A 41,789-nucleotide genomic window follows, 5' to 3' on the forward strand; every position below is an offset into this window, starting at 1 on the left:
GCTCTTTCTTTTGGGTATGGGCGGATGCCCCGAAAAAAACCTACCCCTTTAAGGAGAGGGGGACACAGGGGGTGAGGGCAATACGGCGCGCCTGTCTGCCGCAGCGACTCCGTGTCGAACCGATGTACCCTTTTCAGGGGGGCAATCATAAACTCTGCTCACGCGGTTGGTATCAGATTGCCCGCTGCAGCGCGTCAATCAGCCCCACCATGCGCGTGAAGTAGTCGCGCTGGGGGTCGGGCATCTCCAGCGTGTCGGCAAGCACCAGCGGGACTTGGAGCAGGCGCGCGGCGGTTGCGCCCAGCGGCGACTCGTCGGCGCACAGCACCATCGCCACGCGCGCCCGACGCGCCCGCGCGATGGCGTCGCGAAACGCCTGCAGACTGGGCGGGCGTTCGTGGTCGGGCTGCAGGCTGCCCAGCGAACGCATGCCCAGCTGCTGCGTTAGCGGGCGGTAGGCGTCGTGAACCGCGAGGTACGCCTTGCCCTGCAGCGTCGTGCGCGCCTCACGCATGCGCACTGCCAACTGCCGAAACAGCAGCTCGGTTCGGCGCCACGCCTGACGCTGCGCCAGTCCCAGTAGCCCGTCCTGCGCCGCCCAGCGCAGGATTTGTTCGCAACTCTGCCGCGTGTAGCCCAAGTCCAGCCAAATATGTAGGTCGTCGGGCTTGGGGCGCAGGTGATCGAGTAGCGTGCGGATGGGCGTTTTGCCCTGTGTGGCGCGTTGCAGCGCGGGGAGGTAGCCTTCCAGCCCGCCGCCGACAGCAAGCACCGCCTTTGCCTGCAACGCCCTGCGCACCATGCGCACATTCAGCGGCGTCTCGTGCGCGTCCGCGCTGCGCGGCTGCAACAAGGCGACGGGCAACTCCAGCGCACGCGCCCAGTCCGCCACTACCGCCAGCGTCGCCGCGTACATCGGCTACCCCTCGCGCATCTGCGGGAAGAAGATGACCTCGCGAATCGACTCCGCCCCCGTCAGCAGCATCGCCATGCGGTCAATCCCGATGCCCAGCCCGCCTGCGGGGGGCATGCCGTACTCCATCGCCAGCAGGAAGTCCTCGTCGAACGGGTGCGCCTCCTCGTCGCCTGCCTGACGCAACGCGAGTTGCTGCTCGAAGCGGGCGCGCTGCTCCAGCGGGTCGTTCAGCTCCGAGAAGGCGTTGGCGACTTCCTTGCCGAAGATGTAGCCTTCGAAGCGGCGTGTGAAGCGCGGGTTGTCGGGTTCGCGCTTCGCCAGCGGCGAGGTGTCCAGCGGGAAGCCGTATATGAAGGTCGGCTGCTGCAGATGCTCCGCGACGCACTTTTCCAGCACCTTCTCGATGATTCCGCCGACGGTGTCCTTGCGCTCCACATGAATGCCGAGTTTCTCGGCGGCTTGGACGGCGCGCTCCAGCGTCTCGAAGTCGGCTTCGGTCAGCCCCGTATGCTCGCGAATCGCGTCCATCAGGCGCACGCGCCGCCACGGCTGGCTGAAGTCCACCTGCACGCCGTGCATCTCGAACACCGTCCTGCCGAACACCTGCTCGGCAACATGGTGGAACAGCTCCTCCACCAGCGCCATGATGTCTTCGAGGTTGGCGTAGGCTTGGTACAGTTCCAGCATCGTGAATTCGGGGTTGTGGCGGGTGGAGATGCCCTCGTTGCGGAACACGCGCCCGATTTCGTACACGCGGTCGATGCCGCCGATCAGCAGGCGTTTGAGGTGCAGCTCCAGCGCGATGCGCAGTTGGAACTCGCGATCCAGCGCGTTGTGGTGCGTGATAAACGGGCGCGCCGCCGCGCCGCCCGCCAACGGCTGCAGAATCGGCGTCTCCACCTCCAAAAAGCCGCGCGCGTCCAGAAAACGGCGGATTTCGCGAATCATCGCACAGCGCGCCAGCAGCCGCGCGCGCGAGTCGGGGTTCACCAGCAGGTCTAAGTACCGCTGGCGGTAGCGCTGCTCGACATCGTGCAGTTCGTACCAGCGTTGCTCGCCCTTCTCTTTGGGGAACGGCACGGGGCGGATGGCTTTCGCCAGCAGGGTGAACTGCTGCACATGCACGGTGATCTCGCCTGTGCGCGTCTGGAACACGAAGCCTTCCACGCCGAGGTAATCGCCCAAGTCCCACAGGTCAATCAGTTCGTAGCGCTCGCCCTGCTCGTCGGCTTTGAGGTAGATTTGCAGTCGCCCAGTCGAGTCGAGCAGGTCGGCGAAGGTCGCCTTGCCCATCTTGCGGATGGCGGTGATGCGCCCTGCGACGGCGACCGTTTGCCCCTGCAGCGTCGCGTAGCCGTCGTGGACTTGCTGAAGCGTGTGCGTGATGGGGAAGCGTTCAACGGCGAAGGGGTCCAGCCCCTGCGCCCGCAGCTGCTGGAGTTTCTCCTTGCGAATCTGCACCAGTTGGTTCTCTTCCGTAGCGGGATGGCGGCTCTCGTCGTGCATGACAGGAATTGTACCTGAAGCGTCGCGGTGGGATGGCAGGAATTCCGCCTGCCTTAGCGAATAGTGGTGCTATGAGTGAGCGTGAAGTGAGCCGCGAACCGATGGAGGCGTACATTCCGCCCACCGACGACGAGGAGCGCGTCGAAGCCCTGCCCCAGCAGGAAGAGTTCTGGCGACCGCCTGTACGGTTCGGCACAATCCCCGTCGAAAAAGAGCCGCTCGGCTGGGACAAACGCAAGGGCTTCTACAAACTCTTCCCGCGCGTCAGCCTGCCGTTCCAAATCGTGGAGCGCGTCTCGTTCGGACACCCCGACCTGCCCGCGAACCGACTCATCTGGGGCGACAACCTGCATGTGATGCGCCAACTACCCAGCGAGAGCATTGATCTGATTTACATCGACCCGCCCTTCTTCTCGGGCAGGCAATATAACATCATCTTCGGCGACCAGAACGAGGTGCGCTCGTTCACCGACATCTGGGAAGGCGGGATGCCAGGCTACCTGATTTGGCTCAACGCCCGCCTGTACGAGATGAAACGGCTGCTGAAAAAGACGGGCAGCATCTATGTCCACTGCGACTGGCACGCCAGCCACTATATCAAGGTGGAGATGGATAAGATTTTCGGGTATGAGAATTTTAGGAATGAGATAGTGTGGTTCTACAGACGATGGACTAATGTGCAATCGAATTTTCAACGAATGCACGATGTAATACTCTTCTACAGCAAGTCGGACAGATACCTTTTTAACAAGGTTGAGATACCAGTCAGAGAGTATCTGCAGGAAAGAAAGCAGAAAGGTTGGAACTCTAACACGGTTGAGTCGGGAGGCAAAAGGATAAGGCAGTTAATAGTATACGACCGCGAGGCTTTTACACAGGCTGTTCAAGCAGGGCGTGTGAAGCCAGAGGAATGGGACAAAATTGTGTATGCGGAGCAGAGAACACTATATGCGCCTGATGTATGGGAAATCCCTTTCATCAATCCCGTAGCCAAAGAGCGTATCGGCTACCCGACTCAGAAGCCTGAGGCGTTGGTGGAGCGTATCATCAAGGCGTCCACGCAGGAGGGCGATGTGGTGGCGGACTTTTTCTGTGGGGGTGGGACGACGCCTGCGGTGGCGCAGCGGTTGGGGCGGCAGTGGATTGCGTGCGACCAGTCGCGCGTGGCGGTCGCCGTCACTGCCGACCGCTTGATTCGCGGCGCACAGCAGCTGCAGATGGATCTCGCCATCCCCGACTTCACGGTCGAGTATTGGGGCGTGTACGAGGCGCGGCGACTAACGCAGATGCCCGAGGGCGAGTTCCGCCCGTTTATTCTGCGCTGTTTCGGCGCGACGCCGAACACCGACCCGAACGAGCCACACATTCACGGCTACAAGGGCAGCGTGCCTGTGTGGGTCTGTCCGCCCGACGCGCGCTACGAGGTGCGCCACACGGATGTGGTCGCCTTCGCGAACGCCGTCCGCCGCTCGATCCGCTACCAGCAGTCCGACTTGCGCGAGGGGATTATGCTGGGCTGGGCGTTCACGCCCGAGGCGCGCGAGGCTGCCGAGCAGTTGCGTCGGCGCGCGGGCGTCGATGTGAACTTCATTCGGCTGGAGCTGATACGCATCGATTCGCCGCGCTTTCGCCAGCATGTGGCGAAGCTCAGCACCAACCACGCCGACTACGAGAACTTCCTGACTTTTATTCAGCCGCCGCGTGTGGAGGTGGGCTACGAGCGCGTCGCGTCGCTCACCTACCGCTTCGATGTGAGCGACACGGTGGTGGTCAACCTCGGCGCGAGGATTATCAATGTGCAGTGGGACTTCGACTACGACGGGCGTCAGTTTCGCAGCACGCAGGGGTACGCGCTTTCGAAGGCGTCGGAGCCAGTGGTCTACAAGTTCCCGCGCGCGGGCAAGTTCACGATTGCCTGCAAGGTTCAAGACGACAAAGGCGGCGAAGCGATGTGGGTGGGGGAGCTGGAGGTGAGTTAGGATGGAGCGAAAGTACGAGATTCGTTGCCCAATTCACGGCTTTATCGAGCTCAATGAATGGGAGTGGGACATCATTAATCAACCTGCGTTCCAGCGCCTGCGGCGCATCCGCCAGCTGGGGCTAACAGACTATGTCTACCCCGGCGCAACTCACACGCGCTTCGAGCATTCGCTCGGAGTGATGCATGTCGCTACGCGGATGTACGATTCGATAGTGGCGCGTAGCAGGGAAGTTCTGGGGGCGGAACTTGTCTACAAAGACGACGGCTTGCGCCGAGATCGGATGATTGTGCGGCTGGCAGCGCTGTTGCACGATGTGGGACACGCGCCGCTGTCCCACGCCGCCGAGGAGATTATGCCTACAAAGCCAGATGGCACGCGGTACAAGCACGAAGACTATACCGCTGCGATTATTCGGCAGGAACTGCGGGAGGTGATTGAAAATCACCGAATGAACGAGAACTATGGCATACGCGCCGACAACATTGCGCAAATGATTGAAGGCAGATACGATGAAAGAGCAAATTTCTCGCGGCGCCTTATTTTTTGGCGTCAAATATTAGTGAGTCAGTTGGATGCAGATCGGATGGACTACCTTCTGCGCGACTCCTACCACGCAGGTGTCCGCTACGGCGTGTACGACTTAGACCGATTAATCAACTGCCTCTGCGCGTTTATTGCGAAAGTCGAGGATAAAGAGCCGAAGCCTGTAATAGGCGTGTCTGAAGATGGCTGGCACGCTGCAGAAAGCCTGATTTTGGCGCGCTACTACATGTTTACACAAGTTTACTATCATAAGACGAGGCGCATCTACGATTACCACACCGCCGAAGCGATGAAATCTGCTTTGCCGTATCGGGGACTTCCTCCACCACAAGAGACACAGGAATACCTACGGTACGACGACTGGTGGTTTCTGGGCAAGATAAGGAGTGACAGGGCAGGTTCTCATGGAAAACGAATCTTGGAACGGAACCACTACAGGCTTGTAGACGCCACATCGGAGACCCCTTCCAGAGAGGATATTCGCCGAATCGAGCAGGCTGCTGACCAGATTCGGCAAGAAATAACCTCTGAAGTTTACTTGGACTCGTCTGAACATCCGAAATCATGGTATAATCCAGGCACAGGGGAGATTCTGATTCAGCGGCTGTTCGAGGCTTCTCCCGTACCCCTGCACCATTATTCTCATCCTGTGAAAGGGATGCAAGGAATACAGTTATACCGTTTATATGTTGCGCCTGAAGTGCAAGACGAGGCAGCGCGCTTGGTAAGGAGGTAAGGAATGGTGAACGATTGGTTGGATGTTGACGAGCGAGTGGCAGTTTTGACGGCAATTGCGCGCCGAATGGGTGAATGTGGACGCACATCCCTAATGAAGATGGCTTACCTCCTCCAAACGGTGAAGGAGGTTCCTTTGGGATATGACTTTGAGTTGTACCTTTACGGTCCCTACTCCACGCAAGTTCTAAACGACCTGTCAATCGCCGTACTCTGGGATGCCTTGCAGGAAGAGTATTACAGCACTGGAGACGGCTATGGCTATAAGATTACCCTTGGACACCTTGCCGATGATTTATTGCAAGATCCGCAGATAGCACGCTTGTTGGAAGACCACAAGGACTCAATCGACTGGGTTGTGGGACGCTTCAAGGATTATTCCGCTTCGGAGATGGAAGCTGTCGGGACAATTGTGTGGATAGACAGGGAGTTCAAGGGCAGTAAAGAGAAACTTTCTATAGACGAGCTACTCGATGTAGCTCAGGAAATAAAACCCCATTTTCCTCGAGAAAGGCTTCGACAGATTGCAGAGAAGCTCATACAGGAAGGCATCCTAAAATATGTCCAGAGGAAGGCATCCTAAAGCATGTTCAACTGCTTCACCCCGTATGAGCAGGACTTTGAAGCGTGGCGGCGGGAGGGGTATCCCGGCGTGCGGGAGGCGACCTCCCGCTACTTGGAGTACCTGACCGACCCGCAGGACGAGCTGTCGCCGCGCGCAGGCGCGCTCTGGCGCCACCAGTGGGAGGCGTTCCTGCGCGTCGTCTACTGCCACGAGGTGCTGGGCAAATCTGCGATTGGCAAGCAGGGGCTGCTGCTGAACATCGTGACGGGCGGGGGCAAAACCGCGCTGATGGCGGCGATTATCGCCTGGCTGCGCATCGCGCACGGCGTCCAGAAGTTCGTCGTGCTGTGCCCGAACCTGATCGTGCGCGACCGACTGGAGAGCGACTTCGTAGGCGGCAAAGTCTTCCGCGACCGCGCCCTCATCCCCGACTGGGCAGAGTGCTGCCCGCAGGATTTTATCCTGACCACGCTGGGCGGGGGCAAAGGCGGCGGCTGGGCGAACCTGTTCAGCTCGAACATCATTCTGGGCAACATCCACCAGTTCTACACGAGCAACACGAGCGGGCAGAGCAACTTGTCGGCGCTGCTGAACGGACCCGACTTCGTGCTGTTCAACGACGAGGCGCACAACTCGCCCGCGCCCGAATGGGACGCCACCCTGCAACGCCTCGCGCCCAAGACGCTGTTGCGGATTGACCTCACGGCGACGCCCGAACGCGCCGACGGGCAGACCCCAGACAGCGACCTCATCTATGAATACTCCATCCAAGACGCGCTTGCCGACGGGCTGGTCAAAACGCCTGTGGTGTACCAGCCGAGCATCCAGACTGTCGAGCTGACCTACACGGACGCCCGCACGGGCGAACGGCGCAAAGTGGAAGAGATCGACTGGGACGAAGTTGACCGTCTGGGGCTGACCGCTACCCAGTGGGTGACCGACGATGAGCCGATGCGCCAGCAGATGGCAATCGCTCTCAAGCGTCTGGAGGAGCAGGAGCGGCGCGCCAACGGACGCTATCAGCCCATCCTGTTCGTGGTGGCGGTGTGCAAGGCGGACGCCGAAAAAGCCGCCCAGACGCTGAACCACTACTTCAAAGTCAAAACACTGCTGGTCACCGAAGACAGCGACGAGGAAGACCGCCGCAAGGCGCAGGAGCTGGGCAAGGCGTTGCAGGCGGGCAAGCCCTACAAGGCGGTCGTGAGCGTGCTGATGCTGCGCGAGGGCTGGGATGTGCCCGAAGTGGGCGTAATCCTGCTGCTGCGCAAGTTCAGCAGTCGGGTCTACGGGCAGCAGGTGATTGGGCGCGGGCTGCGCCGCGTGCGCACGCACGGCGTCGACCCCGACGAACCCCAAATCTGCGCCATCGTCGACCACCCGAAACTGGAGCATCAGTGGCTGTGGGACATCTTCAACGCCAAAAAGCGCGAGAATGTTTCCATCGATGACCTGTTCGACGAGACGGAAGACCTGCCCCCGCCGCCGCCGAAGCAGACGCTGGCGAAACCGCACTTGGTGATCCGCATCCCCGACGAGCTGCCCGACTATCAGGACGACGGCGAGTTCACGGTGGAGATTACTGTGCGCACTGCCGAGCCGCGCCGCGACTGGAAAGCGCTGCTGGACGCGATCGAGTACGAACCCGTCGCCGTCGAAATCACGCGCGTGGACATCGAGAGCGTCGTCGGGCGCGAGCTGGGCAGCGAGCCGTGGCGCACGATCCAGTCGCCGCCCGAAATCCGCGAGAAGGGCGAGCCGTACACACCCCGCTGGAGCGACGAGGAGTTGCGCGACGCCATCAAGACACGCCTGCTCGAAATCGCCGAAGAGCTGCTCGACGAGGCGGGCTACGCCGTGCTGGACAACAAGGGCAAGGTCTACAGCGCACTGCTGCACCATATCCGCGCCAAGTTCCTGAACGGCAAGTCGCTGGGCATGAGCGCACGCCAAGACTTGGAGTATGTCTGGAAGATGCTGCCGCAAATCAAAGAGCGCGTGCGCGCGATTCCAGGACTGATCGGGGGGATTGTGAAGTATGGCGATTAGCAAGCGCGGGATTTTCGAAAAGCCAACCAAAAGTCCTTGGAACCTCGAGCGCTACGAGAGCGACTTGGAGCGGCGGATGATGGAGCGTCTGGAGCGCGACCCGACCGTCGCGAAGTGGATGAAACGGCACGATGTGACCATCCACTGGGTAGACCGTCAGGGGCGCATGCGACGCTACAAGCCCGACTTTCTGGTGGAGTATACCGACGGGCGCATCGCGCTGATTGAGGTGAAAGACCCCAGCCGCGTCGATTCGGACGATGTGCAGCGCAAGCGCAGCGCGGCGGAACTCTGGTGCAAAAAGCGGGGCATCGAGTACCAGATTGCCACGCTGGGCTGACCTACCCATCACCCCTCGCGCAGGTAGTCCAACACCTGCTGGGCGAGTTTGCGCGTCATCGTCGGCACGGACGCCAACTCGTCCACGCTCGCCGCGCGGATGCGGTCGATGGAGCCGAACAGGCGCAGCAGCATCTTTTTACGGCGCGGTCCGACGCCGGGGATCTCGTCCAGCGGCGATTTGACCGCGCGCTGGTCGCGCAGCTTGCGGTGGTAGCTGAGCGCGAAGCGGTGCGCCTCGTCGCGGATGCGCTGCAGCAGTTGCAGCCCCTTGCTGTGGCGGGGCAGCTCCAGCGGCTCGTCGGCGTCGGGCAGGATAATCAGCTCGTGTCGCTTGGCAAGCCCGACCGCGGGGATTTGCAGCCCCAGCGCGCGCATCGCCTCCAGCGCGGCGTTCAGCTGACCCTTGCCCCCATCAATGAGCATCAGGTCGGGCAGCGTGCGCCACTTCTCGTCGCCTGAGAGCGCCTCGCGCAGACGGCGCGTAATCACCTCGCGCATCATTGCGAAGTCGTCGGGGCTTTCGGGATGCCAACGGATGCGGAACCGCCGATAGTCCGACTTTTTGGGCTGCCCGTTCTCCATGACCACCATGCTGCCGACGGGCGCCGTGCCCTGAATGTTGGAGATGTCGTATGCCTCGATGCGCAGAGGCGGGTTCGGCAGCCCCAGCGCGTCTTGCAACTCCTGCAGCGCAGTCGCCACCCATTCGGTCTGGTGCGCCAGTTCCTCGCGCAGGCTCTGCAGGGCGAGTTCGGCGTTGTGCGCGGCGAGTTCGAGCAGTTGCGCGTCCTCGCCGCGATGCGGCACGCGAATCTCCACCCCGCGCCCGCGCCTCTGACGCAGCCACTGCGCGATAATCTGCGCCTCGGTCACCTCATAGGGCAACAAGATTCGGTCAGGCACTTCGGGCGCGTCTTGGTAATACTGCTTCAGGAACTCGTTCATAATCGCGTTGGGGTTCTCTTCCGCGCCTTCGGAGAGGAAGTATGCGCGTTGCCCCAGCAGTTTGCCGTTGCGGATGAAAAACATCTGCACGCACGCGCCGCGCTCGTCTTTCACGAGGGCAATCACATCCTCGTTCACGCCGTCGGGCTGCACGACTTTTTGGCGTTGCAGTACCTCCTGCAGAGCGCGGATTTGGTCGCGCAGGGCAGCGGCGCGCTCGAACTCCAAGTTCTCTGCTGCCTGCTCCATCTGCGCCGTGAGTTGGCGCAGCAGGTCGTCGCCCTTACCCTCCAGAAACAGCGCGACCTGCTGCACAATCTGGCGGTACTGCTCGGCGTCTGCCTGCCCCGCGCAGGGCGCAAGGCAACGCCCCATGTGATGATACAGGCACGGGCGCTGCTTGGGCGTGCCGTCCCACACCTTGCCGCACGGGATTAGCGGGAAGGTGCGGTGCAGCAGGCGGTGCGTCTCCCACACCGCGCCTGAGTTCGCGAACGGACCGAAGTAGCGGTTGCCGTCTTGGCGCACGCGGCGCGTCACCAGCAGGCGCGGGAACCGCTCGCGCACCGTCAGGCACAAGTACGGGTACGACTTGTCGTCGCGCATCAGCACATTGTACGGGGGGCGGTGCTTTTTGATGAGATTGCACTCCAGAATCAGCGCCTCCAGCTCGCTGTCGGTGACAATCCACTCCAGGTCGGCGATTTTGCGCACCATGCGGGCGGTTTTGGGGGTGTGCTGCGCCGACTTTTGGAAGTAGGAGCGCACGCGCTGGCGCAGGTTGACCGCCTTGCCGACATACAGCACCGCGCCCTGCGCGTCCTTGAAGATATAGCACCCCGACTGCTTCGGCAGCGTCTTGAGTTTCGCCTGCAGGCTCTCGGACATCGCATGAATTGTACCTTTGGGCTGGTACAATAGTAGCGGCGAGGTGAGGCGATGGGACAGGTCAAGTGCGGTTGGGTGCGTCAGCGCAAGTGGCGGTACTTAGACGGCACGCTGCCCGCGCCGCAGAAGCGTCAGGTCGAGGCGCACCTGCAGGTGTGTATCCCGTGCCGTGTGGAGTTTACGCAGGCGCAGGAGGCGTTGAACGCGCTGGCGGCGGGCAAGCCGCTGACCCCAGAGCAGCAGCGCGCGCTGCAACGCCCAAAGCCCGCGCTGACCCCCAGCCGTGCGGCGGCGGTCGCAATCCTTGCGCTGCTGCTGGGCGTGGGGGTGTATCTCTGGCGCGTGCAAGGCGAGGCGTTGCTGGAGCGGCTGACGGCGCGGGGCGTAGCGGAGCCTGCCGCTGCCGCCGTCGCCGAGAGCGCAATCGCTGCGCCGACCCCTGTGCCGACGGAGCCACAGCCTGCCGTGCGCCCAGAACTCGCGCCTCTCGCGACACCGCCCGCTGAGCCGAAGCCTGTTGAAGTCGCGCCCAAGCCCGCCGAGACGCCCCCGCGCGCTGCGCCTCCTGCGCCCACACGCCGCGCCACGCCCACGCGACCTGCCCCGCCACGACGCGCCAGCCAGCCCCCCAAACAACCCGCCCCGCCCGCCACTACGCCCCCCGAAGGCACGGTGGAGGTCTACGACGCCGAAGGCAACCTGATTCAGCGCAAACGCCTACAGGAGAAGCGATGATGTTCCGACGGCAAGAGACGCTGATTACGCTGGAATCGCGCGGCAAGGACGCCCGCGAGGTGTTCGCGGAGCTGTTTGCGCAGGCGAAGGTGGACTTCGTGCTGCAGGTGGACATCGCGCGCCCTGTGTATCTGACGCTGCGCGAGACGCCGTTTCTGCGTGCGCTGCAACTGCTGTGCGAGGCGACCAACACGCGCTACAGCATACGCGACGGGGTCTACTACATCGCGCCGCTTGCCGCTGCCCCGCCGCCCCCGCCCGTGCAGGCGACGGAGCGACCGCGCACGGTGCGACTGGTCGGCAGCGGGCTGACCCTGCGCGGGATTGCCGCCGAAATTAGCAAGCAGGCGGGCGTGAAGGTGACCGTTAGCCCCGACACACCCGACCTGCGCTTCAACCTGAACCTGCCGAGCGTGTCGGTGGAAGCCGCGCTGGACGCCCTGTGCGACGGCACGGGACTGCGCTGGCAGAAGCAGGGCGACGGGTATGTGATTGCGCCCAGTGGCACGCCCCAAGCGCGCCCAGCCGCCGCGCCGACCGCGCAGACGCCCCCTGCGCGTTCCGCGCCCGCCAACCCGCGCACTGCGCCCAGCCGACCCGTCGCGCCCGACCAGCCCCTGCGCTGCCCCAAGTGCCGCTACGCCCTGCAGCTCGACTGGCGCTACTGCCCGATCTGCGGCGCGTATGTCAAGCACCTGACCGACCGCGCCAAGCGCGAACAGGAGGCGCAACAACCGCGATGACCTGCTACCTGCACCCGCACACGCCCGCCGTCGCCCAGTGTACCGAGTGCCAGCGTCCCGTGTGTGAAGTGTGCCTCGTGCGGGTGAACGCGCAACCGTATTGCGAACACTGCGCTGTGAACCGCCACACCCAAAGCCCCTTCTGGGCGGGCGTGTTCAGCCTGTTCGTGCCTGGGCTGGGGCAGTTCTACAACGGCGACTGGCTCAAGGGCGTGCTGATTCTGCTGACGGGCTGGCTGATTCTGCCGTGGGTGTACGGGGTGATTGATGCCGCGCTGACGGCGCAGGCGATTGCGCAGGGCGAGCGCACGGCGACCACTGTACCGCAGGGCTACATCATCCTCGCGCTGAAAATCGGCATGCTGGGGCTGAGTTGCCTCTACATCGGGCTGGTATGGAGCCTGATTAGTTTCGGGCTGGCGCTGGCGGGAATAAACGAGCTTGGGAATCCGTAGTGGTGAGCCGGGTGGGGATCGAACCCACGACCCACGGATTAAAAGTCCGTTGCTCTACCGCTGAGCTACCGGCTCACGGCAGAGAGTATACCCAACGCAGAGGCGGGATTGCAAGTACGGGCGCGGCGACCGCGCCCGTACCGAGTTCAGCACCCCTCGCCGAAGGCGAACAGCACCTGTAGCAGGTCGGCGTCGTCGACGAGGGCGTCGCCGTTGAGGTCGGCGGCGAGGTCGGCGCCCTGCTGCCCAAACGCGAACAGTACCTGCAGCAGGTCGGCGTCATCCACGCAGCCGTTGCCGTCAAGGTCGCCGTTGGGCGCGTACCGAACCGCCACGACGCGGCGGTAGTACGGTGTGGGGAAGCCCTGCCCCTCGAAGACCAGCGACCCAGCCGTCAGTAGGCTGCCGTCAGACTCTGCGAACAGCGCGTCGTAATCGACCTCGCTGACGAAGCGCCACAGGAACTGACCGCTCGCGTCCACCCGCGCCAGCAGCGAGACACCCTGCGGCGCGTCGGGAAGCACTGCGCCCGACACCGCCACATACCGCTGCCCCGTCTCGTTCACGCGCACCAAGCCCGACAGGTACGGACGCCCATCCTCTACCAGCTCCGCGTCGGACAGCAACCTACCGTTCTCGGAGAAGCGTACCAGACGCAGGGTGCGCCGCTCATACGGCTCGCCTTGCCACAGCACCGACTTCACCAACAGCGAGGCGTTGCCCTGCGCGTCTATCGCGAGGTCTTCGGCGTAGTCGTCGTGCCACTGATTCGTGTAGCGGTAGCCCCACACCACAGTACCCAGGATGCTGTAGCGAATCAGCACGGCGTCTTCGCCGAATACGCCGCCTTCTGACTGAACGCCTACATAGTAATTGACTCGCTCCGCGAACCGCTGCACCGCGCCAACCGCAGGGATGTCCACCCCGCGCGGCGCGCCTGAATATCGATGGAGACCGTAATTCAGCGTGGAAAATATCGCGTCGACCGAGTTGTTCGCCGTCGCGACTGTGCCGAGAATCGCGCTCGGATAGTCTACCGCCACATCGCCAGGCAGCACGCCCCAAGGACGGAAGCTGAACGGACTGAAGGGACGATAGCCAGAAATTGACGCGTTGTAGAACAGCGTTTGACTCACGCCTCCCTGCACCACCTCAGCAACCACATTAGCGTTGGATTGGTCATAGTCGCTGAACCGCAGCGGGCGCAGATGCGTGTTCGGCGTGCGGCTAAGCGTGAACACCCCAATCGGCTGCCCAGCGGGGGTGAGGCGATGCACCTGCGCGGACAGGTAGCCGTCGGCGTCGGTGAACTGCCCCAGCAGGCGCAGCTCGTTCGCGCTTTCTATAGCATCGACGAAGGCGTCGTCGAAGCCCGCGCCGTCTACTTGGTAGACCCACGCTTCCGCGCCGCTCGGTAGCAAGCGGATGGCAAGCGCGTCGCGCCCGTTCAGCGGCGTCTCCACCCAGCCCAGCAGCATTAGCCCGCCGTCCGATAGGCGCACGGCGCGCTCTAGGTGCGCGGCGAGGTCATCCTGCGGCGGGGTGTAGACATAGCGCCACACCACGCGCACCTGCGCCGACGCCAGTGTCAACAAACTTGCCAGAAGACCTGATACAATCGTCGCTCGCATGGCAATCCCTCCTTATCGCGGCGCAAACAGCGGCAGGATTCCGCAGGCGTCGGTACGGGCGACGCTCGGAATGCCCTGCGCGTTGTAGCCGTCAAACGGGTCAATAGCGGGGTTCGTGCTATTCGGGGCGATTCGCGCGCCCAGCCGTCGGGTCTGCAGCGACAACTCCAGCGTGATGAAGTGAACCCCGCTCTTGTGAATCCACACGGACTGCTGGGGCAGGCGTACCTCGCCCAGCGGGTAGGTCGTGTTCGGGTCTTGGCACGGAGTGAATTGGCACAGTTTGTCGGGACGGTCGCAGCGCAGAATCGGGTTCACAGGCGCGAAGCCCACCCAGTGTTCGCGTCCCAGCCCTTCCCAGATGGTCGGCAGCAGGCTGGGGTCGCTCACAAGCGGTTGCGGATAGGTGTGCAGGTAGCCGTTGTAGGCATAGCTTACGGGCGCAGGCGACCGCACGCGCTGGGTGTAGTCGACGCCTGGTAGCTTATGCGGCAGGGTCGCAGGGCAGCTCAGTTGACTGATGGGTTGCCCATACCAACGCAGGTACGGCAGCAGCGAGTTCGCCCAAGTCTCGCCACCGTGCGGGCTGCCCGTCTGCCAGTTGCGCGGCACGGCAACGGGCTGATTCCACCCCCACGGCTGCGTGTTCGAGAAGCGTTCGTAAGCCATCGGAAACACTTCGTCCCAGTCTGCCAGATACATCCGCAGCGCCAGCCCCAGTCGGTACATGTTCTGGGCGCAGCGCTTCTCGGCAGGGTCGAAGTTGTCGGCAATCGCGCGCATCAGGGAGACGCTCCCCAGCGCGCTCAGTAGAATTAGCCCCAAAGAGACGAGTCTCCTTTGCATGGCGCGCCTCCAGCAAGATTATGCACCATTTGGGGGATGGCGTGTGCGGCGGTGAGAGACCATCGGTGATATGGCGGTGTCCACCCAAGCAGGCAATTCAGCAGACCCAACTGCTGCTGCCCAGATTGCGCTGGAGATTGAGGATTTCGCCTGCTGCCGCGTGCGCTGGGCGGGTTGGGCGTGGGTATACTTTCGGCGGTGAGAGCATGGCGCGAACCATAGAGATCGACGACGCCATCTGGGAGCAACTGTGCGAACAAGCACGGCAGCTCGGCTGCGACGCCAACGCGCTGGCGCAGAACCTGCTGGCAGACTCGCTCCAACAGAAACACGCACTGACCCAACAACTCTGGGACGAGGCGTGCCGCCTTCTGAATGAGATGAGTAGCGCGCAGGCACACCCAACAGCCTCAGAGGCGCGCCCCATCCTAACGCCACAGCTGCTAAACCAGTGGCTCTCGCTGATGAATCGGCTGATACGGGAACTGGACATTGCACCAGAGTCCATCGAAGCTGACATTACTGCCGCCTTTGACGAGTATCGCCGCGTGAGTTAGCAGCGCAGATGGAAAGTCGCGGTATTCAGGTGATATCCGTTCAGCAGTTACTGGACATTCTCAGCGGCAGCGTTGATGGCTAAGTTATTTCGGTTTTGTACCCTATCGGTGGTATACTACGCTTAGCTTGGCGCCAGCGCGGGTGCGCGTTTCCTTGCGGGCTTGAACGCGCTGGGTCGGCTGCTGTCGGTCGGCAGCGAGTGGGCGGGCTACGCAACGCTTGTGCCGACAGGCGGGGCGTGCAAGGCAGCGCGGGCAGCTGCCGACGAGGCGAGCGAGCAGCTCCGCAGACAAGGCGCACGGCAAGCGGCGTGGCAGGCTGCTCAGCAAGGGAATGCTTCTGAATCACTACCTGCACCCATTAGAAATAGTTTTAGGGGTGTCTCTTATGAAGAGATAAAAGAACCTCTAATCGTCTACCGCCTTTATGGGGGTAAAGCGCGTCAACTCGGTCGTTGGTTTATGCTTCAGCGTCCACAGGGGCGACTACAGGCAACCATCGATTATGCGATTAGACCTGAGTGGGGAAATACTCTCGAGCGGCTCGTTGCGTTATGCCTTCCTCGAGGAACCCGTGTCTTTGTTGAACCTGCTGCCCCTCAAGGTGGATTGGTTGGTGGAGGATTACAAGTGTTTGTGCCTGATGAGATTCAAATTCGTCCTGAATGGGTATTATTTGATGTAGCCTTTCCCTAAAACAACGCTATCGGAGTCAGGTCAGCCGTATGGCTTACTAACTTTACACCAACTGGAGGCAAGCGATGGGGATAGTAGAGCTTATCAAGCGTGAACTGAAGGGTAGATTCTTTCTGCACTTTCCATACCCTATTGAGCGACCCTATGACAATGACTACCAAATTACATGGATACACTACACAGACAGCCTGCTTTTTTTGGAGCTGGACGAAACCAATCTACTAACAGTATGCAATCCCAAATATCATTTGGGGGTAATTTTTGGGGACAGCGCTCTGTACAGTACACCCCCGCGTGGGTTCCATCTTTTTTATCCAGCCCAGTTCAAGTTTGAGCTGGTTGGCGGAGAGGATCAGAGAGCTCGCTCGCCCGAGTCGCAGGAGGTAGCTTCTGTAGACTCACAAACCTGTAATCTCCTTCGGAACTGGCTATCTCAATGCTTATGGGACGAATTTACGATGGAACTACGAGACGATATGCAGGTAAAGAAATACTATTACAGGGTTAAATCTCCCAAATTACTCCATTTCAGTGCAGGTTATGCTTTAGCTTTTTTTGGAATATACTTGTGTTTGTGGAGAGGTAGGGATGTGACTATTACTACATCACACGAAGCGATAGCGATTTCTAAATTCGATCACTGCGTCGTTGCTGATATTGCGGGCTGCCGCTTTGTTCCGCAGACAACGGTGTCTGGATCTTTGAGGTTTCTTTGCCCTCCACAGAGTTGACTCCAGAGGTAATACCAATAGCACGGGCGGAGTTTATTAATTGCCCCCCTCCTTAGGTTCCCCCCGCTTCGCGAGGGGAACCGAGGAGCGCGCTTGCTCGATTCCCCCTGCAGGCAGGGGGAACCTTAAGGAGGGGGTCTCATTCGTCCACGTTTTTGCAAAGTTTGGTGTGGCGATTGGTATAAGTCACTCGAGACTGGTCGAGGTACTCAAACGTCCTGAGGATATATTATAGGCGCCCTGCTGCCAGGGCGGGCGTTCTGTTGCGGACTTGAACGCGCTGGGTTGGCTGCTGGTGACGCGGCAGTACGAAGTTTGCGCCGTTGAGCGGATTCAGGCTGAACGGCGGGCGCGGCGTTTGCCAAAGCGGTTTCTGCGCTCCGACGCACAGTCGGTACGGTGTGGGAAATCCACGCAATAGACTCCCCCCACGTGCGCTGGGCGGGCTGGGAGTAGGTATACTGAATGCCGCCGACGACCTCGCAGGCGGCGGGGCGGCGGTTGCACAGGGCGCACGGCAAGCGGCGCGGAAGGTTGCTCAGCAGGGAACTGAAGACGCCGGACTGCCCGTTGTAAGGTATCCTTATAGCCCGCACCTGAGGGAACAGATGCAGAAAAGAGACATCACGGATGCGATGGTACGACTTGCACTGCGACGGGGAGAGTTATTGTGCGATTCCTCAAATCGCTCAATCATCTCCCTAGTTCGCAACACGAGTCACAGGTACAAGGAAGAGAGCGGTATAACGCACGCTTACCACCTAGCACTGGCTGTTGACCCGCTTGCTCGTACAATCAAGACTGCAATGCATGGCAGGCGGGCGATTAGACCGCGTTGGGTCCCAATCGACTCCAGCCCGTTCTGGTGGTGGCAGCGGTGACGATTGCATCGGCAGAGGTGACGCGAAATGAGAATCCGCTACAGTGAGCTGCGATCTGTGATACAGCAATATCTTCGGCAAACAAGTACCTACAGTGATTGGGCGAATAGCACACTCTACATCGAGTTTCCCCGCGAAGGCGAGTGCAAAGCGTGGGTAACCCTCGTTCTCGACTCGGCAGGCGATTTGGTGGATGCAACATCAATCGCGATCGACATAGATCGCGAGGGGCGTGTACTGGGTATGGAGTTCTTCTGATGGTAAGCATAACCCAAAGGGGCAAAGGATGCGTGTAATCTATTCGCAAAGCGTTTCAGAACTCTGTCAGTGCGAGCGCACACTGGCAAACAGTGAAGCCACCCTGCTGACACACCTGTGGTTTCTGTCCAGCTTGCCAGCGGATGACGATTATGCCTTTGATGTATGTCCCCGTACGGGCATTCTTTGGCTACTGGGACATTCTGCTGGTTCCCATTCCAGTGGAGCCTTGAGCGACTCACTTGTACATACTCGTCTAAAGCATCGGCTGCCTGTCCTGACCCAACGCACAGTGGCAGTCGGCGTGCTGCGCGTTGCCACACACCCACGCCAACGCCTCTACCCTCCCGAAACCGCCCAACAACTCCCCACCCCCACCTTCCCCCTACAAGGACTGCTCTACTGCTGCCTGATGGGACACACCCACTGGAAGTGGCGCACACCAGACGGCGACTTGCAAGAGCGCGGCTATCTGAGCTTGGGCGTCTGGCTGTCTGTGCCTGTTCCGTTGGACAGGGGCGAGCAAGGCGAGGTGTATGTCGCCTCGCCGTTAGAGGCGATTACGGTTGGGGGGCTGGCAGTGGGTAGGGAGTTCAAGGTGTGGTATCATTCAGGTGTGCTGGGGCGTTTGGAGGTTGTAGGGCACAGGGTATGTTCGGCGGAGGAGTTTGCTCAGGTTTTTTCGTTTGATAGGGCTGTGAAGTTGGTGTAGGGGGTCGGGGGAGTTGTTGGGGTTCAGGGTATAATGTCTGAGTGTAGCCGCCAGCGAGGGCGAGCGTTTCCTTGCGGGTTTGAACGCGCTGGGTCGCTTGCTGTCGGTCGGCAGCGAGTGGGCGGGCTATGCGACGCTTGTGCCGACAGGCGGGGCGCGCAAGGCGGCGCGGGCAGCTGCCGACGAAGCCAGCGAACAACTCGGCAGACAAGGCGCACGGCAAGCCAGCCGCGAGCTGAAACCCGTGGTGATTGGTGAGGACATGGAACAGCGAGTGAAACCGTATGCAAAACAAAAAGGATACTTGACGATTGAGGACTTCATCCCTAAAACCGTTTGGCAAGAAGCCTTTGCCCGTGGAGAAGCCGAGGCGCTTGCCCTCAATCGGCGGTGGATTATGCAGATGATGGGCGAAGGTAGGCTTATTATTGACATCGGACCCAGTATGAGCCGACGAGTTCTCAAGGGGATACCAGCATCCAAGTTCTATGAACTGGAGCGAAGACTGATACGCGGGTATCCTCACTATCGGAAGGAGTTCCTTCGCTTTGGCAAGCGAATATATGGAGTTCCAGGACTGGATTTCTCAGGACCGTTCTGAAGTGGGTACACTTTGTGTATCGGGAGTAGACGATGACTGACTACTTCAAGCCCTTTATTGAGGAGTACCAACAGCGGATGCAGCCCATCCTGACCGAGTTGGGCTTTACGAAGCCTACCTTTTATCACTCTGTTCTTGCTGCAGAGATTATTTACCCGCATCAAGGCTTTGCTCTGATTATTGGATACGATGTAAGGGATAAATGTATCGAGTGCGATTTTTTCAGAGCGGAACGGGAACTGCTCGAACGGCTGGGTTGGGACGAGTATTGGGAAACTCTTCAGGATAGAACGCGATTACCACTGGAACAGGTCCTAAGCGGCTTAGGCTTACTCGCACTGCTCCCCTACAAAGAGCGTGTCAGGAAAAAACTCTACGCCTCGCTCTCTCCAGACCCAGAGGTGGTGGATTTGTATCGCAATCTTGACAAGGCAGTCCAGCGCTTTCATAAAGCGTTGCGTGGACTTCCACCTCCCGATTATTGTTCAGTCGAGCTAATAAAGGCACAAGCGAGCCTACATCAGAAGATCTTTCAAAAATATGGAAGCCTAATAGTGGACTATGTAAAACATCGATTTGGGTTATCTTCCTCAACGATACTGCAGTGAGTGCATAAGCTGTCTGACTTTTGTAGTTCGAGCGAGAGTGCGCAAGCAATTGGCGGTCTCTAGCGTGCTCTTTTCTGCTCTGAGAGGAGGTTTGCTGGCTAAGGCTGGAGCAGATTTCAGACCAGCCGAATAGGTATACTGTAGGCGACCCTGCTGCCGGCGAGGGCGAGCGTTTCCTTGCGGGTTTGAACGCGCTGGGTCGCTTGCTGTCGGTCGGCAGCGAGTGGGCGGGCTATGCGACGCTTGTGCCGGCAGGCGGGGCGCGCAAGGCGGCGCGGGCAGCTGCCGACGAAGCAAGCGAGCAACTCGGCAGACAGGGCGCACGGCAAGCGGCGCGAGGGGCTGCAGATCAAACTTTCAGTAGATTTATGTCCAAAGCCGAGCTTCAAGCCGTACAAGAGACTGGAAAACTACGCGGCGGGCGTTTAGGAGAAACTTACTTCACCGTGAATAGGTATCGAACGGTTAGAAGTGCGATGAGATACCTATCGCTTCCAAACCCGCCTGAGGTGCGACTGGACTTCAAGATACTCAATCAGCCGCGCATCTACGGACCTCGTGTTGCTAAACCTAAATACGGACAGCCAGGAGGCGGAACAGAACTGTGGGTTGATGTGAAAGATTCCGACGAAGCAGTTCTGGTGAGAATAATACGCATCGTGGAGTTGGAGCCGTGAATAGCCCAGCAAGAGATCTTGAGATTGCCCAACTGATTATCAGCGACCCGTACGAAGAGTCGCAAGTGCGGTTTGGGAACCTGTTGCAGATTCCTCAATCGCACTCGCAGTCGGCTATATTCGTAGACGACTCGGGTGAGCAGTTAGAACTGTCTCTACGCCACAGGGGGGAGGACTGGGAGCCGCTAAAAGATGGATTATCCGTTAGTGTTAATACGAATATAGGCATCGGTTGTGTATCGCTTCCCGCATTAGCGTGCCGATGTGAGTATGGTACCGAACCTGTCGACGGAGGGGGCTACCATTTTGAATGGCTCTTTGGATCTGATGACAGAACAATAGTACTGTGCCCGTTCACTGGGAAGCTCTGGCAGCGTTTGACCTCACGGCGAAGCCCTTCTGGGCGGGAGTGTATCGGGGAGATAGATTTAGCTCCGCCGACGCTCACTATCTGGCGTGCTACGCTTCGTACGCACCATCCAGTGATAAGAGACTACCTGCTTGGTAACTCAGCTGCGCTTCAAACGCGCTGGTGGTTACACCTCTTTTGGAGAAGAAATCCTTTAGAGACTGTATATCCACGCTTTTATGTTGAGGCAGCTTCTGCTTCGCGGGACGCGGTTGAGGGATGGTTGTGGTACCTCTCCTTGCCACAGTTGCCTTCGGTTGGTGTCGGGATGACTGTGAAAGGCGTATCATTCGACACAGAAGTTTACATTCAGCAAGAGGAGACGTGTACAATAAGCCAGTGGGAAGAAATGTTCGGTTGGTTTCGCTCTTATCGTATACTGTGAGTATCCGCTCTGTGAATATCTCGGTTTATGTAGCCGACCTTGTGTTGAGTGATTATGTGATAGCTGTACGAGCCAGGTAGCGTTGGCACGGATAGTGTTTTGATGTAGGCAGGATAGGTTGTCGTCGTACCCTGCTTGAGGGTATACTGTAGGCGACCCTGCTGCTGGCGAGGGCGAGCGTTTCCTTGCGGGTTTGAACGCGCTGGGTCGCTTGCTGGCGGTCGGCAGCGAGTGGGGCGGCTACGCAACGCTTGTGCCGACAGGCGGGGCGCGCAAGGCGGCGCGGGCACCTGCCGACGAAGCGAGCGAGCAACTTGGCAGACAGGGCGCACGGCAAGCCAGCCGCGAGCTGAAACCTGTGGTGATTGGGGAGAATATGGAACGCGTGAGGGCATATGCGCGAAGAATTGGCGCGGAAACGATAGATGACTGGTTGGCAGGGCGTAAGTGGACACTGGAACTCAACGAGGCGTGGATTCGTCAGATGATGCGAGAAGGGCGACGAGTGATTGACATCGGTCCTGATTTCGCGCGTCGAGCTGATACAGGGAAGGTTTCTCAAGTCTACGGCTTGGAACGCCGTCTTCTGAAGGGTTATCCATACTATGAACGCCAGTTCCTCCGTTGGCGGAAACTTCGGGGCGGTAATCCCGATGTAGACATTCACGAAGCCTGGTACTACATCCTTGACGAATTTTAGATGCCGTGTAGGTAGGGAGCGCCGCTCCCTACCCTGCTAAAACTCTAGGAGGGAGCATATGGAAGACGAGGGCACCATCGAGATTTTTCTTGAAGAATACACGGCACAGATGAATTGTCTTGTGACTGAGGGCTTTTGTGAGTCACCATTAGTTGATGGTCAATCTACTTGGAGTTCAATAACATACAAAGTTGCAGACTTGGACGTCGCTTTTGAGATAAGCCTGGACGCCAGAGACTTTATAGTTTCTACATATATTACTCTGTTCACCGAAGCAAAAAGACCGGGCGTCTTCTATGTCAGTCAGGGCAGGGTTATACGCCTATTTCTCGGAGAAATTCTGAAGCAGCTGGGCACTCAAATTCCAAGCGTGCAAGAAGAGCTAAAGCAGTGGAAAGCTGATACTGGAAAACATTCCAAAAGGATAGACCGTTCCCTGAGAGCTCTCAAGATGCCTGATACCAAAGCGGTGCGTGAGCTGTTTCGCACAGATGCCCAGTGGGTTGCTCACTTCTTGTGTCAGTACGGGAAGGAGATTATTCAGTACGCCCGAAACTACTGGGGGCTTTGAAGGTCTTGAGCTTGCGGTATACCGTGTCGGTAGTTGCTAACGGGCGTGTTGCTTTGCGATAACCCTCTTCTGCGCCCGAGGGCTTAGCGTTCCTCAAAGCCCTTGAAGCCAGCGCAGGCGTTGCCTAGATTGCGCTGGAGGTAGAGGGCTTTGCCTCGCTGCCGCGTGCGCTGGGCGGTCTGGGCGTGGGTATACTGAATGGTGCCGACGCTCTCGCAGGCGGCGGGGCGGCGGTTGCAAGGAGATCAAGGCAAGCGGTGAAACTTCCTGCGAAGGTTTACCATTACACGCGCTCAAGTGTAGCACCACTAATTGAACGATACGGGCTGCTATCCAGAACAGGCACGATTTACACAACGCCTGACCCAAATCTGTCACCCCTTCAAGCGCAAATCGATCTTGCACTGCCGCCCAACAGAGGCTTGCCAGACGCCCTGTTCGAGATTGACCTTGCAGGATTGGTCGCGGAGGGCGTCCAAGTGACAGGACCTCGGCTCGTAGGACGGTGGTATAATATGCCTGGAGGCGGAATCGAGGTTCTGATTCACGCCACGCGTGTGGAACCTCGTTTTCTGCGGAGGATACGATGAACAGTGCCATGACTGAAGAGGCTCTGAAGTGGTTAGAGAATCTGGTAGACGAACTCAGCGCCCACCCCTACTATGCTAAAAGTGGCGAAGAGGTTTTGATGCGCGTGGCGGCGGAGATAAGGCTACTTGCGCCCCATCTCAGAACTGCTGCCCTGCAAGCTCTGGTCAAATGGCTGGAAAGCGGGGACGAATACAAGTTCTACGCGGCGTTATCTCTGATTGAGTTACTAAATGCGGAAGAGCTTGTACCCCAGATACAGCAGCTCGTGAAACGCGCTCAAGCAGGGCAGATCCATCTCCCGCGAGTCTGGCTTGAAAGTGTAGAAAAGACCTTGCAGCGTCTATCAGAAGCGCCCTGCCGAGAGGTAGTTTAGGCAGCCATCAAAGAGCTGTCGGCGACCTTTGGTAGTTGCGCTAAATAGGGCATACTATAGGCGACCCTGCTGCTGGCGAGGGCGAGCGTTTCCTTGCAGGCTTGAACGCGCTGGGTCGCTTGCTGGCGGTCGGCAGCGAGTGGGCGGGCTATGCGACGCTTGTGCCGACAGGCGGGGCGCGCAAGGCGGCGCAGGCAGCCGCCGACGAAGCCAGCGAACAACTCGGCAGACAGGGCGCACGGCAAGCCAGCCGCCCGTGTCCCAAGTTGCCCGTCCTGCTACAGCCCCAGCTCGTCCCAAATCGCGTCGATTTTCGCTTTCACTTCGGGCGACATCCGAATCACATCGGGCCATTCACGCGTGAAGCCCTCTTCCTTCCACTTGGTGGTGGCGTCGAAGCCGATTTTGCTGCCGTAGCCGACATACGGGCTGGCGTGATCCAACACATCGACGGGACCCTTGACGATCAGCGTGTCGCGTTCGGGGTCAACATTCGCGCCCCAGCGCCATAGCACCTCGCCCAAGTCATGCACATTCACATCTTCGTCGAAGACCACGATGAACTTGCTGAACATCAGTTGCCCCAGCCCCCAGATGGCGTTCATCACCTTGAAGGCGTGCCCAGGGTAGCGTTTGCGGATGCTCACGAAGCAAAAGTTGTGGAACACGCCCTCGACGGGCAGGTTCATGTCCACGATTTCGGGCACGGTCAGGCGCACCAGGGGCAGGAAGATGCGCTCCACCGCCTTGCCCATCCAGCCGTCTTCCATCGGCGGGACGCCTACAATCGTAGCGGGGTAGACAGGCTTAGCGCGGTGCGTGATTGCCGTCACATGGAACACGGGGTAGTAGTCGGCGAGGCTGTAGTAGCCCGTGTGGTCGCCGAAGGGTCCCTCCAAGCACCGCTCGCCAGGGTTGATGTAGCCCTCAATCACGATTTCGGCGTTGGCGGGCACTTTGATGTCTACCGTTTTGGCGGGCACGAGTTCGACGGGCTTTTTGCGCAGGAAGCCTGCGAACATCAGCTCGTCGATGGCGGGCGGCAGGGGGGCAATCGCACTGAAGGTCAGCGCGGGGTCGTCGCCCAGCACGACGGCGACCTGTATCGGCTCGCCCTGCTTCTCCGCGTGCTGGTAATGCTCCGCGCCCACTTTGTGGATCTGCCAGTGCATTGCCGTTGTGCACTTGTCCAGCACCTGAATGCGGTACATGCCGACATTGCGCTTGCCCGTGTTGGGGTCGTGTGTGAACACCAGCGGCAGGGTGATGTACCGCCCGCCGTCTTGCGGCCAGCAGTGCAAAATCGGGAACTCGAACAGGTCAACCTTGTCGCCTGTCTTGACCACCTCTTGCGAGATGCCCTCCTTGACAGTGACGGGGGGCACGCTTCGGGCAACCTGCAGCAGCCTGCCGAGTTGGGGCATCAGTTCAGGCAGGGCGCGCAGCTTGCCCAGCAGCCCGCCCTCCAACAGCGGCAGTTCGGGCTTGAGCAGCGCGTCGATCTCCTGGGCAATCGTCTCGTAGTCCTCCACCCCCAGCGCGAGGCTCATCCGCCGCTTGGAACCCATCGTGTTGATGGCGACGGCGATGTCGTAGCCTTTGGGACGCTCAATCAGCAGCCCTGGTCCCCCCGACTTCATCACGCGGTCGGCGACTTCGGTAATCTCCAGGTAGGGGTCTAACGGGTAGCGGATACGCTTCAGCTCGCCCTCTTGCTCCAGGCGCAGCAAAAACTCCTGAAAGTCACGGTATGCCATAGCGTCGCCTCCATAGTTCGGTGAAACCTGCGTTAAGATACGGTGAAAGTATACCCGCCTGCGCAAAACTGGTGGAATTGGCAGGCAGGAATCGGGCGAAGGAAGCGTATTTAACGATGGGTTTGCCCTCGCCTTCAGTCCTTCTCCTGCAAGCGGGCGAGGGGTATGAAAGCGGAGCTTCCGCCTTTTGCTGAAGCTGACGCTTCAGCACTCCAAAGCGTTTGTACGGAGTGCGGAAGCGCAGCTTCCGCCTTTTGCTGAAGCTGACGCTTCAGCACTCCAAAGCGTTTGGGTAGGTGACATCTGGTGCGACTAACGCTGCTGCTGATTGGTCTTCTCGGATCGCTTGTGTATCAGGGATATTGGCGTGAGCCGACGCTGTTGTTGGCGCATGCCTCTGCGCCGCCGAAGCGGGTTTCGGGCGACTCGGTGCAGCTACTGTACCGCAAGGTGAACGGTATCCCCGTGCGCTATGTGGTCGCCGATTTGAACAACCCGTATGTGCGGGTGGGGGTCGTGACGGCGCGGCGGCTCGGTCTGGACGAATCGATCTGGGACTTGCTGGCGCGTTCGCAGCCGACCGCCGCCGTCACGGGCACTTACTTCAGCACGACCAGCAAGCTGCCCGTGGGCGACATCGTGATTGAGGGCGAGCGGGTGCATTTCGGCGGGGTCGGCACCGCGCTGTGCATCACCTACGACAATCAGGTGCGCTTCATCCGCCAGAAACTGCACCGCCAGCGCGACTGGAGCAACTATCGGCTGGTGCTGGGCGCGGGACCGCGCCTGCTGCAGGGGGGCAAGGTCGCGCTGTATCCGCCTGGGGAGGGCTTCCGCGACAAGCGTGTCTACGCGCGGGGCAAGCGCGTGGCGGTCGGCGTCACCAAGCACAACAAACTGCTGCTGGTCGTGGTGGAACAGCCGATTACGCTGCGTCAGCTGGCGTGGGTGCTGCGCGCGCTGGGCGCAACGGACGCTATCGCTCTCGACGGCGGCGGCTCGACTTGCTTGTACTACCGCCGTGAGGTGAAGGTGCTGCCCAAGCGTAAACTCACGAACCTGCTGGTGGTCTACGAAGACTACACTGTGTACGACCACCGCCTCGCGCGGCTCAAGCCCCAGAATCGGCTGGCGTCGCGGTAGCGTCCGCTTGCAGCCATGCGCGTACCTGCAGCAGTAGGTCGGTCATCATCGCGGGGGTCAGCAGTTTCGTGTAGGTGTTGCGTGCGCTGGGGTGGTAGCTTGCTGCGAGGAACCGCCCGCCTGCAAGAGGGTAGATTGCGCCGTGCCGAAAGTGGGGGCGCACGCCCTCGAGCAGCAGATTCTCCGCACGCGCCAAGCGCACGCAGGCGTCGAACGCTATCTGCCCCAGCGCAAGCAGCCCGCGCAGGTTGGGCATCAGCCGATAGGTTGCCTGCAGGTACGGGAAGCACGCCCGCTGCTCGTCGGGCGTCGGCGTGTTGTCGGGCGGGGCGCAGTGGACGGCGGCGGTGATGGTGACATCGTACAACTGTAACCCGTCGTCGCGATGTATTGAGGTCGGCTGGTTGCAGAAGCCCGTCTGGTGCAACGCCGCGAATAGGAAATCGCCTGAAGCATCGCCTGTGAAGATGCGCCCTGTACGATTGCCCCCGTGCGCCGCAGGTGCCAGCCCGACAATCAGCAGCCGCGCGGTCGGCTCGCCAAAGTTCGGCACAGGCTTGCCCCAATACGCCCAGTCGCGGTACTGTGCCCGTTTCTGCTGGGCGACCCGCTCGCGGTAGGCGACCAGGCGGGGACACCGCGTGCAGGCAACAATCTGCGCGTTCAGCGCGTCCCAGTTGGACACCCCATATTATACCAATCGCCGAGCCAGAGTTCACAAATTCCTGCTCGTGCAGAATCCCCCCACTCCCTGCCCTCTCCCCCCTTGTCAAGGGGAGAGAGGGTCGGGGTGAGGGGGGATTCGGGTCTTGCGCATTCACGAACTTTGGCAGCGCAGTTGGTAAGGGTCTTTGCAGTGAGATTCAAACATTACCCCCACCCCAACCTTCCCCAAGTGCGGGGAAGGTTAGGAGGGGGCAGCATAGGTACACCCAGAGAGGTCAACTTCCAGCTTTGACCTATTCACGAGGACGCGCTTGCCGTCAGGGTGAGAGACCGAATCACCACTGTTCTGGGAAGCCCTCCAGCGACTGTTTCAACTGTCGCCAGCCTTTCTCCTTCAGAAGCTCTTCCAGCTTGCTTCCTCGTTCCACGCCGCCAAGGATGTCGCCCCACAAGGGGTCGCGCCAGAATTCACCCGTCTCCCAGACCCGCTTATGCACACGGAAGATTTCGCTCGTCTCTGGGTCTTTGACATAGGTCTGGTCGCTGAGGGCGTTCGTCCACGCTTTTACCATTCGGGTGTTGAACTCTCGCTGCTCATTTAGAATCTGCCGCACCAGGCGGTTGAGTTCCTGGTTATCTCGAGTGAAACGCTCTAAAGCGGAAAGAGCGGCTTCTGGAGAGAGATGGAGGCTGTTCATAATGCCTGCAAAGATGCCATTCGCTTCCTCGGCACGCTCTTTAGGAAACTGATAGACACTCACTATGATGTTAAGGGTACAATCTTGGGAGGCGGCGATAGGGTCTGGTCGTTGGCTAATGAGCAGGGTGCCGCTAACGAGGGCGTTGCGTACCAACTGTCCGCTTTGTGCGCTAATCGCTAGCTTCAGCCCCTCGCTTTTGATAGCACGCTGAAAGACTTGCGCTGCTTGAGCTCCCTGCTGCAGATCCTGTTGCTCCATCCGCTTTTCCATCTCTGTTTTGGGCAGATGGGTGCGCTCCTTGAGTTCCCACTCCTTGCCCGTTTCCTCCCGCCAGAGACCCAGGATGAGCTGAACCACCTCTTCGGCTGATTGGATGAAGGTTGCCTCAGAGAGCGTAGCGCTTTGACCGTTGATGGTTATCACTGTGGTGGCGTTGCCGCCAAATGCCGTTTGAAGAATCATACTGTTGATGTCAATCAGATCTTGGCGGAACATGAAATCGCCTTTTCGAAGGGAGAGCCGTGGCATGCGCTTCGTACCTTGTTGGATGATGGCGCCCTGATACTCAAACCCTTCGGGCACATGAATCCAGCCCGCCTCCTTCCCGATTTCGGGGTCTCGGATGGGCTCGCGTCGCCAGCGAATCATCTGGGACGGTGGAAGGAATCGGAAGCTGCGAACGATATTCACCATCGTATCCCACTTCGCCTTCTCAGTATCCGCTGGGAACAGGAAACTCACCACTAGCGCCGTCTTTTTGCCTGGCAAGATAGCGGTGACCTCGCGATAGTCGCGCGGTGGTGCTTGACCGAGCAGTCCGAAATTGACTGCCATCATCGGGTACAAGGCGAAGGGATAGCTCAAGCCCTCCCCCACAATCAGAATGCCTTGTGAGAACTTTTTGAAGACGAAGCGCGGCTGTCTGCTCATCATCGCCTCATGTTCCGATAACCAGGCTTGAGCCACACGATGTAGGTTGCCATCATAACGAGCCACGCGCAAAACGACAAAACAGAGGGCATCCTGATCACTAATCCGAATGAAATTGTTGTACACCTTGACCTCCCAACCTTGAGGGACACGGACGGAAAAGCCGTGCAGACGATCAGTGAATTCACCCGTGAACGACTGTTGCAACGAGGGAACCTTCTCGGATTGAGAGTGTCCTGTCGTTATCAACGCCCCTATCGCTATCATCAGCCACACAGTGGCAAGCACCTGTTTCTTGCATCGCATCGATCATCACCTCCTGTAGCAATACCGCTCATGGGGTGAAACCATTTCGCTAATGCATATTATACCGCGTTGCTCTATCGCGATTGGTATCATCCATTCGTGTTTTTGTGAACTTTGGCTGGGCGACGGGTTGTCGCCTACAGGCTCACGCTCTCTCCTGGACGCAGCGCGAGGATTTCCAGCCCTTCAATGTCGCGCGTCGCCTCGCGCAACTGCTCAGGCGTGCCCGTCAGCAGCGGGAAAGTGCCCCAGTGCATCGGGATCACGCGCTTGACGCCCAACAGCCGAATCGCATACGCTGCCTCGCGCGGTCCCATCGTGAACACATCGCCTATCGGCAGCATCGCCACATCGGGCTGATACAACTCGCCGATGATGCGCATATCCCCAAACACGCAGGTGTCGCCCGCGTGATAGAGCGTCAGCCCGTTCTCCAAGCGCACCACATAGCCCGCAGGCTCGCCCGCGTAGACCACCTGCCCGCCCTCCTCCAGACCGCTGCTGTGGAAGGCGTTCACCATCGTGACGGTGATACCGTCTATCGCCACGCTGCCGCCCTTGTTCATCGGCTGCACGTTTTGCACCCCGTGCCGCGTGAGGTAGAGGTACATCTCGTAGATGCACGCCACTGTCGGCTGATGAGTCTTCGCAATCGGCACGGCGTCTGCGCAGTGGTCGGCGTGCCCATGCGTAATCAGCATAATGTCCACGCCAGGCAGTTGCTTGGCGTCTTCTGGGCAGGCAGGGTTGCCCTGCACCCACGGGTCAATCAGAATCCGCTTGCCGTTCGGCGAAGTGATCAGAAAGGTCGAGTGTCCCAGCCACTGAATCTGCATTTGCATATGCGCCAACCTCCGCCGATAGGATACCCGCTTTCGCATCGCATGCCAACGCCAACCGTTTCTGTGGGTATCGGCACTCAACCCAATAGACTTTCTGCTGTCCATTCGTTACCGTAGCGCCTGTCCCATGCTGAATGTGTAGCCTGATATCGCGCAGCTACGCCGCACTCGCCGCACTCGTGTCCTGCAGGTCTCGTTGCTAAAAATCGAGAGCTATACGACAGTGTCTGGAATCATGATATGTCTAGGCGTACAAGGAAGTGAGGGGATCGGAGCAGTACACGCTGACGCGACCCTGCCAGAGCCAACCAGTTGGTCATAGCTCCACACGCCCATCTGCCATCCGGAGTCCCATGAGCGCTGCGGAGGACTGTGGAGTACCCACCAGCGCCAGCGACACGACTTGCGCCAGTGGTTGGGGGGGTCAGGAAGACGAGTCTGCCCAAGCGCGGGTGGAGATTTCAGCGGTTTCACTTGGGATTTGTTCACAACAACCTCGAAGTCCACGCTATGTTCTGAGCCGCGCAGGAATCCGCCCGTAATCAATTAGTTGTGCGCAGCTTGCCAATCTGCAGGGCTGAACTCAAAAGCTGCATATAACTGTCTGCCCTGTCGCGAGACTAAGGCGCGCCTGGGTTGGAATCTCCCCCTTGCATCAAAAGCCCCTGCTATCGGAATAAGTTGTTTATTCAAAAGGCGCCATTCCTTGCTAAACAGCCACAGGCGAAAAGTTGACAGATCGGGGCAGTCATCCTTGTAATGCTCGCTTCATCGAGCATTACCAACAAACTTACCCGTTTATCAGAAACGCGATCCTGTAAGATGCCTACCTCCACTGCTGGGGTGACTTTGATCGCTTTCACGGGGCGGGGATGACTGTTGGAAATCACAAGCAGCGCGGGGGGAGGCTTGTCCACAATGTACGCTACCGATTGTCTTTGAGAACGACCCCCTCTGTGAAGAAGAAGGTATAGTGCTTGTACTGAGAGCAGTACGAGCACTGCCATTACAAGCACCCACGGCATTCGTTTTCGCAGTCGCATACTTTACGCCAGCTTAGTCCCGTGCGATTGGGGCAGTCTCAGCGAATGGTCGCTGGCGTGTTATTATGGCACATGACGGGCGGAATTCCCTTCGCACTGGTGACCTACTTCTGTTCCTCGCGTTGGCTTGCGCTGCCCGACTCGCGCTGGATTTGACGCCAAATGTCGCGCAGCAGCTCCGCGCTCCACTGCGTTTCGATCTTGCGGCTTTCGTCCAGCACGCCGCGCCACACCGCGCAGCCCAACAGACGCCAATCGTGGACAGGCGCGCCCTCTGGGATGTCAACTTTGTATGGGAGCCGAGGGCGTCGTTATTCATCCTCCAGATTATTCGGCTAACAAGGGGAACCACTCTGTGTAAGTGCTGCCCTCCCCATGGTTGGTCAATAGCCCGACATACGGTACGATGATTATTTTTAGGGTCGTGTCTGGGCTGAGCGTAAGATTCTCGTTCTCTAACAGGAAGTTTATCTTCTGTCGAATGTCTGGAGGAAGTTCCCCAAAGCGTCCCTGCCACGAGAGACCTTTCCAATTCCGCCAATCTCTTCGCTGAAGCAGGTTTAGTTTCTCCAAAGCTGCCGTCCATTGCACCTGCTGATTTTTCAGTTCGCGCTCCAGAATCTGATAGTAGCGTGCGTTGTATCGTACTTTCTGTTCATTAGATAGTAGGATGCTTGGAGATAAGATTATATGTAAAATTTTAGTCTCGTAAAGTTTGGTATTGTTATTTGTTCGTCGGGGTACCTTGCTTACGTTGCTGCTTTTAGTGGGGGAGCCTTGCGCCAGTACTGGGAACTGTTGAATGAGTTCCTGCACCTTTTCTCGAATCTCTTCGGGCAAACCGTTCCAGTTCCCCGCTGGTGACCTCCGAGACAATGCCTGGGCTTTCCACTCCTCAAACGGTTTTGTGAAAAAGGAGTGAACTTGCTCGAAACCACCCTCTGGTTGTACCAGTTCTGTTTGGTAGACAGCATCGCCTGTCTCTGCAACAGCAAAGATGCCAAATGAAATACAAACCTTATCGAAGGGTCTCTCACGATTGCCGTACCCCTCAAGTAGGCTTCGGATTGCTACTTTTGCATCTTCCGAAATCTCTTCCTTGGGTATGGTCTCGAACGGTCTTATTTCGGCAAGAATAGTCATCAAAGACTCGTATGTGTTGAAGTATCTGGGGGGTAGAGCGTATACGAGGTCTTTCTCACGAATTAGGCGGTAGCCTTCGTCGCGTAGCCCGTTGATGACCTCTTGCATGGTCTTTCTTCCCTTAAGAACATTTGACTGAGGCTCGACTTCAGCGACAATTAGTCGTGTATTGTATTCCTCTCGGCGAGTTTGCTGACTGGAGCCAATACAGGTGGTACAGCAAATAAGACACAACGCTAAATTCCAGAGATAGTTCTTATGCTGATTAATCATGATGACCTCCAGCGTCTGTTTTTCTGGACAGGCGAACCATACATCGTGCCCGTCGCGAGATTCATGTAGCCAGATTCGCCGAAAATTATAACCCCAACCCTCCCGTCTTATGGCAATCTCTCCGCGTTCTCTACCCCCAGCTCCCGTCGCAATTGCGCCAAGATGCGCTTCAGACGCTTGCTTACGGCAGGCTGCGAGACGCCCAACCGCGCCGCAATCGCTTGCTCGTTCAGCCCTTCCAGCAGGTACCACGCCCCCACTTGAGCGTCCTGCGGCGCGAAACGCTGCAACGCCTGCTGCACCGCGCAAACGAGAATCCGCCCCGCTACTGCCTCAAAAGCGTTCGGGTCGGGAAACTCCATAGGCTCGCCTGTCTCCTCGTCGCACGGATACTCACATTCGCGTTTCGCTGCGCCCCACACACTGTCGCAGAACACTTGGAGCCGCTGTCCAATCACCCGCATGCCCCACCCGTACAGCGAAGCGCCTTGATTGGGGGCGTGTGTCTGGTACGCTTCCCACGCTGCGACGACGGCTTCGTGGTACAGCTCTTCCCGCCAGTCATCGGCGTATGGGCGCGGCGCGTACTGGGGCTGACAGCGCGCCACTGCGTGGTGAACCGCGTGCTGCAGGGGTTCGGGTAGGTCGAGAATAGCCCGCTGCAAATCGCGCGGCAGGCAGCGAAACCGTTGGGAGTGGGTGGACTTGCGGTTCACTGCTCCACCCCCCCCCGCGCACACAGTTCGTATCCACGCACGCGGCGACCAAGCTGCAGACCGTTGCGTTAGCATACCTTTCACCCTGACTTAGGATACGACGCCTGACCAGGATTCCTGCCGACGCCTCGGCGAATTGCGCCGAATTCTTGGGATGTTCGCGCGTAAGCCTCGCCTTATGCCAATCGCTTGAGCAGAGTTTGTATTTGCACCCCCCTCCTTTAGGTTCCCCCCGCTTCGCGAGGGGAACCAAGCCGCGCGCCCGTTCGGTTCCCCCTGCGGGCAGGGGGAACCTTAAGGAGGGGGTCATCAACTGCCGTCTTTTGTAAAGTCTAGTGCGGCGATTGGCTTATACCTTGCGCCACGCGCGTTGGGGCGCAAACTGGAGTATCCTATAGCGGTCTATGAAAACGCGCGTGCAGGGTTCTGTTCTGTTTTGGCTTTGGCTGCCGTTGTCGCTGAGTTTCACCCTGATGATGTTGGAATCGCCCGTGACGAACGCGGCGCTGGCGCGTTTTGCGGAGCCGTCGGTGCAGATTGCGGGCTTCGGCGTGGCGCTGGGGCTGTCGTTGCTGATTGAAAGCCCCGTGATTATGCTGTTGGCGACGGCGATTGCGCTGGTACAGGGGCGCGAGTCGTTTTTCGCGGTGCTGCGCTTCGTGCTGACGCTGATAGTGAGCCTCACACTGCTGACCGCGCTGATTGCCTTCACGCCGTTGTATGACGGGATTGCGCTGCGCCTGCTGGGGCTGCCCGTGCGCGTGGCGGAGGCGGGGCGCGGCGCGATGCAGGCGATGCTGCTCTGGACGGCGGCGATTGGCTGGCGGCGGTTCCTGCAGGGCGTACTGGTGCGCTACGGCAAGGCGCAATTGGTCACTTGGGGCACGGCAATCCGCTTGGCGACGATTACGGCGGTGGCGGTCGCGCTCCTGTGGTGGAACGGGCTACCTGGCGCGGTTGCGGGCGCGTGGATTGTGATGGCGGGCGTGCTGGTGGAGGCGGCGGTCGCAACGCTGTTTGCGCTGCCCGTGTTGCGCAAGCGCGTGCTGCCCCATCATGAGGCGACACCCCCACTCACTCAGCGCGCGATTTGGCGGTTCCACCTGCCGTTGGCGGGCACGACGCTGTTGACGCTGTTGGTGCATCCGCTGACCGCCGCCGCGCTGGCGCGATTGCCGCAGCCCGAGTTGGCAATCGCGGCGTGGCAGGTGGTGTTCGGCTCGCTGTTGGCGGTGCGCAGTTGGGGCTTCGCGCTCCAGGAGGTCAGCGTCGCCGCGCGGCAGCAGGGCATCGCGGAGCGGGCGTTGTACGCCTTCACAGGCAAGGTTGCGCTGGGCACGACGCTCGCGCTCGCATTGCTGGTGTTCACCCCGCTGGCGGGGCTGTTCACGGAGCGGCTACTCGCGCTCAAGGCAGAGTTAGCGTCGCCTGTGGTGTTCGGGCTGCAGATGTGCCTACTGCTGCCCGCGCTGACGGCGTATGGCTCCACGCTGCGCGGGCTGCGCATCGCCGCGAAGCAGACCACCGTCGTCTACTGGGGGATGGCGGTGAACCTGCTGGTGAACGCGCTGGGGCTGGCGGGGGGCGTGGCGCTGGCGTGGGCGTTGGACGCGCAGTCGGTGCAAGCGTCGCTGCTGGTGGGCGTCGCCGCGTTCCAACTCGCCGCGCTCGCCGAGATTGTCTACCTGCGGCGTGGGCGTGCGCCTACTGCGTCGTAAACGAGGTGAAGTAGACCTCCAGCACGCTCTCTTTCTCGTGCGTTTTGTGTTCCAGCACCTCGTTCACGCGCTCGCGGATCTCCTCTTTGACCTTGTGCTTGCCTTCCAGCGTGTTCAGTTGCGAGCGTGTTTTGCCTGAAAGCGCCATCAGCACGGCGTCGCGCAGCGGCGCAGTGTCTTCCTCCAGTTTCTTGGGGCCGATACCCTCCTTGAGACCGAGCGCGACGCCCGCTTTGAGATAATGCTCGTCGCCCAAGTTGATGATGAACTCGCCTAAGTCCAGCGTTTTGCCGACGGTAGGCGGTTTCGGTGGGGGTGGCGCTTTCGGCGCGAGGAAGTTTTTGCCTGCGAACACGCCGCCCGCCAGCCCCGCAATCAGCACGACAATCATCATCAGCATAGGGCTTTTGCCCTTGCCGCCGCCTCCGCCGCCGTCGCCTTCCGATTTCTTCGCCTTGCCAGCCATAGGTATCCCCGAAGGGGTTATTCCATACTTTGTGGGCAACCTGTGGCAGCGAAAACTACACTTCAGCGCGTCCCCCAGCATGGCGCTTTCTGGGTACAATATGCGAGGTGATTCCGATGACGACGCTTCAAGTCCAATTACCCGACCGACTGGCGCAACTGCTTCGTGAGATGGTTGAGGAAGGCTGGTTTACAAGCGAAGAGGAAGCCGTGCGCGCGGCGCTCTGGGAGTTCCTTCGCCGACACTCGCTTCAACTCACCGAACAGTTTCAACTGGAGGACATCGAATGGGCGCGTCAGCTGCGCCAAGATCCCGAATCATAGTCTGCGATACAGGTCCGCTTCTCCACCTGATGCAGATTGATCGCTTAGACTTGCTAACGCGCCTCGGTCAGGTATTCATTCCTTCAGAGGTGCATCACGAGTGGCAGCGTCTTGAGCCTACTCGCTCCGTTCCTCCTGAATTCCGAGTTGTCGCAGTAGAAGCGAAATGGCGTCAGCGTGCTCTTGAGTGGGTGAGCGCAAGTTATGTGGATCTGGGCGAAGCGATGGCATTAGCCCTCGCGCTCCAGGTGCAAGCAAACTGGTTTCTCACAGATGACGCTGCCGCTCGCGTGCTGGCATCGTCGCTGGGCGTAGAGGTGCACGGGTCGCTTGGCGTTGTTCTAGCGTCTGCTGCATATGGCTACCTATCCTACACGCATGCGCGGGAGGCTATTAATGCGTTAGCCTTTGAGTCGACGCTCTGGGTGTCAAATCGGGTTGTTCAAGCGGCGCTCCAAGCACTTGAAGATATTCGCAATATTAGTGATAGTCAATAGTGTACGCTATTCTAAGTATCTTAGGCATCCCAATGCCAACGCCAACAGTACCCCTGTGATCCCCAGCAGCGCCATCGGTCGATAGCGTTCAGGCACCAGTCGCTCCCAGCCGAGCGCCCAGAAGACGCTGATGGTCAGCAGCGCGGGGTAGAAGTAGCGTCCCTGCGTCTGGAAAAACACGCGCACAAACAGCACGAAACTGACCAGCGTCAGCACGAGGCACAGCCCCGCCAGCAGCAGCCACACCCGCGCCCACAACGGCGACGGCTCGCACAGGCGCAGCGCGAAACCTACAGCCGCGCCCAGCGTCAACGCCCCCAGCCCAAGATACACACTGCTTGGCAGGAAGTTCGGCAAACCCGTGCGCGCTGTTTCGGGCGCGCCGTAGGCGAACCAGAAACTGCGGAAGGTCCAGTCCGCCACTAACTGTGCGTACTGCCCCCAAGTCATGCCCTGATTGATAAAATCCTGTGCCTTCGCCGTGCCCGCGAACACTTCCAAGAAGGTGCGCTGCAGCAGCGGGTCGTCGTACAGAATGTAGTTGCGCACGAGCCACCAGCCGCTGATACTCAAGGTGAGTAGCAGCGCGAGAAAACCCATGCTCAATCCTGGAACCAAACTCCTGTATCGCAGCCATCCCCACAAAAGAATGCCGAGCAGCATAATCGGGATGAGCAGGATGCCCGTCGCTTTGGTTAGAAGGGTTAGCCCTGTGAGGATGGGGAGTAGGAATAGTTGATATAGACGCCCCCCTCCTGCAGGTTCCCCCCGATTCGCGAGGGGAACCGAGTGGGGGCTGGGTTCCCCCCGCTTCGCGAGGGGAACCAAGGCGTGAGTGTCCCGCTTTTCAGGTTCCTCCCGCTTTGCGGGGGGAACCGAATCGGCGCGGTTCCCCCTGCCCGCAGGGGGAACCTTAAGGAGGGGGTTCGAATTTTCTGGCGCGGTAGTTGACGCTGTTGCGTTGTGCAGGTTGGTTAGCAGCGCGTACAACACCGCCGCAAACAGCAGGTTGGTCAGCGCGTCGTTGCCGACCGCGCTGCCGATGGCGATGTGCATCGGCAAGAACGCTGCGAAGCCCATGCCTGTCAGCGCGAGCAGCGGGCGTTCAGGCGCGAGCCGACGCAGCGTCAGCCACACCAGCCACACCACACCTGCGCTGCAGAGCGTCGAGAGCAGCCGCACCGCCTTGCCCTCGCCCCCCGTGAGCGCATAGACCGCCGCCGCGAGGAAGTAATACAGCGGGGGCTGATGTGCCTCGTAGCCGACGCCTGCGTAGCCCTCGAACTTGGGCAGCCGCCACTCCCGCGCGACATACGCCACATACTGGAAGTGCGCGCCCTCGTCGGGGGTGTTCGGGTAGCCGTTGTTGCCAAAGGGGGTCGCGAGGTTGTAGGCAATCGCCAGCAGGCAGTGCGCCGTGAGGACTGCCCACGGCGCATAGCCCAGCCACGACGAGGTTAGAAGCCCTTGCTGGCGATGTATTTCGCGAGGTCGGCGACGCGGCATGAGTAGCCCCACTCGTTGTCGTACCACGCCAGCACTTTCGCCAGTCGCCCGCCCATCACCAGCGTCGAGGGCAGGTCAACGATTGCGCTGCGCTCGTCGCCGCGGAAGTCCGACGACACCAGCGGCTCGTCCGTCACGCCGAGGATGCCCTGCAGCGCGCCCGTCGCCGCCTGACGGAACGCCTCGTTGATGGCTTCGGCGGTCGCCTCGCGCGAGAGCGTCACTGTGAGGTCTACAATCGAGACCGTCAGCGTCGGCACGCGCAGCGCAATCCCGTGCATGCGCCCCTTGAGTTCGGGCAGCACGAGGTGGATTGCCTTCGCCGCACCTGTGGAGGTCGGGATAATGTTCGCCGCCGCCGCGCGCGCGCGACGCAGGTCTTTGTGAACCTGGTCTTGGATGCGCTGGTCGTTGGTGTAGGCGTGGACGGTGGTCATAATCCCGTGTTCAATCCCAAACGCCTCGTGCAGCACCTTGCTTATGGGCGCGAGGCAGTTGGTCGTGCAGGAAGCATTCGAAATCACATGGTGCTGGCTGGGGTTGTACGCCTCGTGGTTGACGCCCATGACGATAGTAATGTCCTCGTTGGTGGCGGGGGCGGTGATGATGACCTTTTTCGCGCCGCCGCGCAGGTGCGCCGCCGCCTTCTGCCCGTCGGTGAACACGCCCGTGGACTCGATCACAATATCCGCGCCGACATCGCCCCACGGGATTGCCGCAGGGTCTTTCTCGGCGAACACGCGGATACGGTCGCCGTCAATCACGATAGCGTTCTCCTCCGCCGTCACCTCGCCAGGGTAGGTTCCGTAAGTGGTGTCGTACTTGAACAGGTGCGCGTTGCTATGCGCGTCGGTCAGGTCGTTGATGGCGACCACATCGAAGTCGTTGGGGTAGTGCTTGCGAATCGCCCGCAGGGTCATCCGCCCGATGCGACCAAAGCCGTTAATACCAATTCGGATAGCCATAGTCTCCTCCCAGAATGGCAGTAGTGTACCTGAATTGTGCGGGGAGGTTGGCAGGAGAGGCGTGTCCAGTAGGGAATAATATCCCCGTGCTACTGCCGATTCGCGACCATAACCCATCGCACAGCTTCCCGTTTGTGACGGTGGGGCTGATTGTGGTGAATGTGCTGGTCTACATTCTGCAAGTGGTAGACCCGCGCGTCACTTATATGTACGCCGCCATCCCCGCCGAGATTACGGGGGCGTATGTGGATCCGTTGCTGCGAATGCAACTGGAGATGCAGCACGGCATCCGCGCGGAACCTGTCGTCAACCCGTGGCTAACAATTCTGACCAGTATGTTTTTGCATGGGGGCTTCCTACATATATTAGGCAACATGTGGTCGCTGTGGATTTTCGGCAATAATGTGGAGGACGCACTGGGGCACTTTCGGTATCTGCTGTTGTATCTGTTTTGGGGTGTGGTGGCGGCGTTGTCGCATATTGTGTTCAACTGGGCGTCGCCAATCCCTGTGGTGGGTGCGAGTGGCGCAATCGCAGGCGTAATGGGCGCGTACATGCTGCTATTTCCGCACGCGCGGATTGACTGCGTGTTGGTGTTTGTGATTATCACTTTCGTGGAAGTGCCCGCCGTCTTTTTCCTGATTGTCTGGTTCGTGTCGCAGTTTCTGGTGTATAACCCAGGCGTGGCATACTTAGCGCACATCGGCGGCTTCGTGGCAGGCTTTCTCACCATCAAGTTGATAGGGGGTCCCACACGCATCCTTTACGGGCGACGCCGCTTCTATTACGACGACTGGTGATTCAGTAGCGCATGTGCCCAGGCGTTGGGCAGCGCACTTGCCCCGTAGCAGGGTCGTACTGATAGGGCTGCTGCGAGACGGGGCACACCAGCATGCTGGCGGGCAGCCCCAATTCGTTCAGGCTGGCGGGGTAGGTCTCGTCGGTGGTGGTGCGCATTTGGATGGCGGCGCGGACTTGGCTGAGGTTGTTGCGGCACTCGGCGCTTTCGGCGGCTTGGCGCACCTCGCTGACGCGACTGGCGGGCGGCGGCGCAGCAGGGTTGGATGCGCCTCCACCAGACGACGCGCCGCCCGTACCGTAATACAGCCACACTGCCATCAGCACGCCCAGTATGGCGATGGCAACCAGTATCCCGACAAGCCGCATAGCAGGGGAATTATACTCCACCCCTTGACATGCCCCACATCCTGTTGGGTATACTGTGGGCGTGATGCGGTAGCGGGGAGAATACGCATCCACATTCTGCTTACTTGTTGGGGGATTCCCACGCCTGTGCTATCGCGTAATTTCGTCGGTTGCCGCCGAGCCGTAGGGTATGGTTATCGCTCGGTTGCGATGCAGTCCGTGCCCAACTTTTGTTCGGCGGCGACCGACTCGGCTGCTGGGACGAAGTTGGACGGTTATCGTCTGCCGCGACTCGCGTCCACACACACTTTCCCAGCAGCCTCCTAATTGTGAGGGGATAGTCATGCGAATCCGAAGGGTCTCACTGCCAGGACAGATGACACGACGGCTGGACGGACAGGTGCGCAACAACGCAGGGGGCTACGCCTACCTGATTGATCCGAAGCAGCAGCTGGATCGGTTCCTGATACTCGGCACGGAGGGGGGAACCTACTATGTGGGCGAGCCGCGCCTGACGCTGGAGAACGCGGTGAACGCGATTGACCTGCTGACGCAGGAGCCGCGTGATGTGCTTGCGCGCGCGGCGGAGATCAGCTGGAGCGGGCGCGCCTACAAGAACGACCCCGCGATTTTCCTGCTGGCAATCGCTGCCAGCTACGGCGGTCGCGAGGTGCGCCAACTCGTGCCCGAATACTTCGACCGCATCGTGCGCACGGGTTCGCACCTGCTGGCGTTCGTGGACTATGCGTCGGAGCTGCGCGGCTGGGGACGCGGGCTGCGCCGACTGGTCGGGCAGTGGTACGACAGGCGCGACCTGCGCGAGCTGGCGTACCAGCTGACCAAGTACCAGAACCGCAGGGGCTGGACACATCGCGACATCCTGCGCGTGGCGCACCCAAAGCCCAGCACGCCCGAGCGCAGCGCGCTGTTCCGCTACATCACGCAGCGCACGCTCGACGCCGACCTGCTGCCCGCTGAGGTGTCCGAGTACCTTGAGGCAATCGGGCATCTGCGCAGCCGTCAGCTGAGCGAGGCGGACGCCGCGCGCCTGATTCGCGAGCATCGGCTCCCGCGCGAGGTCGTGCCGACCGAGTATCTGCGCTCGGCGGAGGTCTGGCGCGCGCTGCTGGAAGAGATGCCGATGACCGCGATGCTGCGCAACTTGGCGACGATGACGCGCCTTGGAGCCATCGGTGCGCGGGGCAACAAGCCCGATGAGTGGGCGCGCGTGGTAATTAAGCGGCTCACCGACGCCGAGCGACTGCAGAAGGCGCGCATCCACCCGCTGGGCGTGCTGGCAGCGCTGGTGACCTACCGCAGAGGGTCGGGCGCACGCGCCAAGACTGCCTGGACGCCCATCCCAGCCGTCGTCGACGCGCTGGAGGAGGCATACCGTATCACCTTCGGGAATGTGCCGACGACGGGCAAGCGCCTCGTGCTGGCGCTGGATGTGTCGGGCTCGATGGGCTACTGGAATGTGTCGGGCATTGCGGGCTTGACCTGCGCGTTCGCCGCCGCCGCGATGGCGACCGTCACGAACGCCGTCGAGCAGAATGTGCGCATCGTGCTGTTCACGGAGAAGCTGCGCGAAGCGTCACGCCGACACTTCAGGAACCTCGAGAGCGCGCTGGAGCTGTACCGCACGGTGCAGTTCGGCGCGACCGACTGCGCACAGCCGATGCTATGGGCGATGCGCCACCGCGTTGAGGCGGATGCGTTCGTCGTCTACACCGACAACGAGACTTGGGCGGGCGATGTGCATCCCGTCGAGGCGCTGTGGCAGTACCGCGAGCGGACGGGCATCCCTGCCAAGCTCGTGGTGGTCGGCATGGCGTCTACGGGCTTCTCGATTGCCGACCCGAACGACGCGGGCATGCTCGATGTCGTCGGGTTCGACACCGCCGCGCCCAACGCAATTGCCGACTTCATCGCGGCGCTGTGAGGCGTGCGCCCGTTCGTGCGGTATAATACCAATCGCAAGGGCAGAGTTTACAATTGCCCCCCTCCTTAAGGTTCCCCC

The 41,789-nt window shown here is 59.9% G+C and carries 40 protein-coding genes and 1 tRNA gene; 24 read left to right on the forward strand and 17 right to left on the reverse strand.

Going from position 1 to position 41,789, the window contains the following annotated elements:
* Positions 1-172: 172 nt before the first annotated feature.
* Both NW855_RS13825 and lysS read right to left on the reverse strand, forming a co-directional pair.
* On the reverse strand, positions 173-916 hold the full coding sequence (locus NW855_RS13825; protein ID WP_414508943.1) for a metal ABC transporter solute-binding protein, Zn/Mn family: 744 nt from the start codon (positions 914-916) through the stop codon (positions 173-175).
* Positions 917-919: 3 nt separating this feature from the next.
* Positions 920-2,422: a lysine--tRNA ligase gene (lysS, locus tag NW855_RS13830; protein ID WP_414508944.1), complete on the reverse strand. Its 1,503-nt coding sequence runs from the start codon at positions 2,420-2,422 to the stop codon at positions 920-922.
* 101 nt (positions 2,423-2,523) lie between these two features.
* Between lysS and NW855_RS13835 the strand changes: the two genes are divergently transcribed.
* The 5 genes from NW855_RS13835 to NW855_RS13855 are packed head-to-tail and all read left to right on the forward strand — an operon-like array spanning position 2,524 to position 8,633.
* Positions 2,524-4,401, forward strand: coding sequence for a DNA-methyltransferase (locus NW855_RS13835; RefSeq protein WP_414508945.1), 1,878 nt, complete (start codon positions 2,524-2,526; stop codon positions 4,399-4,401).
* 1 nt (position 4,402) lies between these two features.
* Positions 4,403-5,683, forward strand: coding sequence for an HD domain-containing protein (locus tag NW855_RS13840; RefSeq protein ID WP_414508946.1), 1,281 nt, complete (start codon positions 4,403-4,405; stop codon positions 5,681-5,683).
* 3 nt (positions 5,684-5,686) lie between these two features.
* Positions 5,687-6,265, forward strand: coding sequence for a hypothetical protein (locus NW855_RS13845; protein WP_414508947.1), 579 nt, complete (start codon positions 5,687-5,689; stop codon positions 6,263-6,265).
* Positions 6,266-6,268: 3 nt separating this feature from the next.
* Positions 6,269-8,293, forward strand: a complete 2,025-nt coding sequence (locus NW855_RS13850; RefSeq protein ID WP_414508948.1) for a DEAD/DEAH box helicase — start codon at positions 6,269-6,271, stop codon at positions 8,291-8,293.
* Positions 8,283-8,633 (forward strand): TnsA endonuclease N-terminal domain-containing protein, encoded by a 351-nt coding sequence (locus tag NW855_RS13855; protein ID WP_414508949.1) that lies wholly within the window; start codon positions 8,283-8,285, stop codon positions 8,631-8,633. Before NW855_RS13850 ends, NW855_RS13855 begins: the two co-directional genes overlap by 11 nt.
* Positions 8,634-8,641: 8 nt before the next feature.
* On the opposite strand, the gene uvrC is transcribed toward NW855_RS13855, so the two are convergent.
* The gene (uvrC, locus tag NW855_RS13860; protein ID WP_414508950.1) at positions 8,642-10,468 is read right to left on the reverse strand and encodes an excinuclease ABC subunit UvrC; all 1,827 of its coding nucleotides are present in this window, start codon (positions 10,466-10,468) and stop codon (positions 8,642-8,644) included.
* A 51-nt stretch (positions 10,469-10,519) separates the two neighbouring features.
* On the opposite strand from uvrC, the gene NW855_RS13865 reads away from it, so the two are divergent.
* From NW855_RS13865 to NW855_RS13875, 3 genes are all read left to right on the forward strand, one after another.
* Positions 10,520-11,203, forward strand: a complete 684-nt coding sequence (locus NW855_RS13865) for a zf-HC2 domain-containing protein (RefSeq protein ID WP_414508951.1) — start codon at positions 10,520-10,522, stop codon at positions 11,201-11,203.
* Positions 11,200-11,946 carry a hypothetical protein gene (locus tag NW855_RS13870; RefSeq protein ID WP_414508952.1) on the forward strand — a complete coding sequence of 249 codons (747 nt, stop codon included), beginning with the start codon at positions 11,200-11,202 and terminating at the stop codon, positions 11,944-11,946. Before NW855_RS13865 ends, NW855_RS13870 begins: the two co-directional genes overlap by 4 nt.
* 83 nt (positions 11,947-12,029) lie before the next feature.
* Positions 12,030-12,401 (forward strand): hypothetical protein, encoded by a 372-nt coding sequence (locus tag NW855_RS13875; RefSeq protein ID WP_414508953.1) that lies wholly within the window; start codon positions 12,030-12,032, stop codon positions 12,399-12,401.
* On the opposite strand, the gene NW855_RS13880 is transcribed toward NW855_RS13875, so the two are convergent.
* From NW855_RS13880 to NW855_RS13890, 3 genes are all read right to left on the reverse strand, one after another.
* Positions 12,402-12,476, reverse strand: a tRNA-Lys gene (locus NW855_RS13880).
* A gap of 71 nt (positions 12,477-12,547) precedes the next feature.
* Positions 12,548-14,032, reverse strand: coding sequence for a hypothetical protein (locus NW855_RS13885; protein WP_414508954.1), 1,485 nt, complete (start codon positions 14,030-14,032; stop codon positions 12,548-12,550).
* 12 nt (positions 14,033-14,044) lie between these two features.
* Positions 14,045-14,878: a hypothetical protein gene (locus tag NW855_RS13890; protein ID WP_414508955.1), complete on the reverse strand. Its 834-nt coding sequence runs from the start codon at positions 14,876-14,878 to the stop codon at positions 14,045-14,047.
* A 70-nt stretch (positions 14,879-14,948) separates the two neighbouring features.
* On the opposite strand from NW855_RS13890, the gene NW855_RS13895 reads away from it, so the two are divergent.
* The 10 genes from NW855_RS13895 to NW855_RS13940 all read left to right on the forward strand — a co-directional run bounded on the left by NW855_RS13895 (position 14,949) and on the right by NW855_RS13940 (position 23,628).
* Entirely contained in the window at positions 14,949-15,080 is a 132-nt protein-coding gene (locus NW855_RS13895) for a hypothetical protein (protein WP_414508956.1), read from the forward strand.
* A gap of 4 nt (positions 15,081-15,084) precedes the next feature.
* On the forward strand, positions 15,085-15,435 hold the full coding sequence (locus tag NW855_RS13900; RefSeq protein ID WP_414508957.1) for a hypothetical protein: 351 nt from the start codon (positions 15,085-15,087) through the stop codon (positions 15,433-15,435).
* A gap of 162 nt (positions 15,436-15,597) precedes the next feature.
* The gene (locus NW855_RS13905; RefSeq protein WP_414508958.1) at positions 15,598-16,131 is read left to right on the forward strand and encodes a hypothetical protein; all 534 of its coding nucleotides are present in this window, start codon (positions 15,598-15,600) and stop codon (positions 16,129-16,131) included.
* A gap of 2,099 nt (positions 16,132-18,230) precedes the next feature.
* Positions 18,231-18,713: a hypothetical protein gene (locus tag NW855_RS13910; RefSeq protein ID WP_414508959.1), complete on the forward strand. Its 483-nt coding sequence runs from the start codon at positions 18,231-18,233 to the stop codon at positions 18,711-18,713.
* Between the two features lie 79 nt (positions 18,714-18,792).
* Positions 18,793-19,314 carry a hypothetical protein gene (locus NW855_RS13915; protein WP_414508960.1) on the forward strand — a complete coding sequence of 174 codons (522 nt, stop codon included), beginning with the start codon at positions 18,793-18,795 and terminating at the stop codon, positions 19,312-19,314.
* 32 nt (positions 19,315-19,346) lie between these two features.
* Positions 19,347-19,922 carry a hypothetical protein gene (locus NW855_RS13920; protein WP_414508961.1) on the forward strand — a complete coding sequence of 192 codons (576 nt, stop codon included), beginning with the start codon at positions 19,347-19,349 and terminating at the stop codon, positions 19,920-19,922.
* 185 nt (positions 19,923-20,107) lie between these two features.
* The gene (locus NW855_RS13925) at positions 20,108-20,599 is read left to right on the forward strand and encodes a hypothetical protein (RefSeq protein ID WP_414508962.1); all 492 of its coding nucleotides are present in this window, start codon (positions 20,108-20,110) and stop codon (positions 20,597-20,599) included.
* A 987-nt stretch (positions 20,600-21,586) separates the two neighbouring features.
* Positions 21,587-22,093: a hypothetical protein gene (locus NW855_RS13930; RefSeq protein WP_414508963.1), complete on the forward strand. Its 507-nt coding sequence runs from the start codon at positions 21,587-21,589 to the stop codon at positions 22,091-22,093.
* A gap of 58 nt (positions 22,094-22,151) precedes the next feature.
* Entirely contained in the window at positions 22,152-22,664 is a 513-nt protein-coding gene (locus NW855_RS13935; protein ID WP_414508964.1) for a hypothetical protein, read from the forward strand.
* 586 nt (positions 22,665-23,250) lie between these two features.
* Complete coding sequence (locus NW855_RS13940; protein ID WP_414508965.1) at positions 23,251-23,628, forward strand: hypothetical protein; 378 nt, start codon at positions 23,251-23,253, stop codon at positions 23,626-23,628.
* A 278-nt stretch (positions 23,629-23,906) separates the two neighbouring features.
* Here NW855_RS13940 and NW855_RS13945 read toward each other — a convergent pair whose 3' ends face one another.
* Positions 23,907-25,385, reverse strand: coding sequence for a menaquinone biosynthesis decarboxylase (locus NW855_RS13945; RefSeq protein WP_414508966.1), 1,479 nt, complete (start codon positions 25,383-25,385; stop codon positions 23,907-23,909).
* A gap of 306 nt (positions 25,386-25,691) precedes the next feature.
* Here NW855_RS13945 and NW855_RS13950 point away from each other — a divergent pair, with 306 nt between their 5' ends.
* Positions 25,692-26,528, forward strand: a complete 837-nt coding sequence (locus NW855_RS13950; protein WP_414508967.1) for a phosphodiester glycosidase family protein — start codon at positions 25,692-25,694, stop codon at positions 26,526-26,528.
* On the opposite strand, the gene NW855_RS13955 is transcribed toward NW855_RS13950, so the two are convergent.
* From NW855_RS13955 to NW855_RS13980, 6 genes are all read right to left on the reverse strand, one after another.
* Positions 26,497-27,213 (reverse strand): uracil-DNA glycosylase, encoded by a 717-nt coding sequence (locus NW855_RS13955; protein WP_414508968.1) that lies wholly within the window; start codon positions 27,211-27,213, stop codon positions 26,497-26,499. The genes NW855_RS13950 and NW855_RS13955 overlap by 32 nt on opposite strands.
* Positions 27,214-27,529: 316 nt before the next feature.
* Entirely contained in the window at positions 27,530-29,131 is a 1,602-nt protein-coding gene (locus NW855_RS13960) for a hypothetical protein (RefSeq protein WP_414508969.1), read from the reverse strand.
* A gap of 137 nt (positions 29,132-29,268) precedes the next feature.
* The gene (locus NW855_RS13965; protein WP_414508970.1) at positions 29,269-29,973 is read right to left on the reverse strand and encodes a metal-dependent hydrolase; all 705 of its coding nucleotides are present in this window, start codon (positions 29,971-29,973) and stop codon (positions 29,269-29,271) included.
* A 1,147-nt stretch (positions 29,974-31,120) separates the two neighbouring features.
* Positions 31,121-31,249, reverse strand: a complete 129-nt coding sequence (locus tag NW855_RS13970) for a hypothetical protein (RefSeq protein ID WP_414508971.1) — start codon at positions 31,247-31,249, stop codon at positions 31,121-31,123.
* Between the two features lie 94 nt (positions 31,250-31,343).
* The gene (locus tag NW855_RS13975; protein WP_414508972.1) at positions 31,344-32,267 is read right to left on the reverse strand and encodes a hypothetical protein; all 924 of its coding nucleotides are present in this window, start codon (positions 32,265-32,267) and stop codon (positions 31,344-31,346) included.
* A gap of 272 nt (positions 32,268-32,539) precedes the next feature.
* Positions 32,540-33,223, reverse strand: coding sequence for a sigma-70 family RNA polymerase sigma factor (locus NW855_RS13980; RefSeq protein ID WP_414508973.1), 684 nt, complete (start codon positions 33,221-33,223; stop codon positions 32,540-32,542).
* Between the two features lie 329 nt (positions 33,224-33,552).
* Between NW855_RS13980 and NW855_RS13985 the strand changes: the two genes are divergently transcribed.
* A complete protein-coding gene (locus tag NW855_RS13985; RefSeq protein ID WP_414508974.1) occupies positions 33,553-34,866 on the forward strand; it encodes a hypothetical protein in 1,314 nt (437 codons plus the stop codon).
* On the opposite strand, the gene fliL is transcribed toward NW855_RS13985, so the two are convergent.
* A complete protein-coding gene (fliL, locus tag NW855_RS13990) occupies positions 34,853-35,332 on the reverse strand; it encodes a flagellar basal body-associated protein FliL (protein WP_414508975.1) in 480 nt (159 codons plus the stop codon). The two genes, NW855_RS13985 and fliL, sit on opposite strands and share 14 nt — an antisense overlap.
* A 116-nt stretch (positions 35,333-35,448) precedes the next feature.
* Here fliL and NW855_RS13995 point away from each other — a divergent pair, with 116 nt between their 5' ends.
* Together NW855_RS13995 and NW855_RS14000 are read left to right on the forward strand one after the other, a co-directional pair.
* Positions 35,449-35,655 (forward strand): ribbon-helix-helix domain-containing protein, encoded by a 207-nt coding sequence (locus NW855_RS13995; protein ID WP_414508976.1) that lies wholly within the window; start codon positions 35,449-35,451, stop codon positions 35,653-35,655.
* A 29-nt stretch (positions 35,656-35,684) separates the two neighbouring features.
* Positions 35,685-36,152 carry a hypothetical protein gene (locus NW855_RS14000; protein ID WP_414508977.1) on the forward strand — a complete coding sequence of 156 codons (468 nt, stop codon included), beginning with the start codon at positions 35,685-35,687 and terminating at the stop codon, positions 36,150-36,152.
* A gap of 6 nt (positions 36,153-36,158) precedes the next feature.
* On the opposite strand, the gene NW855_RS14005 is transcribed toward NW855_RS14000, so the two are convergent.
* Positions 36,159-37,685, reverse strand: a complete 1,527-nt coding sequence (locus NW855_RS14005; protein WP_414508978.1) for an ArnT family glycosyltransferase — start codon at positions 37,683-37,685, stop codon at positions 36,159-36,161.
* Positions 37,610-38,623 carry a type I glyceraldehyde-3-phosphate dehydrogenase gene (gene gap, locus NW855_RS14010; RefSeq protein ID WP_414508979.1) on the reverse strand — a complete coding sequence of 338 codons (1,014 nt, stop codon included), beginning with the start codon at positions 38,621-38,623 and terminating at the stop codon, positions 37,610-37,612. The genes NW855_RS14005 and gap overlap by 76 nt, the downstream gene beginning before the upstream one ends.
* 86 nt (positions 38,624-38,709) lie before the next feature.
* Here gap and NW855_RS14015 point away from each other — a divergent pair, with 86 nt between their 5' ends.
* On the forward strand, positions 38,710-39,423 hold the full coding sequence (locus tag NW855_RS14015; protein ID WP_414508980.1) for a rhomboid family intramembrane serine protease: 714 nt from the start codon (positions 38,710-38,712) through the stop codon (positions 39,421-39,423).
* 1 nt (position 39,424) lies between these two features.
* Here NW855_RS14015 and NW855_RS14020 read toward each other — a convergent pair whose 3' ends face one another.
* Positions 39,425-39,790: a type II secretion system protein gene (locus tag NW855_RS14020; protein WP_414508981.1), complete on the reverse strand. Its 366-nt coding sequence runs from the start codon at positions 39,788-39,790 to the stop codon at positions 39,425-39,427.
* Between the two features lie 355 nt (positions 39,791-40,145).
* On the opposite strand from NW855_RS14020, the gene NW855_RS14025 reads away from it, so the two are divergent.
* Complete coding sequence (locus tag NW855_RS14025; protein WP_414508982.1) at positions 40,146-41,711, forward strand: TROVE domain-containing protein; 1,566 nt, start codon at positions 40,146-40,148, stop codon at positions 41,709-41,711.
* Positions 41,712-41,789: the final 78 nt, after the last annotated feature.

This window comes from Synechococcus sp. RC10B2, from assembly GCF_047502635.1.

Excerpts from the sequence above, each read along its gene's own strand:
- NW855_RS13825 (WP_414508943.1), bottom strand. The coding sequence starts at position 916 with ATGTACGCGGCGACGCTGGCGGTAGTGGCGGACTGGGCGCGTGCGCTG.
- lysS (WP_414508944.1), bottom strand. The coding sequence starts at position 2,422 with ATGCACGACGAGAGCCGCCATCCCGCTACGGAAGAGAACCAACTGGTG.
- NW855_RS13835 (WP_414508945.1), top strand. The coding sequence starts at position 2,524 with ATGGAGGCGTACATTCCGCCCACCGACGACGAGGAGCGCGTCGAAGCC.
- NW855_RS13840 (WP_414508946.1), top strand. The coding sequence starts at position 4,403 with ATGGAGCGAAAGTACGAGATTCGTTGCCCAATTCACGGCTTTATCGAG.
- NW855_RS13845 (WP_414508947.1), top strand. The coding sequence starts at position 5,687 with ATGGTGAACGATTGGTTGGATGTTGACGAGCGAGTGGCAGTTTTGACG.
- NW855_RS13850 (WP_414508948.1), top strand. The coding sequence starts at position 6,269 with ATGTTCAACTGCTTCACCCCGTATGAGCAGGACTTTGAAGCGTGGCGG.
- NW855_RS13855 (WP_414508949.1), top strand. The coding sequence starts at position 8,283 with ATGGCGATTAGCAAGCGCGGGATTTTCGAAAAGCCAACCAAAAGTCCT.
- uvrC (WP_414508950.1), bottom strand. The coding sequence starts at position 10,468 with ATGTCCGAGAGCCTGCAGGCGAAACTCAAGACGCTGCCGAAGCAGTCG.
- NW855_RS13865 (WP_414508951.1), top strand. The coding sequence starts at position 10,520 with ATGGGACAGGTCAAGTGCGGTTGGGTGCGTCAGCGCAAGTGGCGGTAC.
- NW855_RS13870 (WP_414508952.1), top strand. The coding sequence starts at position 11,200 with ATGATGTTCCGACGGCAAGAGACGCTGATTACGCTGGAATCGCGCGGC.
- NW855_RS13885 (WP_414508954.1), bottom strand. The coding sequence starts at position 14,032 with ATGCGAGCGACGATTGTATCAGGTCTTCTGGCAAGTTTGTTGACACTG.
- NW855_RS13890 (WP_414508955.1), bottom strand. The coding sequence starts at position 14,878 with ATGCAAAGGAGACTCGTCTCTTTGGGGCTAATTCTACTGAGCGCGCTG.
- NW855_RS13895 (WP_414508956.1), top strand. The coding sequence starts at position 14,949 with ATGGCGGTGTCCACCCAAGCAGGCAATTCAGCAGACCCAACTGCTGCT.
- NW855_RS13900 (WP_414508957.1), top strand. The coding sequence starts at position 15,085 with ATGGCGCGAACCATAGAGATCGACGACGCCATCTGGGAGCAACTGTGC.
- NW855_RS13920 (WP_414508961.1), top strand. The coding sequence starts at position 19,347 with ATGACTGACTACTTCAAGCCCTTTATTGAGGAGTACCAACAGCGGATG.
- NW855_RS13935 (WP_414508964.1), top strand. The coding sequence starts at position 22,152 with ATGGAAGACGAGGGCACCATCGAGATTTTTCTTGAAGAATACACGGCA.
- NW855_RS13940 (WP_414508965.1), top strand. The coding sequence starts at position 23,251 with ATGAACAGTGCCATGACTGAAGAGGCTCTGAAGTGGTTAGAGAATCTG.
- NW855_RS13945 (WP_414508966.1), bottom strand. The coding sequence starts at position 25,385 with ATGGCATACCGTGACTTTCAGGAGTTTTTGCTGCGCCTGGAGCAAGAG.
- NW855_RS13960 (WP_414508969.1), bottom strand. The coding sequence starts at position 29,131 with ATGCGATGCAAGAAACAGGTGCTTGCCACTGTGTGGCTGATGATAGCG.
- NW855_RS13965 (WP_414508970.1), bottom strand. The coding sequence starts at position 29,973 with ATGCAAATGCAGATTCAGTGGCTGGGACACTCGACCTTTCTGATCACT.
- NW855_RS13975 (WP_414508972.1), bottom strand. The coding sequence starts at position 32,267 with ATGCAAGAGGTCATCAACGGGCTACGCGACGAAGGCTACCGCCTAATT.
- NW855_RS13980 (WP_414508973.1), bottom strand. The coding sequence starts at position 33,223 with ATGCTAACGCAACGGTCTGCAGCTTGGTCGCCGCGTGCGTGGATACGA.
- NW855_RS13985 (WP_414508974.1), top strand. The coding sequence starts at position 33,553 with ATGAAAACGCGCGTGCAGGGTTCTGTTCTGTTTTGGCTTTGGCTGCCG.
- fliL (WP_414508975.1), bottom strand. The coding sequence starts at position 35,332 with ATGGCTGGCAAGGCGAAGAAATCGGAAGGCGACGGCGGCGGAGGCGGC.
- NW855_RS13995 (WP_414508976.1), top strand. The coding sequence starts at position 35,449 with ATGACGACGCTTCAAGTCCAATTACCCGACCGACTGGCGCAACTGCTT.
- NW855_RS14000 (WP_414508977.1), top strand. The coding sequence starts at position 35,685 with ATGCAGATTGATCGCTTAGACTTGCTAACGCGCCTCGGTCAGGTATTC.
- gap (WP_414508979.1), bottom strand. The coding sequence starts at position 38,623 with ATGGCTATCCGAATTGGTATTAACGGCTTTGGTCGCATCGGGCGGATG.
- NW855_RS14020 (WP_414508981.1), bottom strand. The coding sequence starts at position 39,790 with ATGCGGCTTGTCGGGATACTGGTTGCCATCGCCATACTGGGCGTGCTG.
- NW855_RS14025 (WP_414508982.1), top strand. The coding sequence starts at position 40,146 with ATGACACGACGGCTGGACGGACAGGTGCGCAACAACGCAGGGGGCTAC.